This window comes from Pseudomonas sp. FG-3G (assembly GCF_901007645.1).
Classification (GTDB): Bacteria; Pseudomonadota; Gammaproteobacteria; order Pseudomonadales; family Pseudomonadaceae; genus Aquipseudomonas; species Aquipseudomonas rhizophila.
Map to the genome: position 1 here is coordinate 54965 of NZ_CAAKGZ010000002.1, position 54950 is coordinate 109914.

Sequence of the window (54950 nt, forward strand, 5' to 3'; positions counted from 1 at the left end):
TGCGCGCCACCTGTCCGCAACATGTGCTGTTGCGTTTCGGCTGGCTGCTGGACGACAGCGCCGACGGCATCCTGGGACGTTTCCTGGCCCGGGCCGAACAACCCGAAGACCTGCTGTTGGCCGACGACCGTCGGGGCAATCCGACGCCAGTGGACGACGCGGCGCGGGTGATCATCTCGGTGCTCAAGCAACTCGATTGCGCCGCGCCGTTGTGGGGCACCTACCACTATGCCGGGCATGAGGCGACCACGCCGCTGGCGTTGGGGCAAGCGATCCTCACCGAAGCCCGGGCCCTGCATCCCCTGGCAATCGAATCGCCTACCCCCCAGGCACACGCCGCACGGCCGGACGCCGCGGAAGAACCGCAGCATGCGGTGCTGGCCTGCAAGAAAATTCTGCACACGTTCGGGATCAAGCCCCGCGCCTGGCGCGCTGCACTCCCGGGCTTACTGGATAGGTTTTATCGTCATGGCTAAAGGTCCTGTTTTAATCACCGGCGGCGCTGGTTTCATTGGTTCGCACCTGACCGACGCCTTGCTCGCCAAGGGTCATTCGGTACGCATCCTCGATGACTTGTCCACCGGCAAGCGCAGTAACCTGCCGCTGGACAACCCTCTGGTTGAACTGATCGAAGGCGACGTGGCCAATGCGGCGCTGGTAGCCCGGGCCGTGGCCGGTTGCAGCGCCGTGGCGCACCTGGCAGCAGTGGCTTCGGTGCAGGCCTCGGTGGACGACCCGGTGCGCACCCACCAGAGCAATTTCATCGGCACCCTCAATGTCTGCGAAGCCATGCGCCAGGCCGGGGTGAAGCGGGTGCTGTTCGCCTCCAGCGCAGCGGTCTATGGCAACAACGGCGAAGGTGAGTCCATCGACGAAGACACGCCCAAGGCCCCGCTCACGCCATATGCTTCGGACAAGCTGGCCAGCGAGTTCTACCTGGACTTCTACCGCCGCCAGCACGCACTGGAGCCGGCGGTGTTCCGCTTCTTCAACATCTACGGCCCGCGTCAGGATCCGTCCTCGCCTTATTCCGGGGTCATCAGCATCTTCAGCGAACGGGCACAGAAAAGCCTGCCGATCACGGTGTTCGGCGACGGCGAGCAGACCCGGGATTTTGTCTACGTCGAAGACCTGGTGGACGTGTTGGTGCAGGCCATTGAAACACCTGAGGTGCAAGTGGGCGCGGTGAACGTCGGCTGGAACCAGGCCACGACCCTCAAACAATTGCTCCAGGCCCTGGCCGTGGTGGTGGGCGATCTGCCGCCGATCAGCTACGGCCCGGCTCGCTCCGGCGACATCCGCCATTCCCGGGCTGACAATCGCCGGCTGTTGGAGCGCTTCAGCTTTCCACCACAAACGCCGATGAGCGTGGGGCTGGCGCGGCTGCTGGAACGCTGAATCCTACGCCACCAAAAACTGTGGGAGCGAGCCTGCTCGCGATAGCGGTTTATCAGCTGGCATCAATGCCGGCTGATCCAACGCAATCGCGAGCAGGCTCGCTCCCACAGGTTTTTTCTTAATCTCAAGAATGATTTAGAACTTGTAACCCAACCCCACCATGTAGATCCAAGGGTCCACATCGACATTCACCTTGGCCCGGGTTCCGCTGGCCACGGCGTTGTTGTCCACATAGGCGGTGGTGTCGATGTCGATGTAGCGAATCTGGCCGTTGACCATGATGTTGTCGGTCAGCATGTAGTCGGCGCCCACTTGCCACGCCATGCCCCAACTGTTGCTCGCCCGGAAGTTGCTGAAGCCGTTGGCGCTGGCTTCGCTGCCGACGTGCTCATCGTAGATCCAGGTGTAGTTGATGCCGGCGCCGACATAAGGCTGGAAGGCCGACTTGGCGTCGAGCGGGTAGTAGACCAGGCTCAGGGTTGGCGGCAGGTGCTTGAGGGTGCCGAGCTTGTTGTTGGCCGCACCCAGGGCGGTGCCTTTGATCTTCACATCGTGCTCGAACGGCGACGCGGCCAGCAGTTCGATGCCCAGGTTGTTGGTGATCATGTAGGCGAAGTTCAGGCCTAGCTGTGTGTCGCTGCTCATGGTTGCCTTGCCGCCAAGGTCGGCGCCGGCCAGCGGGCCACGATCGACCTTGACGCTGGAGCTGTCGGCTTCCGGGTTGACGGTGATGGCGCCAGCGCGAACGATGATGTCGCCAGCGGTATGAGCCTGGGCGAGCGGGGAGGCGAGCGCGAGGGCCACGAGGGAAGCGCTGAGCAGAGACTTTTGCATGGGGGCTCCAGAGGGCATCTAAAATTGATGTCTCATGGTACGCAGCGCTCTAGGGCGGTCTTTTGACTCAGCTCAATGAGTCTGGGTCTATTAATTGACTCAGCTCAATAAAATGATGATGAGGAAATCTTGAGGGCCCCATCGCGAGCCTGCTCGCGATAGCTATTTCATTGCCAACACATCACCACCAGATTCACTCCGGCAGCTCATACACATAAATCTTCTCAGCCGCCATCTGATACCCGGCATCGGCCAGTTCACTGGTGGACGGCTTGACCTGCATCGGCCCTTCGACCCAGTACGGCTGGTACAACTCGTCGAGCTTGACCCCGATTTCACTTTTCACATGCACGATCTGATTCGACGGCGGTGGCGGTACGTGGATGCAAGCGCCGAAATACGGCACCAGCAAAAAGTCCGTGGTGCGGCCTTCCTCGCTGACTTCCAGCGGCACGATGTAACCCGGCAAACGAATCTGCTGGCCGTCGAGTTCCTTGACCACCGGCGCGTTGGGCAGATCCTGCTTGGCCGCGGGGGCCGCTTCGGCGGCCAGGGCATCGCTCATCTGCGACAGGTCGTGCAGCGGCGTCATGTTCGGCACTTCCGGCGGTGCGTCCGGCGGGATCATTTCCTGCCACGACAAGTCCCTCGGTTCGGCCGCCCACAGCGGTAGGGCGACCGTCATCAACAGCGCAAGCAAAGCGCGGGGCATCTTCAACGTCCTCATAAACGGATCGACAGGCCATCGGCCAACGATTGGCGATAGGCGCGCCAGGCCGGCACGCTGCCCATCAGTAGAGCGGCGACCAGAATGCCAGCCATCAGCGTCCATTCATATTCGCTCGGCCAGGCCAAGGGCAGATACAACCCATAGGCCGACTGCACATAACCCTGCGCGGCGGCGATGCCGATGTACAGCAGGGCCAGCCCGGCGGCGACCCCGGCCAGCGCCAGGGCGAAGGCTTCGAGCACCAGCAGGGTCGCGATGTGCCACGGCCGCGCGCCCACCGAGCGCAGGATCGCCATCTCCCGCCGCCGCTCGTTGAGGCTGGTGAGGATCGCCGTGAGCATGCCGATCAGACCGGTCAGCACCACGAACAGCGAAATCACGAACAAGGCTTTTTCCGCCGTGCCCATCAGGCTCCATAACTCCTGCAACGCCACGCCGGGCAGGATCGCCAGCAACGGCTCGCCGCGGAACTCGTTGATCTCGCGCTGCAGGGCGAAGGTGGAAATCTTGCTGTTGAGGCCAAGCATGAACGCGGTGATCGCCTTGGGCGTCAGGTCCATGTTGCGGGCCTGGTCGGCGCTGATGCGGCCCTTGCCCTGGGCCGGCACACCGTTTTTCCAGTCGATGTGGATCGCTTCCATGCCGCCGAGGCTGATGTGCAGCGTGCGGTCCACCGGGGTGCCGGTGCGCTTGAGAATACCGACCACGGTGAAGGGCTTGTCATCGTGCTTGACCAGGCTGACCACCGCCACGCCGTGGGCCAGCACCAGTTTGTCGCCCAGCGTGTAATGCAGCGCCTCGGCCACTTCGGCGCCGAGCACCACTTCGAATGGATCGGTGGCGAAGGCGCGGCCCTCGGCCAGCGCCAGGTGTTGCCGGCGACCGTATTGGTAATGCTCGAAGTAGGCCTCGGTCGTGCCCATCACCCGGTAACCGCGATGGGAATCGCCCAGGGACATGGGGATCGCCCACTTCACTTTCGGGTTGCTGGCGAACTGCTCGAAGCTGTCCCAGCGAATGTTGTTGGTGGCGTTGCCGATGCGAAACACCGAATACAGCAGCAGGTTCACCGAACCCGAGCGGGCACCGACGATCAGGTCGGTGCCGCTGATGGTGCTGGCGAAACTGGCCCGCGCCTCGGTGCGGACCCGCTCTACCGCCAGCAGCAGGCACACCGAAAGGGCAATGGCGAATGCGGTGAGGATCGCGGTGAAACGGCGGTTCGCCAGGCTGGCCATGGCAAGACGGAACAAATACATCTCAGACCTCGAGTGGCGTGGCGGCGCGATTGAGATCGGCCAGCGAGAGGTTGCGGTCGAACAGCGGCGCCAGGCTCTGGTCATGGCTGACGAACAGCAGGCTCGATCCGGCCTCGCGGCATTCAGCGAACAGCAGCCGCAGGAAATTTTCCCGGGCGTCGTAGTCCAGTGCCGAGGTGGGTTCGTCGGCGATCACCAGTTCCGGCTGGCCGATCAATGCCCGGGCGGCTGCTACTCGTTGTTGCTGGCCGATGGACAGCGAGTCGGCGCGGCGCCCAAGCAGATTCGTGTCGGTCAGGCCCAAGTGCGCCAGCAGCGTGGCAGCAGCTTGATCGACGCTGCCGTGACGCTGGATCGCCCGTTGCGCACGCAGTTTCGAGAAGTGACAGGGCAGTTCAACGTTCTCGCGCACCGAGAGAAACGGCAGCAGGTTGAATTGCTGGAAGATGTAGCCGGTGTGGTCGACGCGAAAGCGGTCGCGGGCCCCGGCGCCCAGTTCGGTGAGTTCCTGGCCGAGCAGGCGAATGCTGCCCCGGTCCGGTGTCTGCACACCGCCCAGCAGCCCCAGCAGCGTGGTCTTGCCGCTGCCGCTGGGGCCTTTGAGAAACAGCGTCTCCCCCGCCTCCAGGCGAAACACCGGGATATCCAGCAAGGGTGGATGTCCGGGCCAACTGAAGCCCAGGTCGGACAGTTCGATGAGTGCTTGAGTCATGTTTGCGGGTTCAAAAGATGAATACCTGTGGGAATACCGGTGGGAGCAAAGCTTGCTCGCGATGAGGCCGTCACATTCAACTTGGGTGTCGACAATCGAACCGCCATCGCGAGCAAGCTTTGCTCCCACCAGGCTCGCTCCCACATTGGTTTTGCGGTCAATCAGAATTTCAGGGTGGGTGCCTTGGCCGTCACTTCCACGCCTTGCTGGCCGCTCGGGCTGATCAGTTGTACCTGAATTTTCTGGGTGGCCGGGAAGGTTTTGAACAGCGTCGCCAAGTCCAGGTTTTTCAACGCACCTGGGGTGGCGCAGGTGAACTGGTAGTGGGCATGGATTTCACTGTGTTCGCCGTGGTGTTCGTCGCCATGCTCATCTTCGTCGTGGTCATCGTGGTCCGGTGCATCGCCAAACAGCGGACTCTCCAGTTCCTGCTGGGCCACGGTGCATTTGGCGGCGGCGGGCAGGCTGAACAGCGCCAGCGGCTTGTCCAGTTGCGCACGCACGGCGGCGACCTTGGCCTTGTCGGCATCGCTGGTGGCGGCGTGTTCGAAGCCCACCAGGTTCATCGCCGGGCTTTCCAGCTCCAGTTCCAGGGTCTGGCCATCCAGGGCGGCATTCAGCCGGCCGACACCGTGTTCATGGGCGCCGAGGCTGCCGTGCTCGTGATCATGATCGTGGTCATGCTCGACCGCCGCATGGGCGACAGCCAAGGGCAGCAGGGCGAACGGCAGGGCGAGAAGCAGACGGCGCATGACGAGTCTCCAGATAAAATGAGTGTTCTGTTATGTAATCTTATAACGAAAGTGCGCAGAGTTTGACCGGCTGCTTGGCGTCGCGCAAGGCCCATGGGAGCATGGGCACATGAAATTTTCAGGAGCACGGTAATGTTGCGGATACGCGGAACCGTCGGTGATTGGCCGGTGGACTTGTCGATCGACATGGATGAGGGCGACTGGGCGCAGCTCGGCGCGCAGTTGCAAACGGTCAGGCCCGATAATACGGCGACGGCTGCGGCCAGGCCGGCCACCCAGGACGATGCCTTGTGGCAGATCGCCAGGGAATTGCTGCGCAAGGCCGGGCAACTGAGCGGTCCGGACCTGCTGGAACAGCTCGAAGGCCTGACCGGCAGCGCCCCGGCCGGCAAACGCTTGTTAGTGCGCTTGCGCCATAGCCCGGACGTGAAAGTCATCAGCGGCGGCGATACACCGCTCTACAGTTGGCACGCAGATTGAGCCGCAAGCCCCAAGCTGAAACGAATCGCCGCTTGCAGCTCGAAGCTTACAGCTTGCAACGGCTCCTCTAGTACAGCGCTGCAAACAGCTTGCGGCGATAGGTCGTCACCAGCGGATGGTCGTTGCCCAGCAATTCGAAGACTTGCAGCAACGTCTTGTGGGGCAGGCCTTCGCTGTAGCTGCGGTTGCGGATGAACAGCTTGAGCAGCGCGTCGAGGGCCGGCTCGTACTGCTGGCGGGCCAATTGCTGGATTGCCAGTTGATACACCGCTTCGTCGTCCTGCGGATCTTTCGCCAGGCGGGCCTTGAGATCGGCGGCGTCCGGCAGATCCTTGGCCAGGCCGAGAAACTGGATCTGCGCCTTGGCCCCGGCCAGCGCGGCCTTGTGCTCGTCGCTTTTCACCGCGTCGAGCACAGTTTGTGCCTCAGTCAGCTCACCGCGCTCGGTCAGGCAGCGGGCATACAGGATCAGCGCCTTGGCGTTGGTATTGTCTTCCCCCAGCAGTGCAGTGAGCACGGCCTCGGCATCAGCGAAACGCCCCTCGTCGAACAGCGCCTGGGCCTGTTCAAACGGGTCGGCGGCGGCCGGAGGCGGCATCTGTACATGAGGTTCGAGCATCGCCCGCACGGCGGACTCCGGCTGGGCCCCGGCGAAACCGTCGACGGGCTGGCCGTCCTTGAACAGCACCACGGTAGGCAAGCTGCGAATGCCGAAGCGAGCGACGATGTCCTGCTCGATGTCGCAGTTGACCTTGGCCAGCAGCAGTTCGCCTCGATAGCTCTCGGCAATGCCTTGCAGCATCGGCATCAACGCCTTGCACGGCGCGCACCACTCGGCCCAGAAATCCACCAGCACCGGTTTGTGAAAGGAGTTGGCGATCACCGACTGGTCGAAGTCGGCAGTGGTGGCGTCGAAGATGTACGGGGTGTCCTGGGTCATGGGGAATCTCGTAGAACGCTTGAATGGGGCAACTATACGGCTTGGTGGGGGGCGGCTGAAAGCGGGGGGTTGCGGTGCCTTATCGCGAGCAGGCTCGCTCCCATATGGGATTTGTGATGAACACACATTTTGTATTCGACACAAAACCCTGTGGGAGCGAGCCTGCTCGCGATGCTTTTATGACTGGCGCCGCGCGTGGTACAGGCTCACATGCCGAAACTCCTCGGGCTCGGCCAGATCCGGCAAGGTCATGGCTTCGAGCATTTCGATGCGCCGGTACAGCGGATGCTGGAAATCCCGCACCCGGGAGTCGGCCACCAGGGCCTCGCGACCGCGACTGAGGAACTGGTCGAGCAACGGCAGGTTGGCGCGGTCGTAAAGCACATCCGCCACCAGGATCAGGTCGAAGCGATCGTCCTCGGCGAAAAAATCCTCCGAGTACCCAAGCGTTACGTCATTGAGCAGGGCATTGGCCTGGCACGCAGTAAGCGCCAGAGGATCCAGATCACAGGCCACCACCTCCAGCGCCCCGGCCTTGAGCGCGGCAATACCCGCCACGCCGGAACCGGCGCCGAAGTCCAGCACTCGCTTGCCTGCGACCCAATGCGGCTGTTCGACCAGATAGCGTGCCATGGCCAGGCCGCTGGCCCAGCAGAAGCTCCAGTAAGGTGGCTCGTGGAGAATGCGCCGGGTTTCTTCCGGGCTGAACGCGCGGTCCATGTTATCGCCGTCGATCAGCCACAATTCCAGCTCAGTCTCAGGCAGTGGGCAAGCCACTAGGCGCGCGTCTCCAAGCAACTGGCCCAACGCGTGTTGCAGGTCTTGCGGTGAATTCATGGCGCTTTGACAAATTGCAGCGCGCCCAGCGCCTGGGTGGTCGGCTGGCTGATGCGTTGCTCCGGCAGATGCAGGATCAACTGGCCCGACTGACTGGCGCGGCCGCGCAGTTCCACACGGGCGCCAACCGGGAAGGCTTCGGGGTTGAAGCGCAGGCGAAAGGGCAGCGCCTGGTTGTTGCCGATCAGGCTGGAGCTGGCGAGCAATTGTTGCGGACGGTCCTTGTCATCGATCACCAGCAGCGCCAGTTCGACCTCGGCCCCGGCCGGTATCCCTTGCAGGGTGCCGCTCAACTCCCGCTGGTGCGCCGGTAGCGGCCCCAGTTCGGCGGCCTGGCGGGCTTTTTCCTGGGCCTGTTTCGGCGCAGGGGTCTTGGCCGGGGCGGGGGCATCGGGTTTGGGGGCGTCGCTGCTGCACGCCATCAGCAGGCTGAATAGACTGAGCAAAACGAGCGATCGTAGCGGCATGTGTGGCTCCAGCAAGGTAAATTCCAGGGGGCTGACGGTAACCCCGTCTGTATACCGTAAACCCTATGGCTTGTCTTGCCAGTGGGATGCGCTACCATGGCCCTCCCTTTTTTTGTTGCCTGCCACCATGCACTGTCCCTTCTGCGGTGCCAACGACACCAAGGTCATCGACTCGCGACTGGTCGCCGAGGGCGAACAGGTCCGCCGCCGGCGCGAATGCCTGGCCTGCGGCGAGCGTTTCACGACGTTCGAGACCGCTGAACTGGTGTTGCCGCGCCTGATCAAGACTGACGGCAGCCGTCAGCCGTTCGACGAAGACAAACTGCGCGCTGGCATGCAGCGCGCCCTGGAAAAACGCCCGGTGAGCGTCGAGCGCCTGGAAGCGGCGCTGGTGCACATCAAGCACAAGCTGCGCGCCACTGGCGAACGCGAGGTCAAATCCCTGGTGGTAGGTGAACTGGTGATGGCCGAGCTGCAGAAGCTCGATGAAGTCGCCTACATCCGTTTCGCCTCGGTCTATCGCCGTTTCCAGGACTTGAACGAATTTCGCGAAGAAATCGACCGCCTGGCCCGCGAACCGGTGAAAGAATGACCAGCCCGGCGCAGCAGGCGGTCCTCGACGCCCAACACATGGCCCGTGCCCTGGAATTGGCGCGGCGCGGTCACTACACCACGCATCCCAATCCCCGGGTAGGTTGCGTGATCGTGCGTGACGGTCAGGTTGTCGGCGAAGGCTGGCACATTCGCACCGGCGAACCCCATGCCGAAGTCCATGCCCTGCGCGCCGCCGGTGAACAGGCTCGGGGCGCCACGGCTTACGTGACCCTCGAACCCTGTAGTCATCACGGGCATACGCCGCCCTGTGCCGATGCGTTGGTCAATGCCGGCGTGGCGCGGGTGGTGGCGGCGATGCAGGACCCGAACCCGGAAGTCGCCGGGCGCGGCCTGCAGCGGCTGGCCCAGGCCGGTATCGCCACCGAAAGCGGCGTGCTGGAAGGCGAAGCCCGCAAGCTCAATGAAGGTTTTCTCAAACGCATGGAACACGGCTTGCCGTTCGTGCGGGTCAAGCTTGCCATGAGCCTCGATGGCCGTACCGCCATGGAAAGCGGCGAAAGCCAGTGGATCACAGGTACCGCTGCACGTTCGGCGGTGCAACGCCTGCGCGCCCAGGCCAGTGTGGTGCTGACCGGTGCCGATACGGTGCTGGCCGACAACGCCCGGCTGACCGTGCGCGCCGATGAACTCGGCCTGGATGCACAGCAGACCGCGCTGATCATGAGTCGTCCGCCGTTGCGGGTACTGGTGGACGGTCGTCTGCGCGTGCCGTTGGACGCACCTTTCTTCAAGGCCGGCCCGGCGCTGGTCGCTACCTGCATGGCGGTGGAAGAACAATACGCCAATGGCCCAGAATGCATGATCGTGGCGGGCGACGATGGCCAGGTCGATCTGCGTCGCCTGCTGATGGAGCTGGCGGGCCGCGGCGTCAATGAAGTGCTGGTGGAAGCCGGCCCACGCCTGGCGGGGGCTTTTGCCCGGCAAGGATTGGTGGATGAGTTCCAGATTTTCATCGCCGGCAAGTTCCTCGGCTCTTCGGCACGACCGTTACTGGATTGGCCGCTGGCGCAGATGAAAGATGCCCCGGAGCTGAAAATCACCGAAATCCGTGCCGTGGGCGATGACTGGCGAGTCATCGCCGTTCCCGTTTCGCAGGCCCGCGTATAATTCCCGGCTTTCGCTCAAGCGGCGGCCCGTTCTCGAGGAGGACTCCATGTTTACCGGCATCATCGAATCCATCGGCAGCATCCGTGCACTGACCCCCAAGGGCGGCGACGTGCGGGTTCATGTCGAAACCGGCAAGCTCGACCTGAGCGACGTCAAACTGGGCGACAGCATCGCGGTAAACGGCGTGTGCCTGACCGCCGTCGAACTGCCGGGCAATGGTTTCCTGGCGGACGTCAGCCGCGAAACCCTCGACTGCACCGCCATGAACGATCTCAAGAGCGGCAGCCCGGTCAACCTGGAAAAAGCCCTGACCCCTACCACCCGCCTGGGCGGACATCTGGTCAGTGGCCATGTCGACGGCGTGGGTGAAGTGGTTGCGCGCAGCGATAACGCCCGGGCCGTGGAGTTTCGCATCCGCGCCCCGAAAGAGCTGGCCAAGTACATCGCCCATAAAGGCTCGATCACCGTCGATGGCACCAGCCTGACGGTCAATGCGGTGGATGGCGCCGAGTTCCTGCTGACCATCATTCCGCACACCTTGAGCGAAACCATCATGGCCTCGTATCGGCCCGGTCGCCGGGTCAACCTGGAGGTTGACCTGCTGGCCCGTTACCTGGAGCGCCTGCTGTTGGGCGACAAGGCAGCAACGCCTGCAGCCGGTAACATCACTGAAAGCTTTCTGGCCGCCAACGGCTACCTCAAATCCTGACCCAAGGGGGTGCCGCGTGGCGCTCAATAGCATCGAAGAACTGGTTGAAGACATCCGCCAAGGCAAGATGGTCATCCTCATGGATGACGAAGACCGCGAGAACGAAGGCGACCTGATCATGGCCGCCGAGTGCTGCAAGGCCGAACACATCAACTTCATGGCCAAGCACGCCCGTGGCCTGATCTGCATGCCCATGACCCGCGAGCGCTGCGAGCTCTTGAAGCTGCCATTGATGGCGCCGCGCAACGGTTCCGGCTTCGGCACCAAGTTCACCGTGTCCATCGAGGCCGCCGAGGGCGTGACCACCGGTATCTCCGCCGCTGACCGTGCCCGCACTGTGCAGGCTGCCGCCGCGAAAGACGCCAAGGCCGAAGACATTGTCAGCCCCGGCCACATCTTCCCGCTGATGGCCCAGGCCGGCGGCACCCTGGCCCGTGCCGGCCACACCGAAGCGGCGTGCGACCTGGCGCGCATGGCTGGTTTCGAAGCCAGCGGCGTGATCTGCGAAGTCATGAACGACGACGGCACCATGTCCCGTCGCGCGGAACTGGAAGCCTTTGCCGCCGAACACAACATCAAGATCGGCACCATCGCCGACCTGATCCACTACCGGATGATCCACGAACGTACCGTTCAGCGGATTGCCGAGCAGCCGCTGGACAGCGAACTGGGCCAGTTCAACCTGGTGACCTACCGCGACTCGGTGGAAGGTGACGTGCACATGGCGCTGACCCTGGGCACCGTGTGCGCCGAAGAACCGACCCTGGTGCGCGTGCATAACATGGACCCGCTGCGCGACCTGCTGATGGTCAAGCAGCCCGGCCGCTGGAGCCTGCGGGCCGCCATGGCCGCGGTGGCCGAGGCCGGCAGCGGCGTGGTCCTGCTGCTCGGACACCCGCTCGATGGCGACGTGTTGCTGGCGCACATCCGTGAAACCGGCGATAACACCATCGTGAAAAAACCGACCACCTACAGCATCGTCGGCGCCGGTTCGCAGATCCTGCGGGACCTGGGCGTGCGAAAAATGCGCCTGATGAGCGCACCGATGAAATTTAATGCGATATCCGGTTTCGACCTGGAAGTTGTAGAATACGTGCCCTCCGAATAATGGCCCGGGATTTCCGGCTCAGTATTCGCGGCTAATATCACTAAGGAGCGCGTATTCGAACGCGCTCTGGCTCTTTAAGAGATCTGACGAATGACCCTGAAGACCATCGAAGGTACCTTCATCGCCCCTCAAGGCCGCTACGCTCTGGTAGTGGGCCGTTTCAACAGCTTCGTGGTTGAGAGCCTGGTTGGCGGTGCGGTCGATGCCCTGGTTCGCCATGGCGTGAGCGAAAGCGACATCACCATCATCCGTGCGCCTGGCGCCTTCGAAATCCCCCTGGTTGCGCAAAAAGTCGCTCAAAAGGGCGAATATGCGGCGATCATCGCCCTGGGCGCGGTCATTCGTGGCGGTACTCCGCACTTCGAATACGTGGCCGGCGAATGCACCAAGGGCCTGGCCCAGGTGTCCATGGAATTCGGCGTGCCGGTCGCCTTCGGCGTGCTGACCGTTGATTCCATCGAGCAAGCCATCGAACGTTCCGGCACCAAGGCCGGTAACAAAGGCGCCGAAGCTGCCCTGTCCGCCCTGGAAATGGTCAGCCTGCTGGCGCAGTTGGAGGCCAAGTGATTAGCGACGAAAGCGATCGTTTCAACCCGCGCGATCCCAAGCCAGCCGATGCCGGCAAGCCTTCGAAGAGCGTCAAGCGTCGCGAAGCCCGTCAGCTCGCGACCCAGGCGCTGTATCAATGGCACATGGCCAAGCAATCGCTGAACGAGATCGAAGCGCAGTTTCGGGTCGACAACGATTTCAGTGACGTTGACGGCGCGTACTTCCGCGAGATCCTGCATGGCGTCCCGGCCCACAAGACCGAAATCGACATTGCCCTGGCTCCTTGCCTGGACCTGACCATCGAAGAGCTGGACCCGGTTGAACTGGCCGTGTTGCGCTTGTCCACCTGGGAGCTGATGCAGCGCGTCGACGTTCCGTACCGCGTAGTGATCAACGAAGGGATCGAGCTGGCGAAAGTCTTCGGGTCCACCGATGGGCACAAGTTCGTCAACGGTGTACTCGACAAGCTGGCCCCGCGTCTGCGTGAAGCTGAAGTGAAGGCGTTCAAGCGCTGACCGGCGTTTGCAGCGACTATGGGCGAATTTGAGCTGATCCGTCATTACTTCGCCGCCGCGTCTTGCGCGCAGGGCGGCGAGGGCGTTGCGCTTGGGATCGGCGACGACTGTGCCTTGCTGGCCGTTCCACCCGGGGAGCAGTTGGCGGTGTCCACCGATACCCTTGTGGCCGGTGTGCATTTTCCAGACCCTTGCGACCCGTTCCTGCTCGGCCAGCGCTCGCTGGCCGTGGCGGTCAGTGACCTGGCCGCCATGGGCGCGGCTCCTTTTGCATTTACCCTGGCCCTGACCTTGCCGACGGTGACCGCCGATTGGTTGCAAGCCTATGCCCGTGGTTTGAACCAGATGGCCCAGGCGTGTGATGTCGCGCTGGTGGGCGGTGACACGACGCGTGGGCCGCTGAGCATGACCCTGACGGTGTTCGGTCGCGTGCCGTGCGGCCAGGCCCTGACTCGCGGCGGCGCGCAGCCTGGTGATTGGCTATGTGTCGGTGGCGAGCTGGGCAATGGCGCTGGCGCATTGCCGCTCGTGCTGGGGCAGCGCACCGCCGAACCGGATATCGCCGAGCCGCTGCTGGCGCATTATTGGTCGCCACGCCCGCAAATCGACCTCGGCCTGGCGCTGCGGGGCAAGGCTGGTGCGGCGATGGATATCTCTGATGGCCTGCTGGCCGATTGCGGGCATATCGCCCTGGCGTCAGGTGTGGCGTTGCACGTTGAACGCGACCGCCTGCCATTGTCCAAGGCTCTGGTAACGTTCCTGGGCCGAACGAATGCCGCGCACGCCGCGTTGAGCGGTGGTGACGATTACGTGTTGCTATTCACCTTGCCACCTGTGCGACTGATGGCGTTGCAGGCCGAGGGCTGGCCGATCCATGTGATCGGTCGCGTGGTGGCCGGGCAAGGTGTCGCGCTGCTCGACAGCGATGGACACGACATCACCCCGCAAATCCGGGGCTATCAACATTTTCGGGAGACACCGTGACAGATCATCCCAACCAGGTCCCGGCGGAATTCGTTCCGCCCTCGGTCTGGCGTAATCCCTGGCATTTCCTGGCGTTCGGCTTCGGTTCGGGCACTTTACCTAAAGCTCCGGGCACCTGGGGCTCGCTGGTTGCGCTACCCTTTATACCGTTGTGGCAGATGTTGCCGGACTGGGGCTACTGGCTGATGCTCGGCATCACCATGCTGTTCGGCTTCTGGCTGTGCGGCAAGGTGGCGGATGACCTGCGGGTGCACGATCATGAGGGCATCGTCTGGGACGAAATGGTCGGCATGTGGATTACCCTGTGGCTGGTGCCTGAAGGATGGTATTGGCTGTTGGCGGGTTTTCTGATGTTCCGCTTCTTCGATATCCTTAAGCCTTGGCCGATCCGCTGGATCGATCGCAAGGTGCATGGAGGCGTAGGCATCATGCTTGACGATGTATTGGCCGGTGTCTTCGCCTGGCTGGCGATGCAAGGATTGGTGTGGTGTTTCTCCTGAGGGATTCAGGCATGGGCGCAAGCCGCGCACTCTTACTGCTGTTGTGTCTGGGGATCTGCTTCGGCGCGCGGGCGGCCGAGCCGACGGCGCTGCCCGACAAGGTGCGCGCGGCCAGTGAGGAGTGGGCGGATTACTCCCAGGCTGATGGCAAGGGCATGGCGTGGGACATCTTGCGTGAAGTGTTCGAGCCCGCAGGCGTGAGGCTGGAAACCCGCAGCGTGCCGTACACCCGTTCAATCGGGCTGGTGCAGCGCGGTGAGGTCGATGTGCAGGTGGGCGCTTATCTCGATGAGTCGGAGGGGGTGCTTTATCCCCAATGGCACTATGATGTCGATCACATCTATGCCTTGGGGCTGGCCTCCAAACCGTCTCCTACACTGGCGACGGTCGGCAACTATCGGCTGGTGTGGATGCGTGGCTACGAATACGACAGCTACCTGCCTAACATCCGAAAATTCAACGAAATTCACCGCGCCGTGGGCATCCTGCCGATGCTGGTCCATGATCGGGCCGATTTTTATATCGATGCGTTGATGGAAATCGAGAACTTGCTTGCCAAGACCGAGAATCCCCAGCAATTCAAACTTTCGCCGCTGATCAATCTGCCGCTCTATCTGGGTTTCGCCAACACCGAAAACGGTCGGGTGCTACGGAACCTGTTTGACCGGCGCATGGCTGAATTGGTGAAGAACGGTCGACTGAAGCCGATTTTTGCACGCTGGAAACAACCCTATCCCTTCGACGAACACGGCAGGCCACCAAAGCCGTAATCAATCTTTTCGATGTTTATGGCTGAAAATTCAGCCTGAGCGTCGGTCGGGGCGTGCTGTTACAATGCCCGCCTCTGCGAATCTCCAGTAATAGATCAGGAGCACACCGGTGCCTGTCGTTTTTGTTGCCGCTTCCAAGCTGCCAACGCCCTTTGCGCAATTCACCATGCATGGTTTTCTCGATGAAGCCACTGGCCGCGAGCACGTCGTGCTGAGCCTGGGTGATTTCGCCGACGGTGCCCCGGTACTGGGCCGCCTGCATTCTGAATGCCTGACGGGCGATGCCTTGTTCAGCCAGCGCTGTGATTGCGGCTCGCAACTTGAGGCCGCGCTACGGGCCATTGCCCGCGAAGGGCGTGGCGTGCTGCTTTACTTGCGCCAGGAAGGCCGCGGCATTGGCCTGCTGAACAAGATTCGCGCCTATGAGCTGCAAGATGGCGGCGCCGACACGGTCGAAGCCAACGAGCGCCTGGGGTTTGCGGCCGACCTGCGTGACTACAGCATCTGCCTGCCGATGCTCGAGCATCTGGGCGTCAAGTCGTTGCGCTTGATGACCAACAACCCGCGCAAGGTCAAGGCGATGACCGATATGGGCATCGTGGTGGCCGAGCGTGTGCCACTGCACACCGGGCACAACCCCCACAACAAACTTTACCTGGCGACCAAGGCCAGCAAGCTCGACCACATGATGGGTAACGAGCATCAGGGCGAGGTTGATCGGGCGTGACGCGCGGTCAGGTTCGGCGGCGACTGTCCGTCAGTTGGTGGCAATACCTGGCGCTGGCCTTGCTGCCGCTGTTCGTGATCAACGCGGTATTCGGCCAGGGCGAAGCGATTCTGCCGGTGCTGGCGATGCCGCTGTTTATCGCTGGCGTGGCCTCGATGTTCGTCAGCCTGCGCTTCTTTGGCGCTTACAAACACGCCTTGATCGCCACCCAAAAAGCCCTCGATACCCCCGAAGAGCCTCAAGCCTGGATCGCCTTGGCGGCCCGGCGGCGTGTGGCCTTTCTCGCTGCTGGCCTGCCGGCCTGGATTGGCGCCCTGGCGGTGTTCGTGGGCCTGGAAGCGGTGCCGTTGATGCTGCTGGCGTTGTCCACGACGGTATTGTTCTACCTGTATCGCATCCCGCGTCAGCTCGGTTGATGATCCGCTGGCTGGCGGTCCTGCTGTTGGCCGTCAGCGCCTCGACGGTGGCGGCCCAGCGTGTGGTCAGCCTGGCTCCATCCCTGTCTGAAATCGTGGTTGAACTGGACTCCGCCGACCTGCTGGTGGGCGTGCTGGATGGCGGCGATCGGCCCTTGGTGTTGAAAGACCTGCCTTCTGTGGGGCGTTATGGGCAATTGGACATGGAGCGCTTGCTCAGTCTCAGGCCCGATCTGCTCCTGCTCTGGCCCGGCAGCGTCGGCAACGCCCAACGCCAGCAGCTCAAGGGATTGAAAATTCCTGTCTACGTCGCCGAACCCCACAGTCTCGACCAGCTCATCACCCAAATCGAAGCCATCGCCACGCAACTCGGCCGCCCGGAACGGGGCGTGGAGCGAGCGGCGCAGTTGCGCGGGCGTCTTGAGGCGTTGCGTCAGCGCTACCGGCGCGACACGCCGTTGCCGGTGTTCTATCAGGTCTGGGACCGGCCGCTGTACACCGTTGGCGGCGAGCAGATCATCAGTGATGCGCTGGCGGTTTGCGGGGCACGCAATGTGTTTGCCGACCTGACCCTGCCGGCGCCGCAGGTGAGTGTGGAGTCAGTGTTGCAGCGCAATCCGCAGATCATCCTGGCCACGGACCAGGCCCAGCTCGACGCCTGGAAAGCCTGGCCGCAGCTGGCGGCGGTGGCGCAGGGGCGGCTGCTGTTGGTCAGTGACAAGGGGCTGGAGCGACCCAGTGGGCAGATGATCGAGGCGACGGCGCGGTTGTGCGGGCTAATTGCGCCGGACAGATAAACCGCGGTGCTCCCAATCGCGAGCAGGCTCGCTCCCACAGGGATTTGTGTTGAACGCCGATTCTGTATCAACCACAGCCCCCTGTGGGAGCGAGCTTGCTCGCGATGAGGCCAGCCCAAGCACTACAGATCCTGACTCAGCGTCCCGGGGTCCAGGTCACCCCAAACAACCAGGCCCGGCCTTCCTCACGATACCCATACTGCCCACCTTCATGGCTATACAGCGCCCGGCTGTAACCCTTGTCCAGCAGGTTATCGACCTTCATCTCCAGCTTCACCTCGCGGTTCAACGCCCAACTGCCGCGCAACCCGAGCAGGGCATATCCGCCCAGGGCATTGCGGTTGTTCTCATCGTCGTAGCTGCTGCTCACCGCTTGCCAGCTGGCGCCCAGGCTCAAGCGGTCAAATTGGCGATCCAGATCCAGGCTCAAGGTCCGGCGGGCGCGGCGGGCCAGGGTGTGGCCGCTGTCGCGGTCCCGTGGGTCGATGATGGCCAGGCCCAAATTGCCCTGCCAGCCGAATAACTCTTGGCTCAGGGCTGCTTCGAAACCGTTGATTCGTGCCGAGGCGACGTTTTGTGGGCGTGAGTTGCTGCCGAAAATAATCGCGTCTTCCAGGTCCGTGCGGTACAGCGAAGTCTCCAGGCGGGCGCTGTCGCTCAGTTGGCTGCGCCATTGCAGTTCGTAGCTTTTGGCGGTTTCGGGTTCAAGGTCCGGGTTACTGAAGTCCGGGTAGTACAGGTCGTTGAAGGTCGGTGCGCGGAAGCTTTCGCTGTAGGTCAGCAGTACATCATTGTCCGGATTCACCGGTAGGGTGAACGTGCCGCTCCAACTATTCTGGGCGCCGAATTGCTGGTTCTGGTCGCGGCGCACGCCCAGTTCGGTGGAGAACGTTTCGCCCCGGAAACGATGCTGGATAAACGCCGCACGGTTCCAGCGGCTGTCTTCGTCATACGGCGTGCTGCTGTTGATCCGATCCTCATACCAATCACCACCGACAATCAGGCTGTTGCGATCGTCCAGCGTTACATCGTTCTGCCAGGTCAGCGAGTCGCGGTAGGTGTTGAACACTTCCCGGACATCGCTGAGCTTGTCGAAGGTTTTTTCACGGTTTTCGCTGTGGCCCAGTTCCAGGCGCGATTTCCACGCGTCGTTGATGCGCCCATCGACATAAGTGCTGAAACTGCTCACCGCAAATTCACTGTAGGGCTGCTGGGGCAACGACTCGAAGGTGTTCGGGTCGAAGCGGCCGAACGGGTTGTCGTATTCGCTTTTGCCGCGGTTATCCAGCAGGTTCAGGCCCACTTCCAGGTCAGCGTTGAGCTCATGACTCAAGCTCAGGCTCAAGGACTGGTTGCGGTTGGCATCAAGGTCACGGTCGCTGGCGTAGGACTCATGGGTGCGATTGGTCCCATCGCTTTCATCCAGGCTGGCGCCGAGGCTGAAGCGTGTTCGATCATCACCGCCGGACAGGCCCAGGCTGCGCTCCCAGGTCTGGTGGCTGCCGAAACCCAGGTGCAAGCGCGGTTGCAGGCCTTGTTCGTTACTGCGACGGGTGAAGATCTGGATCACCCCGCCCACCGCGTCGGCGCCGTAGATCACTGAGCGCGAACCGCGCAGCACTTCCACCCGTTCGATCTGGTTGATGTTCAGGCGTTGCAAGTTGCTGTCGCCGGAGGTGGAGTTGCCGATGCGCTGGCCGTCCACCAGCACCAGGCTCTGGGCCGATTTGGTGCCGCGAATGTAAATCCCCGGCAGGCTGCCACGCCCGCCCAGCGGCGCCACCTGAACCCCCGGCACACGGCTGAGCAGGTCGGTCACGCTGGCCGGTTGCAGGCGTTCGATGTCGTCACGGGTGAATACCGTGTTGGCGGCGCTACTGTCGTTGCGGGCCTCGACCTGGCGATTGGCGCTGATGACCACGTCGGGGAGCTTGAGGGCCTGATCGCGTTCGAAGGTGTCGGCCAGCAGCTCGGTGGTTGGTAGCAGTGAGAAGGTCAGGGCGAGGCGCAGTTTCATGGGTGTTCCGAGAAATATGGCTCCACGCATACCCCTGTGGGAGCGAGCCTGCTCGCTCCCACAAGGGATTTGTGTGGTCTGAAGATTTACCGGCCCAGCACCTGCAACCGCTGGCGCACGGCCGCTTCGATCCCGGCCTCGTTCAGCCCGCATTCAGCCAGCATCTGCGCCGGTTTGGCGTGTTCGACGTAGATGTCCGGCAGGCCCAGGTGCAGCACCGACTTGAGGATGTTTTCCCGGGCCAGGAACTCGCTGACCGCCGCTCCGGCGCCGCCCATGATGGCGTTTTCCTCGACAGTCACCAGCAGTTCGTGACTGCCGGCCATCTCGCGCACCAGGGTTTCGTCCAGGGGTTTGACGAAGCGCATGTCCACCACGGTGGCGTCCAGGGTTTCGGCGACCTTCAAGGCCTCGGCCAGTTGCACGCCAAACACCAGCAGGGCGGTCTGCTTTCCCTGGCGGCGAATCACGCCCTTGCCGATTTCGATCGGCTCAATATCAGCTTCAATGGTCGCATTCGGGCCGCTGCCGCGAGGGTAGCGCACCGCCGCCGGGCCATTGAACAGGTGCCCGGTGGTGAGCATTTTGCGCAACTCGTTTTCATCGCTCGGCGTCATCAGCAACATGCCGGGGATGCAGCGCAGGAACGAAAGATCGAAGCTGCCGGCGTGGGTCGGGCCGTCTTCGCCTACCAAACCTGCACGGTCGATGGCGAACAGCACATCGAGGTTCTGCACCGCGACGTCATGAACAAGCTGGTCGTAGCCGCGTTGCAGGAAGGTCGAATAAATCGCCACCACCGGTTTTGCGCCTTCACACGCCATGCCAGCGGCGAGGGTGACAGCGTGCTGCTCGGCAATCGCCACGTCGAAGTAGCGCTGCGGGTAGCGCTCGCTGAAGGCCACCAGGTCCGAGCCTTCCTTCATCGCCGGGGTAATGCCCACCAGGCGCGGGTCGGCGGCGGCCATGTCGCACAGCCATTGGCCGAACACAGCGGAATACTTCGGTCCGCTGGCCTTCTTCGGGGCGGTGGCCGGGGCGTCCACCGGCTCAAGCTTGGTGATGGCGTGGTAACCGATCGGGTCGACTTCCGCCGGGGCGAAGCCTTTGCCTTTCTTGGTGACCACATGCAGGAACTGCGGGCCTTTGAGATCGCGCATGTTGCGCAGGGTGGCGATCAGAGTGGGCAGGTCATGGCCGTCGATGGGGCCGATGTAGTTCCAGCCCAGCTCCTCGAACAGCGTACCGGGCACCAGCATGCCCTTGGCGTATTCCTCGGTGCGGCGAGCGATTTCCCAGGCGCCTGGCAGGCGCGAGAGCACCTTTTTACTGCCTTCACGCATGCTGGCGTAGGTGCGGCTGGAAAGAATCTTCGCCAGGTAGTTGGACAACCCGCCGACGTTGCGCGAGATCGACATGTCGTTGTCGTTGAGGATCACCAGCATGTTGGCGTTGACTTCCGGCGCGTGGTTCAGCGCCTCGAAAGCCATGCCTGCCGTCAGTGCACCATCGCCGATCACGGCAATCGCCTTGCGCTCGCTGTTTTGCAGACGGGCGGCAATCGCCATGCCCAGGGCGGCGCTGATGGAGGTGCTGGAGTGGCCGACACCAAAGGTGTCGTACTCGCTCTCGGAGCGCCGCGGGAACGCTGCCACGCCGTCCTTCTGGCGCAGCGTGCCCATGCGCTCGCGACGGCCGGTGAGGATTTTGTGCGGATAGGCCTGATGACCGACGTCCCACACCAGCCGGTCGTCCGGGGTGTCGAATACGTAATGCAGCGCGATCGTCAGCTCGATGACGCCAAGGCCGGCGCCAAAGTGGCCACCGGTCTGGCCGACCGTGTAGAGCAGCTCCAGGCGCAACTCATCGGCCAGGGTTTCCAGCTCGGCTTCACCCAGGCGACGCAAGCCGTCCGGCGTGTTGGCGCGGTCCAGCAGCGGCGTGGTCGGGCGTTTGCGGGGAATCTCTTGAAACGTCGTGGGCATCAGGCGAATCGTTATAGGTATAGAAAGAGGCGGCAGTTTACCTTATGCATCGCAAGCTGCCCACGCGTAGGCCGGAACTTGGCCGATACGCAGTCTGACCCCGTATCAGCTACGGCGTTCGACGATATATCGGGCCAGCTCGCGCAACGGCTCGGCCGCCGCGTCAAAGGGTCGCAGCGCGCTCAAGGCCTGGTCGCGCAACTCCAGGGCATAGGCCTTGGCAGCGTCGAGGCCGAGCAGGGCCGGGTAGGTCGGTTTGTCGCGAGCGATATCGGCGCCCTGGCGTTTGCCCAGGGTCTGGGTATCGCTTTCGACGTCAAGGATGTCGTCCTGCACCTGGAACGCCAGGCCAATGGCCCGAGCGTAGGTCTGCAAGGCTTGCAATTGGTCAGGCGTGGCCCGACCGCTGGCCAGGGCACCGAGTTTGACGCTGGCCTCGATCAAGGCGCCGGTCTTGTGCCGATGCATGTATTCCAGCGCGCTCTGATCCAGCTTGAGGCCCACTGAACCGAGGTCGATGGCCTGGCCGCCGACCATTCCGGCTGGGCCTGCCGCCAGCGCCAGGGCGCTGACCATGTCCAGGCGAATCTGCGCCGGGCAATCGTTCAGCGTCGGCTCCAGCAGGGCGCTGAACGCCAGGCTCTGCAAGCCGTCACCGGCCAGGATCGCGCAGGCTTCGTCGAATTTCTTGTGGGTGGTGGGTTGGCCGCGACGCAAATCGTCGTCGTCCATGGCTGGCAAATCATCATGGACCAGCGAATACGCGTGGATCAGCTCCACGGCGCAGGCCGCGCCGTTGGCCTGTTCAGGGGCGCCGCCCAAGGCTTCGCACGCCGCGTAGGCCAGCAGCGGACGCACGCGCTTGCCGCCGTTCATCACGCTGTAGCGCATGGCCTCGTACAACCGCGCCAGCTCAGGGCTTGGGGCGGTGAACAGGGTATCCAGTGCCGCGTTCACCCGGGCCTGACTGCCGGCCTGATAAGCGCCGATCATTCAGGCTGGTCCGCGTCGAAAGGCTCTTCGGTCAGCTCACCATCGCGTTCGAGCAACAGTTGCACCTTTTGCTCGGCCTGGGCCAGCGCCGCCTGGCAGTCGCGAGTCAAGCCGATACCCTGCTCGAAGGCGGTCAGCGAGTCTTCCAGCGACAACTCGCCGTTCTCCAGCCGCTCGACCAGCGTTTGCAGGTCGGCCAGAGATTGTTCGAAGTCCAGTGCAGCTTTTTTGCGGGCCATGGCGGCGATTCCGGTTGACTGTTAAACGGGCGCGACACTAGCAGACATGGGGTATTGGGGCAAATCAGAGCAGGATCTGCGCGGTCTGTGAGGCACTGCTTTTTGGTAAGGGGCAAGCTCCTGCTGGACCTGTAGGAACTGTCGAGTGCAACGAGGCTGCGATCTTCCCCCTGCCAATTGAATCTTGAGCGAAAGTTAGAAGATCGCAGGCTTCGCCAGCGCCAATAGAGGCAACGGGATTACCTCCGAAGCTACGTCAGTTTCCGTATTCGGCTCATTTCGTGAGCCGAATAGCCACGCTAATCGGCTCACGCCCCCCTCAGTACGTGATTTCCCACACAGATTCGCGCGTTCCCTGATTGTGAATAATCCGCCGAATCGCTAACCTTCGCCGCATCTACGGGCCCCTTGTGGCGGGGCCTTCAGACGTAACCCGAATAATGACAGGCAGCGCCGAGGAAGGACGCCGGGTTGGGTCATGCATGGCAGGAGGCAGACATGCGTTTTCTTTCATTGTTGATCGTGCTGGCGGGCGCGCCACTGGCGTGGGCCGAGCCTGCCGTCGAGCTGTCGGAACCGGTGGGCGGCTGGCGCTACAGCGGCTTGCTCGATCGCACTGAAAACCCACGCGTGGCCTATCCCACGCCGCCCATCGACCGCGGCGTGCAGCGCAATCGCACGATGATCGAGGGTCGGCTCAAGGCCATGGGCACGGCCCGGGCGCCCCACAGCCTGGCCGTCAACGGCAATCCACTGAATCTCTATACCGACGATGAAGGGCGTTTCGCCCGCCCGTATGCCTTTGGTGCTGGCTCCAACAGCGTCGAGGTACGCAGCTCCGCAGGCCAGTCCCTCAAGCGCGTGCAGTTCTATGAAGCCAACAATCAGCGAACCCCGGCGCAGATCCGCGTGGTGCTGGGCTGGGACGATCCCAAGGCCGAGTTGGACCTGCACATCGTCACTCCCGACGGCCAGCATGCGTTCTTCGGCCGACCGGCGTTGAGCAACGGCGGCGGCCTCGACCCCGATGGCGTCGATGGCCCTGGCCCTGAGATGTTCACCATGACCGCGCCGATGCACGGTACCTACCTGGTCTACGTGAACTACTGGGGCAACTACAGCAACGGTGGCTACAACTTCGAGGAAACCAGCAACCAGAACGAGGTGATCACCTCGCAGATCAACCTGGTGCTCAACGAAAACACCGTCGATGAAAAACGCGAAACCTTTGTCGTGCCCCTGCGCGCCATCGGCGATCTGTTGCTGGTCAAGACTTTCAACTACTAAGTATCCGCTCCACGGATGAACAGGCCCTTGTGAATATGAGCGACAACACTGCTTCCCCGACCGCGCCGGCCCCCGCCACCAAACCTGTGCGCCGCTGGCCGGCGCTGCTGATCGGGCTGTGCCTGGTGGCCGGTGTCGCCGCCGGACTGGGTTGGTTCATGACCAAGCCCAAGGCACCGCCCATGGAACTGGCGTTGGAAAAACTCGGCCTGAGCCGCCCCGACGGCCTGCTCGAGGCCCACTCCCTGAGCCAGTTGCCCAAGGACTTGCTGGCGGTGCCGTTCCTCAAGGCCACGCTCACCGAGGATTTCGTCTTCTATTACGAAACCCATGCCGACCGCCTCGGGCTGATCGGCAGCCTGCGGCGGATCATCTACGAGCATGATCTCAAACTGCAGGACAGCCTGATCGAGCAGCTTTTCGACCAGCCGGCCGATGTAGCGCTATGGCGCGGCGCCGACGGGCGGCTCAAGGATTTTCTACTGGTGATGGATCGCGGTGGCCTGGCCAAGGTGCTGGAGCCGCTGGCAAAAGTGGCGCTGGATGATTCACAGCTCAGCCAGCTCGGTGAGATGAACGTGGCCGGCGACGTGGTGCCGGTCTATCAACTCACCTATAACGCCAGCAAAGCCCTGGTATTCGCTTCCCATGGCGACAAGCTGGTGGTGTTGTCCAATCCGACCAGACTCTACGACCTGGGAAGTGGCCCCACCGACGAACCCGGCATGGTCTCGACCCAGGCCCTCGAAGCGCTGCTGGCCGGTGAAAAACTCTTCCCCGAAGCCTTTGGCCTGCTGCCCAAGGCGCCTGAGGTCAAGCAACGCATCTCGGTCAATGCCAGCGTGCTCGCCATGGGCTACCAGCGATTCATCCCGAACTTCGCCGGGTTGCGTTTCGACATGGACGACAAGGGCTGGCACAGCTTCCTGGCCATGGACGAGCTGGAAGACCAGCCGGACTTCGACTTCAAGCCAATCTGGCAAGCCATGCCCATGGGCGCCAGCGCCTGTGTCGCTTTGCCCCTGGCCGCCGAACAACAAAAGCCATTGCTGGTGAAACTCGGTGCCGACGACAACGCGGCCCAGGTCATGATCGAGCACATGGCCGGCGCGGCGGGGCTGTGCTGGTACGCCGATTCGCGGCTTTACACACCACTGCTGGTGGCGAACCTGAACGATGACGGCGGCAAGCTCGATGTCGACCTGGGCAACCTGTTCGGTTCGATGGTGGGCGCCTACGAAAACAACGTGGCCGAACATGCGTTTCCCGTTGTTGAGACACAGGAAGGCCCGATGCACCGCTGGCAACGCCAGGTCAGCTCCAACTTCGGCCCTTACCCGGCCAAGGACGCCGCGCAGCCCGAGTCGATCACCGGCAAGGCGTTCATGCAAGTCAGTCTGGCGCGGCACGGTTCGACCCTGTTGTTTTCCCTCGACGACAAACTGGTAGACAAGGCCCTCGGCACCCTCGACAAACGTTTCCCGCCCATGGCCGACGTGGTGCCCAAGGACCTGCTGATGCCGGTCTACTTCGGCCCGGATGCCATGGCGCAACTGATGCAACGCGAAACCCTCGACAGCCTGCCCCAGGACATGGAACCGGTGTTCTACAACGCCGCGCAAACCTACCTGATTCCGAAGCTGCGCACCCTTGGCGGCTACGGCAAATACGCCCTGACGTTGCCTGAAGGCAGCGAACCGGACGGCCACTGGCAGTGGTTGCCACTGGAATGGAAAGCGCTGTGACCGGGTTGATCCGCCGCCCCGGATGGGTGTTGATGCTGGCGCTGCTGCTGGGCGGGCAGGCGTTTGCCGCTCAGACACCCGCGCTGGATGTGCAGCAATCGAAGGTCTTTCGTGCCTGGTTCGTGCGTATTGCCCAGGAACAACTGACCAAAGGCCCGAGCCCGCGCTGGTACCAACAGGACTGCGCCGGGCTGGTGCGCTTTGCGGCCAATGAAGCGCTGAAGGTCCACGACCAGAAGTGGTTGCGCAGCAATGGCCTGTCCAATCGCTACCTGCCGCCAGAGCTTGAACTGAGCGATGCCCAGCGACGTCTGGCGCAGCAGTGGCAACAGGGCGGCGGCAAGGTCGGACCCTACGTCAACGCCATCAAGCTGATCCAGTTCAACAGCCATCTGGTGAGCCGGGACGTCACCCAGGCCCGTCCGGGCGATCTGATGTTCTTCGATCAGGGCGATGACCAGCACCTGATGATCTGGATGGGCCGCAACATCGCCTATCACACCGGCACCACCACCCCAACCGACAACGGCATGCGCTCGGCAAGCCTGCAACAACTCATGAACTGGAAGGACACCCGATGGATACCCGACGCAGCCAACCCCAACTTCATCGGCGTCTATCGACTCAACTTTCTCTCCCAATGACCGGTGCCCACATGCTGCGCTTGTGTTCAAAATTGCCCCTGCTGCTGGCCCTGTTGCTGGCGCCGATCGTTCATGCCGAAGACACTGTGCAGCCCAGCGGCTATACGCCGTTGGCCGGTGAAAGCTTCTTCCTGCTGGCCGACAGCAGTTTTGCCAGTGACGAGCAAGCCATGGTCCGCCTCGAAGCGCCGGGGCGCGACTATCGGAAATTCCGCATGGAGCCGTACGGCGGTGCCGATATCCGCGTTTATCGCATCGAAAAACCGCTGGATTTCCTCAAGCGCCAGAAGAACCTGCACCGGGTGGTCAGCGACGGCCAGTTCAAGGGCGAAGGGCTGTCGAACACCCTGGCGTACCTGTGGGACAACTGGTACCGCAAATCCCGTCGGGTGATGCAGCGGGCGTTTTCCTACGAGTCGCGTCAGCAAGTCACCGAGCAAGTGCCGGAACTGAAAATGGGCAGCGCCATCGCCGCGCCGACGCCGTACGACGCGCAACCACAGTTCGCCTTGATTCCGGGTTTGCCGGTGGTCAGCCAGTTCCGTTACCCGCTGTGGCAGGCCAAGCCGATCCAGCCGCCAGCGGGGGTCAACCTGGCGGGTTCGTCGAGTGAGTTCATCAGCGTCGCGCCAGGCAACGTCTACGTGCCACTGGGCCAGTTGAAACCCGGTCTCTATTTGGTCGAAGCGCTGATCGGGAAATACCGGGCCACCACCATGGTGTTTGTTTCCAACACCGTGGCGGTGAGCAAGATCGCCGGGGACGAGCTGCTGGTCTGGGCCGCGCGTAAACACGAAGGTCGTTCGGTGCCCAAGGTCAACGTGCTGTGGACCGACGGCCTGGGCGTGATGAGCAGCGGCGCCACCGATGAAGACGGCTTGCTGCGCCTCAAGCACGTCAGCCCGGAGCGTTCGTTTGTCATCGGCGAGGACGAGGAGGGCGGGGTATTCGTCTCGGAAAACTTCTACTACGACAGCGAAATCTACGACACCAAGCTGTTCGCCTTCACCGACCGGCCGCTGTATCGGCCGGGGGATTGGGTGTCGCTGAAAATCGTCGGCCGTGAATTCAAGAATGCCCGGGACTCGGTGCAGCCGACGGCCGCCGACGTCAATGTCAGCGTGCTGGATGCCACCGGCACCGAGCTGCAGACCCTGGCCCTGAAGCTGGACTCCAAGGCCGGCACCCAAGGCCGTTTCCAGCTGCCGGAAAACGCCGTGGCCGGTGGTTATGAGTTGCGCTTTGGCTACAAGGACCAGCTCTACAGCAGTGCCTTTCGCGTGGCCGAATACATCAAGCCGCACTTCGAAATCGCGCTGAACCTCGCCAAGCAGGATTACCGCACCGGCGAGCCGGTCAAGGGCGCTCTCGTGCTGCTGTACCCGGACGGCAAACCGGTGGCCAACGCCAAGGTGAGCCTGAGCCTGCGGGCCCAGCAACTGTCGATGGTGGATAACGAGCTGCAGTACCTGGGGCAATTCCCGGTGGAGCTGACCAGCAGCGAAGTGACCACCGATGCCAAGGGCAGCGCCACCCTCGATCTGCCGGCCGCCGACAAGCCGAGTCGCTATACGCTCACTGTGTTTGCCAGCGATGGCGCGGCGTATCGGGTCAAGACCACCAAGGAAATTCTCATCGACCGTGGCGCGGCGAACTTTCGCCTGAGCGCGCCCCAGCGTTTCAGCGCCGCCGGCGAGAACGTCTCGTTCAGCTACACCAACGAGGGTGGCAACGCGCAAAGCAACGCCGTGACGCCGGGCAGCTACGCCTGGGTGCGGCTGGAAGACCAGACCACCGGCGAAGGCAAACTGGCGGCCAAGGACAAGGGCTTCAGCCTGACCTTCGAGCGTCCGGGCACCTACAACCTGACCCTTAAGGATGACCACGGTCGGGTCATTGGCGCCACCGGCCATTCGGTGACCGGCGAAGGTATCAAGGCCGTGCCGGGCACGGTCGAGATCGTCCTCGACAAAGCCCAGTATCAGGCCGGTGACGAAGCCCTGGCGCTGATCACCTTCCCGGAGCCGGTCAGCGATGCGCTGCTGTCACTGGAGCGGGACAAGGTCGAGGCTACGGCGCTGCTGTCCAAGGGCGGCGACTGGCTGAAAATGGAAAAGCTCAGCGACACTCAATACCGCGCGCGCATCCCGGTGAAAGACGCTTTTGCGCCGAACCTGACCTTCTCGGTGCTGTACACCAAGGGTGGCCAATACAGCTTCCAGAACGCCGGTATCAAGGTGGTCGCGCCGCAGATCGACGTCGCCATCGTTACCGACAAAGCCACTTATCGGCCTGGCGACACGGTGACCGTGGACCTGAGCACCCAGTTCGTCGGCAAGGCGATCCCGGCGCACCTGACGGTCAGTGTCGTGGATGAAATGATCTACGCCCTGCAACCGGAAGTGGCGCCCACCATCGATCAGTTTTTCTACCATCCGCGCCGCAACAATGTGCGCACCAGCGCCAGCCTGTCGTTCATCAGCTACGACGTGGCCCTGCCGGGCAGCCCGGGCGCGCCGGGCAAGGCCAACCGCAGCGAGCGCGGGGTCAAAGTGCTGGAGCGGCCTCGTCGTGAAGACGTCGACACTGCCGCGTGGCAACCGGAGCTGGTCACCGACGCCAACGGTAAGGCCCGTTTCACCTTCAAGATGCCGGACTCCCTGACTCGCTGGCGTATCACGGCCCGGGCCATCGCCGATGACGGCCAGGTGGGGCAGAAAAAGCAGTTCATCGGTTCAGAGAAACCGCTGTACCTGAAGTGGAGCGGCCCGACCCGGTTCCGCAGTGGTGACAAACCGCAAATGGGCCTGTTCGCTTTCAGCCAGTCCGAACAGCCGTTGAAGGCCGAACTGCTGATCCGTTACGCCGGTACTGAACAGCGCGTGGTGGCGGACCTGAAGCACGGCATCAACTATGTGGCGCTACCGTCTCTGGAGTTGAGCAGCGGCGACTTGAACGTGCAGTTGCAGGTCAATGGCGAAACCCAGGACACCCTGGCCGTGCAACTCAATGCCATTGGCAACGGTTGGCAAGTCACCCAGAGCCAGCGCCTTGACGTGGCGAGCGGTGACACACCGCTGAGCCTGCCGCTTGATGCCAGCGATATCCGCCTGCGCCTGGACGACAGCCCGCAAGCGCTGTTCCGTTCGGCCCTGGATGACTTGTTGAACTACCCCTACGGCGGCGTCGAGCAAACCGCCAGTCGTCTGCTGCCGCTGAGCATCGCCTACCCGACGCTGGCGGCGAACCCGCAGATTCGCGATCGCTTGCGGCTGATCATGCAAAACAGTCGCCTGCGCCTGGTGCAAATGGCCGGGCCTGCGGCGAGCTTCACCTGGTGGGGCCAGGCTGGCGAACCGGATGCGTTCCTCACGGCCTATGCTTATTACGCCGACTGGCACGCCAGCCAGGCCCTGGACCTGAGCCTGCCGCCGGAGCACTGGCAGCGGGTGCTGGAGGTCTACGCCAAACAGGCCGGCGATACGCCGTTGCTGCAGCGTGCGCTGATCCTGTCGTTCGCCAAACAGATGCAACTGCCGGTGAACACCTTGCTCAGCGGCTTGATGGACGACCTGGCGAAAGCCGGCGAGGGCGGCGATTCGAGCGTGATGGACAGTGGCGAAGACAGCCTGGTCATGAGCGCGCCGGATTCGGCCCTGGGCTTGGCCAGCGCCCGCATGCTGACGGCGTCCCTCGCCAGGCAGGTGAAGGTGCCGCTGCCGGAGGCCTTCAGCCGGCAACTCGACGCCGCACAACAGCAAATGGAAGTCAGCTCCCAGCCGTTCGTCGAGGCCTTGAGCCTGTCACTGCAAAGCTTCGATCAGGCGCGTGCCAAGGCATTGCTCGAACGTCTGCTGCCGCAGCAATCGACCCTTGAACGGGCCCTGGCCTTGACCTGGCTGCAACGCAGCATCGAGCAGGCCGCGCCCGCCGTGGCCCTGACCCCGGGTGAAGGCTGGAAGGCCCGGCAAGGGGCCACCGGTGAAACCTACTGGCAATGGCAGGGCGCGCAGCTACCGACCCTGCTGACCTTAAGCGGTGCCGAGGAGCGCCCGTTGCAGGCGGCACTGAGCTACCAGACGGGACAAGCGCCCGTGACGCCGATGGCGGTGACCATTACCCGGCGCTTGTCCCGTCTGGTGCCGGGCGACGAGGCCTTCACCTTCAAGCTCGAAGCCGTGGGCAGCAAGCCGCTGTCCAGTGACAGCCTTTATCTGGATGAAGTGATCATCAACAGCAAGGCCTCTACGCCGCTGCGCTACGGCATGCTCGAAGTGCCGCTGCCGCCGGGTGCCGATGTGGAGCGCACCACCTGGGGCATCCAGTTGCTGGGCAAGGCCGGCAGTGAGCCGACTTCCCTGGAGAAGGCGCGCTTCGAGCCGGGTCAGATGGGTTACGCGGTGCCGCTGGACGCCCTCAGTGGCGAGCTGCGCCTGCGGCATCTGGTGCGCTTCTCCCAGAAGGGCCAGTTCAGCTTGCCGCCGGTGCGTTTCACCCAGGTCTATGCACCGCAGCATCAGGCTCGGGAACAGAAACCGGCGCTCGGTCAGGTCACGGTCAACTGACATGCGCTGGCCGCGCCTTGGGTGGTTGTTGTGCTTGATCCCTGCGCTGGCCACAGCGCAGGAGGAACCGTTGCGCCTGGCTTTCGACGGTCAGTTGCTGCGGGTGAGCCAGACCCAGGTGCTGGACCGACAGCCCTTGCCCGATGCCCTGCAGGCGCCGCTGGGCAGTGTGTGGAAGCTATTTGTCTACGCATGGCTAGTGGACACCGGCGCTCGCGAACCGGCATATGAATGTCGCGGTGAGTCCAAAGAGGAAGTCTATTGCTGTAGCGCCGGGCAGAACATCGGTCGCGATCAGGCGTTGGTGAAGTCCTGCGGCCTGTATTTCGAACCGCAGCGGCTTGGGCTTTCGGCTTCGAACTGGCGCGATTACTGGCAGGCCCGCCAAGCGCCGTCGTGGCTGCTGGACCTGCCGAGCCTGCAACCGCAAAAACAGGTACGCGTGGCTGAACTGCTCAAGGCACTGGCGATGCTGCCGGCTCAGGATCAGGCCCGTCGGGTACTGCTGGACGTGGTGCTCAACGCGGCGGATGGGCGTCTCGTCGGCCAGTTGGGCAGTCGTCTGCGGGTCAAGACCTGGAGTTGGCTGGGTGAACAGGATCCTTCATCGCGTCAGGGTGGTTTCGCTGGGTGGCTGGCCGACGGCACGCCGGTGTGGGCCGGTGGGCGTGGCACCAGCGAGCAGATATTGAAGGCATACGGTGATGGATTGGCGGCGGCGCTGCCGTCTCGTTGGCCGGCGGAAACGGGGCGATGTGTGGAAGTTGACCTGTTCGCCCGGTATCCCTTGCAGCGGGTGATGGCGGGTGACGGGCCGGCCACCCCAGGCCCGTTGCGCGGCGATTACCGTGTCGAATTCGCCAATGGCAACCAACTGGATATCCACAGCGACGGCGAGCTGTTCCTGCTGCCCGGCAAACTGGTGGCGCGACTGGATCGGGAAGAGTACGTCGCCCGGGTCCTGCAGCGCGAAGCCAAGGCTGAACCCGCCGAAGCCGCCAAGGCCCTGGCCGTGGCGATCCGCAGCTACCTGCTGCAAAACGCCCAGCGTCACGGCGATTGCCTGAGCATCGATGACAGCAGTCATCGCCAGCGCGTCGCCCCACGTTCGGCGGCGCCGCAAACCCGCGCCATCGCCGCCTGGACCAGCGATCTGGTGCTGGCGGGCACCGACGTGACCTACCACTCTGACCAATCCGCCCCGGACAAACTGTCCTGGGCGCAAGCCGTGGAGCAGGCCAGCGCCGGCCAGCGCTACGACGCCATCCTGCTGCATGCCTACCCGCGCGCCAGCCTCAGCCGCTGGGACAATCCGGTGGCGTCCTGTGAAGCGCTGCCCGCCGCTCAGGACTGGCTGTTGAAACAGCGACGCGGCTGGCGCCCCCGTCTGGCAGGTGAAGTGGGTTACAACGAAATCAGCGCGTTCGCCGTCTGCCGTGTCGCCTTCGGCCGGCCCTATGTCGACCGCGAACGCCGGCGCATCTATGTGCGCGGTGTGCTGTCGCTGCAAGACCGCCTCGACCTGACCCACGAATACTTGCACCTGGCCTTTGAAGCTCACCCCAATGGTCAGGACGAAACCTACATCGAAGGGCTCGCCCGTCACCTCTTGCTGGAATAGACCATGACACTCCGTTATCCACAGGCCTTGCTGTTGTTCTGCGCTTTGGCCGTGTTGCCGCCGGCCATTGCGGGCGAGGGCATCAAACTCGACACCCCGGTTGGCGGCTGGCGCAGTGGCGCGCCGGGCGGTGAAGGCGAAAGCTTCAGCCAGACCGTCAACTACCCGGCTTCTTCGGTCAACACACCTCAGGGCCAGGCCAGCACCGCCCGCATCAGCGGCCAGATCAAAGGCACGCCCAAGGACAGCAACGAGCCGGGCAAACTCATCATCAATGGCGTGACCCTGCCGCTGAAACTCGACCCGCAAGGGCGCTTCGACCGACCGTTCTCGTTCCCCAATGGCAGCAACAGCATCGAAGTGCGCAGCCCCGACGGCCAGCAACGCCACCGTACGCAATTTCTCAACACCAGCGGCGGCGCCACCCCGGCCAAGCTGCGGGTCTTGTTGACCTGGGACAGCGACGGCACCGACCTGGACCTGCACCTCGTCACCCCGGACGGCGCCCACATCTGGTACGGCGACCGCGTCGTCCCCAACGGCGCCGCGCTCGACGTCGATGTCACCACCGGCTACGGCCCGGAAATCATCGCCATGCCCGCGCCGATCAAAGGTCAGTACCTGGTGTACGTGAACTACTACGGCGGCGGTTATCGCAGTGACGAGGACGGCGAGCAACAAGCGGCACAAGCCCTGACCACGGCGCAGATCACCGTCATCACCGAAGAGGGCACGCCAAGCGAGAAGATGGAAACCTTCGTGGTACCGATGCGCACGGCGGGGGAGTTGATGTTGGTCAAGAGCTTCAGTTACCCCTAAGGCGCCATCAGCAAGATGTCAGCCTGGGGGCAGTGGGAGCGGGCTTGCTCGCGAAGACGACAGTACATTCAACATCAATGCAAACTGACCCGCCGCCTTCGCGAGCAAGCTCGCTCCCACATTGGATCTGTGGTGGACTGCGGATTTGTGACCACCCTAAAAATTGGGGGGGTGAGCTTTGCTCCCACAGGGGTGTCCGTCGTTTGTGACAATTAAAAATCTCACGCGTGAGCTATTGAGGGCACTGGGTATTCCCTGTAGTGTTTCTCACGCGTGAGTTTTTTCGCAGTGAGGTCAGCACCATGAACAGCCGCTCTCCAACAGATCCTGCGGGGTCTGTTACCGATTCAGCGAGCCGCAAGGGAGAGCGCTCGAAACCGTCCGTGAAAAAACCATCCAGCTTTTACATGAAGCAGATGCGCGCGGGCTTGAGTGCCGCCGGGTATGTGAAACACGAAACTTGGGTGCTTCCCGAAAACCGGAGCCTGCTCAAGCAGATGGAGAAACAGCTACGCCAACCGATTCTGGCTGGCTCATTCATGTCGGAGAATTACATGAGCGCAGGTAACAACTGGAACATTGATCGCCTCTTCAGTGCCCTTCAGGCCCTCGACGAAGTGGTGGCGAACGACATCACGCTTTCCCTTGTTCAAGGCTCCGAGTCCAGCATCAAGCTGGAAATGAACGACTTTGGCGGCTTGCCGATTTACATCGCAGTGGTGGGTGATCAGATCATCGTCGACACCGTTCTGGTGGATGTCGAATCGATCAACGATGTCGCGGCCTTCAATGATGCCGTGCTGCGCAGCCGGGAAATGTTCCCGCTGTCCTCGATCGGTATCGAGTCCATGCCCAACGGGCAGATTGTCTACAACATGTTTGGCGCACTGAGTTCCGACTCCAGCCTGACCAACGTCGTGACCGAGGTCAAAACCCTCGTCGACAACGTCCAGCGCGCCAGCGAAGCCTTCGAACGTTTCTTCATCTAATTTTTCGGGAACAGGAAATATCCAATGACTCAGTCCATCTGGAGCAAATTGTTCACCGCGCTGCGTGGTGGTGCCAACGAAGTCGGCGAGTCGATCGTCGATCAACAGGCCCTGCGCATCCTCGACCAGGAAATTCGCGATGCCGACAGCGCGCTGGCCAACGCCAAGCGTGAGCTGGTCACCATCATGGCCAAACACAAACTGTCGACTGACCGCGTCAGCGAGTACAACGCCAAGATCCAGGACCTGGAGTCCAAGGCGCTGGCGGCCATCCAGGCCAACCGTGAAGACCTGGCACTGGAAGTGGCCGAAGCCATTTCGACCCTGACCTCTGAGTTGGACGCCGAGCAAAAGCACGCGACCGAGTTCGGTGGTTACGCTGAAAACATGCGCAAGGACATCGTCAAGGCCGAGAACCGCATCAAAAGTCTGCGTCAGCAAGTGGACATGGCCAAGGCCCGTGAGAGCGTGCAGAAAGCCCAGGTCAGTGCTTCGATTGCCAGCGGCGGCGCCAATGGCAAGCTGGAAACCGCCGTCGGTACGCTCAACCGCCTGCAGGCCAAGCAACAGCAACGTGCCGCTGAACTGCAAGCCCAGGACGAACTGGCCGAGGCTTCGACCGGCAACGACCTGGAGCGCAAACTGCGCGATGCCGGCATCACGCCGAACGAAGGCAGCGCCAATGCGATTCTGGAGCGCCTGAAGAAAAAATCGGCGGAGTAATCGGCTGGGCTTTGCCTTGGTGGGGACAGGCCAAGGCAGCCAGGCACAGACCTTGTGGCGAGGGGATTTATCCCCGTTGGGCTGCGAAGCAGCCCTGAAACCTGACACCCTCGGTGTGTCAGCTGGGTCGAGTTCGCTGTTATTGGGGCTGCTCCGCAGCCCAGCGGGGATAAATCCCCTCGCCACAGGGTTTTGTGTTCAGCTTCAGGTTTTGTGTCTTAGTCCTGTTTTCCTGAAAATTCCCGGATTTATTGTCACCAAAGCTCTTCTATCCACGCCGCGCAGCAGGTTTAATGCTGCCCCGTGACCGCACTTGAGCACTCCGCTGCCCGTGCGATGACGTCGCCAGGAATGAACCCACGGAGTCAGGGACGAAATGTCGATTTTCCTTTTGCTGCGAACCTACGCCTCGTCCTTCTTCCATCGGTTCGGCTGGGCGGGCCTGGCCATTGCGTTGGGCGTACACCTGTCCATCGCCTGGATCGGCCTGGTGCTTCTGGGCGAACAGCACCTCATCGCTGCCGCCACGTTTATCTACTTCTATCTCACCACCACGCTCACCGTCGGCTATGGCGATCTGTTGCCACAGACATCCGCCGGGCGAATTTTCGTGGCAACTTGGATCATGCTCGGGGGCATTGCCCTGTTGACGACGGTCATCGGCAAAACCACCAGCAGCGTCATTGATGTATGGAGAAAAGGCATGAAGGGCAAAGGCGATTTCACCGGCAAGACCGGCCACACCGTTCTCATCGGCTGGGAGGGCGCCTCCAGCGAACGGGTCATCGAGCTGCTCCTGCAGGACGAGACGTCCAATGACAACCTGATTGTCATCTGCGATTGCGTGCTTGAAGAAAACCCCATGCCCGGCAAGACGACCTTTATCAAAGGTGAAAGCCTGTCCTCTGTCGCACTTTTGCAGCGCGCCGGTGTGCCGGGCGCCGAACGCGTCCTGGTGCGCACCCCCTCAGACGACCTGACCCTGTCCACCGTGCTGGCGGTCAATCAATTGAACCCGGTCGGGCATGTGGTCGCCCATTTCAATGACAGTGAAGTGGCCGCCCTTGCCAGCGCCTACGCGCCCAGCCTGGAATGCACCTCGAGCATGGCCATCGAGATGTTGGTGCGGGCTTCACAGGATCCGGGTTCGTCAGTGGTCATCAATGAATTGCTTTGCGTGGGCGAGGGCGCCACTCAGTACCTGATGAAACTGCCCGAAGCGTTTGATGCCGCGTTCGGCGATCTGTATGTGCAGATGAAAGAACACCACAACGCCATTCTCATCGGCTACCGCGCCAAAGGCGCCCGGCACCCGTCGATCAACCCGCCCTGCGACACGCGCGTCGGGGGCGGCGGCGACCTCTTCTATATCGCCTCCGCGCGTCTCAAGGAAATCTCCAATGGGCTGGTTTAAACGGTTGATGGGCATGGAGGCGCCGAACTCGGGCAAGGACTCCAAATGGGTCGCCAACCCAATCCCGGCCTCCGTCGGGCCGCTGGGCCTGGCATCTGGCAAAGAACTCAGGTTCGATAGCACGTTGAAATTGTTGCTCGACGGCAACACCGGCGTGGTCATCCCGGATGCCCAGCAGATCTGGAGCACCGGCATCGTCGACCTTGGGCAATCGAACTGGCTGACGCGCTGTTACATGAACGACGAGGACTACTGGTTGCAAGTGCACACCAGCGGCGATGTCGCCGGGCAGGTCGAGTCGGTGATCCTGTTCAATTACCTCAGTTACGTCACCCTCAACAGCGAAGCGGAGTTGCGACGGCTGGCCGGGCCCGAAAGCCTGATCGGCCTGCCGACCTACAACCACGACGGTGTCGAGTACAGCCGCGAGTGGGGCACCGAGGAAGGTCAGACAGAACTGGTGGCGTTGAGCGAGCGCGTGAGCAATCCGGATGAGTCCTACAGCGTCGAGCACCGCTCAATGCTGTATGCCCGCGAAACCGGCCTGACCGATCGCCGGGAATTCCTGCTGTTTTCCGTCGAAGAAGATGCCGAAGGCACCATCAGCTTGAGCACGTCGCTGGGCATTTCGCTGTACACCACTGACCTGAACACTTTTTAAAAAAGGAAGAAGTCCATGCTTGAAGCGCTCTCGATTTCCCTGAACAAAGCCGCCGTGCTCGGGTTTGTGTTGTACATCCTCGGTGCGGCCGTGCTGTTCGCGCTGTACCAGTTCATCTACACCCGGATCACGCCGCACAAGGAATTCGAACTGATCCGTTCGGGCAACGTGGCCGCCGCCATCGCGCTGGGCGGCGCCATCATCGGTTTCGCCATTCCGGCCAGCAATGTGATTGCCTATTCCGTCAGCATTCTGGACTTCGTCGTCTGGGCCGTGATCGCAGCGTTCGTGCAACTGCTGGCGTTCCTGGTGACCAGCCTGGTGCTCAAAGGCGCCTCTGAACGCATTAAAAAGGGTGAGCTCGCCGCGGGTATTTATATCGCGGCAGTGGCCATCAGCGTCGGCATGTTGAACGCCGCGTGCATGACGCCTTCCCAGAACTGATTGCGCCACGGAGATCCCATGAAACGAAGCAAGTACGTTCAGCTCTCGCTGGCCGCGTCGGTCGCCATGGCGATATCAGGCTGCGGCCCGACGGAAAAAACCTACCCGGTACAGAAGAAGTACAACTTCCAGTCCGTGCAGCAATGTGCCGATGAAAAACTCCCGGTAGACGTGTGCTCCGACGCCTACATGACCGCCATGGCCGAGCATCGCCGCATCGCACCGACGTACAGCAACCAGGCCGATTGCGATGCCGACTTTGTTGCCGATTGGTGCCAACAGGATTCCACCGGTCAGTTCATCCCCAGGCTGGGTGGTTTCGAACTGACCGCCGATGGCCAGGTCACCCAAGCCCAGGTGGACGCGGCCAAGGCGCAACTGCCGGCCTCCGAAGCCAACGCGCAAGGCTCAGGGTTCTCCGGCACCAGCCTGCTGACCGGGCTGCTGATCGGCAACATGTTGAGCAGCAACCGCAACAGCTACTACTCCCAACCGGTCTACCGCTATCGCGATGATCGCGGCAACTACGCGTCCTCAACGCTCGCCCAGCGGATTTCCAAAGGCTCGACCTTTACCAAGTCCAATCAGGCGAGGTATGGCAACTACACCGACACAGTTCGCTCCGCCAGCAAGCCGATCTCTGTTGCTTCCTCCACCTCCCGTGGCGGTTTCGGCAGCAAAGCCAGCGCCCGCAGCGGTTGGGGCGGCTCGAGCAGCTCCGGGCGATCGAGCAGTTAAGGAACGCGCGTCATGAAGAAAGTCCATTGCGCCGAACGTCATGACTGGAAACAGACCGCCGAGAGTCTCGGCTTTCTGTTCCACACCATCGACGACGAACCCTATTGGGACGAGAGCGCGTACTACCAGTTCACGCTCAAGCAGATCGAAGACGATCTGGAAGACCCGACCACCGAGATCCATGAGATGTGCATGGACCTGGTGGCCCGGGTGGTTCAGAGCGAGGAGCTGCTGGAGCGCCTGAGCATTCCCGCGCCGTTCTTCGACATGGTTCGCACCTCATGGCTCGAAGGGCATCCGCACCTGTATGGGCGCATGGACTTCTCCTACAACGGCAGCGGCCCCGCCAAGCTGCTGGAACTGAACTACGACACGCCGACCAGCCTGTATGAGGCGTCGGCGTTTCAGTGGGGCTGGTTGGAGCAATGCATCGAGCGCGGACTGTTGCCTGGGCATGCCGACCAGTTCAACAGCATCGACACCAAGCTGCATCAGGTCTTTGCCCAACTGCAACTCAAGCAGCCTTTTTACTTTGCGTCGATGAAAGACTCGATCGAAGACAAGGGCACCACCGACTACTTACGGCTGATCGCGGAAAAAGTCGGCATCGAATCGCGGCACATCGATATCGAGGACATCGGCCTTACAGGCGAAGGCCGTTTCGTCGATCTGGAAGATCGCTGGATCCCTCACCTGTTCAAGCTGCATGCCTGGGAGTTCATCTTCCACGAGCCTTTTGGTGCGGCGATTGCCCAGAGCGACACGCAGTTTTTCGAGCCGGCCTGGAAATCGATCATCTCCAACAAAGGCATCCTGCCGTTGCTGTGGGAATTCAACAAAGGTCACCCGAACCTGCTCGCAGCCCATCTCGACACTGACTCGAGCAAAGCCGTACCCAAGGGCTGGGTACGCAAACCTTTCTTTTCCCGGGAAGGCGCCAACATCGAGCTGCAAACCGCTGATGGCCTGATCGTCAAAGAAGACGGCCCCTACACCGACGCCCCCTTCATCCTCCAGGAATTCGCCCCGCTGCCGAAGTTTGGCGACAGCTACACATTGATCGGCTCCTGGGTCATTGGCGACCAGGCCGCCGGCATTGGCGTGCGGGAAGACAACAGCTTGATCACCAAGGATTCGAGCCGGTTTCTGCCGCATTTGATTCTCGACTGATTGCTCCCGAGCAGCCAATTCAATCAGCCTGACAGTCTGCGGTGCTTGTTTTTGGGGCTGCTTCGCAGCCCAGCGGGAGCAAGCTCCCTCGCCACAAGGGCGGTGTGTCAGTGGGCTAGGCGCTGAACCCATGTGGGAGCGAGCCTGCTCGCGATGGCGGTGGATCAGCCAACATCAATGTCGACTGACTTTCCGCTATCGCGAGCAGGCTCGCTCCCACAGGTCAGGTGTTCACCACAGATTTTTTCAGGTCCACCAGTACCGCACCAAATGAAAGAAGATCGGCGCGGCGAAGCACACCGAATCCAGCCGATCCAGCATGCCGCCGTGGCCTTCGATCATGTGCCCCCAATCCTTGACGCCACGGTCACGCTTGATCGCCGACATGACAATCCCACCGGCAAACCCCAGCAGGTTGATCAGCAAGGCAATGAGGAATGACTGCCAGGGATTGAACGGCGTGATCCACCACAGCGCGCCACCGATCAGCGAAGCCAGCAGAATGCCGCCGACAAAACCCTCGACGGTTTTCGACGGCGACAGGTTCGGGGCGATCTTGTGTTTGCCGAACAACTTGCCGCACACGTACTGCAGCACATCCGACAGCTGCACCACGATCACCAGGTAAGCGATCAGCAACAGGTTGCGCCCTTCGAAACCGGCGATGTCCAACGTCAGCAGCGCCGGCACAAACGAGATGCAGAACACCGCGATCATCAGCCCCCACTGGACCTTGGAAGCGCGCTCCAGAAAGTGCGTGCTGTCGCCGCCCAGGGACGCCAGGATCGGCAGCAGCAGGAACACGTACACCGGGATAAAGATCGAAAACAGCCCGTACCAATCAAAATAAATCAGCAGGTATTGCAGCGGCAGCGCCAGGTAAAACGCCGCCACCAAGGCCGGGTAGTCGCTGCGTCGGGTCGGTGTCAGGGTCAGGAACTCCCGCAGGGCGTAAAACGACACGGCGTAGAACAACAGGATGACCGCCGCGTTGCCCAGCCAGAACGCGGTGCCGATCACCAGCACCATCACCCACCAGGCGTTGATCCGCGCGTTGAGGTTATCGATGACCGAATTCGGCGCGCCTTTTGTCCGCAGTTTGAGGATGAAACCAATCACAGAGGCCAGCAGCAGAATTGCGCCGATCCCGCTAAACAGCATCAGGGTATGTCTATCCATGTCAGACGTGCTCCGGGGCCAGTGCCAGCAGCGCGGCCCGGCTGCGTTCAAGAAATTGCTCTTTGCCTTCATCTTCTTCGATGCACAGCGGCGCGCCGAAACTGGTGGTGCACAACAGCGGCAACGGCAGTACCCGACCCTTGGGCATGACGCGGTTGAGGTTGGCGATCCACACCGGAATCACCTCGACCTCGGGGTGGCTTTTCATCAAGTGATAGATCCCGCTCTTGAACGGCAGCAGGCCGTCCTCCGGGTTGCGCGTGCCCTCGGGGAAGATGATCAGCGAGTCGCCGTTTTCCAGGGCATCGAGCATCGGCTGCAAAGGGTTGTACGAAGGTTCCTTGCGCTCGCGGTCCACCAGTACGCCGTTGAACACCCGGTTGATGATGTAGCGTCGCAGCGGGCTGGTCTGCCAATAATCGGCGCCCGCCACCGGCCGGGTAAGCTTGCGCAGCGCCGGCGGCAACGAGGCCCACAGCAGCACGAAGTCGCCGTGGCTGCTGTGATTGGCGAAGTAGATCCGCTGCACCGGTTGCGGCGCGCAACCGAGCCACAGGCTGCGAGCGCCCGTGACCATGCGGGCGGCGGAGGTGATGAGGCTGGCGACCACGGGTTCGAACATGAGGATTCCTTGTCCTGAGAAACATAAGCGTAACTGTGGCGAGGGAGCTTGCTCCCGCTGGGCTGCGCAGCAGCCCCCAAGAGGCTGAACACAATCAATCTGATACACCGCAGTGCTTGGTTTTGGGGCTGCTTCGCAGCCCAGCGGGAGCAAGCTCCCTCGCCACAAAAGCTATCTAGATACCTGAAGCTAACCAAGGACTGGCCAGGATCAAGCCCAGCGTCAAGACAACTTGTGTGGCCAGCAACAACGACTGGCGGCGCAGCAGCAACAACGCGCCATGTCGGCGCTCGGTCCAGAGGCGACCGCTGCGTTCGACCGGTTGCAGGCCGAGGGCGGTGAGGGCTTGATCCAATGTATAGGTTCGTTCGGCCAGCGATTGGGTGCTGTCCGCCATGCGCTGGAACAGGTCGGCATCAAACGCCACGCGCTGCGCCCAGTACTTTTGCAGCACGCCAAGCAGGAATATCACGACGCTAAAGAGCAGTAGCCACGGATTGACGCTACCGACCAAAAATTGAGCCAGCCCCAGCAGCGCCGCCAACAGGGTCAGCCCCGTGGAAAGCTGATCCAGCGAGTGACCTCGGCGCAACAGGCTCGCCACCGTGTGGAGTTCCATATCACTGATCATGGTCATTCCTCGTGCTTGTGGATAACCGTTCCAGCGCCCGACGGTGCGCCGGATGCAAAACAACCTGCGGGCGGGCCCGCTGGATTTGGACGATGGCCGCATCGACGCTGGCGGCCCGGCCAGTGTGCAACAACCACGCGGCCACGGCGCTGGCGCTGCGCGAATAACCCAGGGCGCAGCAGACCAGCAGCGGCCCATGCTGACGCAGGCTCTCGATCATCCGTGCAGCTTCCAGGCACTGCTCGGCACTGGGCGCGGTCAGGTCAAGCACCGGCAATGCGCGATAGGCGATGCCGGTGCTGTCCATGGACATTTCGGCGCAAAGGTCGAGCACGCCGGTAAACGCACTGTCCTTCAATTCCATCGGCGTGGGAATGCGCCCCAGCCAGACGTTATCGGCCACCTGATCGGCCTGCGGATGCTTGCGCGTCCACCATCGGGAGTTGATCCACGCCGCCGCCAGATAAGGCGCCAACAGCCAGCGCACCGCCGGGCTCAATCGACCATCCGCGCGCTTCTGAAAGCCATCGGCACCGAACACCAGGTAATTCAGCGCCACCCCCAGCACCGCCACCGCCGGCCAGATCAACCAGAGCCACGCGCCACCCAAGGCAAACGCCGGAACAAAAAACGCCGCAGCCCCTAAACCATAGCGCAAAGCCAATCGCAGACGAGCCGGGTCCGCGGTCACGCGCGCACTTTCCAACGGGCTGGGCCGATCCAGCGGCCACAACCAGACACACAACCACCCGGCCAACGCACCTGTGGGTAGGTCAATAAAGTGATGTTGGTACGTGGTCAGCACCGACACGCCAATCAGCGCGAACCAACCGTGCATCAGCCAACGCCAGAGCCCTTGCAGGTGCCGCTGATAACACACCCACAGCACCACCAACAACGCGATGTGCAGCGACGGCGCCTGATTGAACGGCTTGTCGAACCCGGCCAGCACGTCGAACAGCCAACCGAACACCCCATCCATTTCCGGCCGGGCGAAGGTGAAGCGCAACGGCCAGATCAGAAAACAACTGACCGCAATCGCCTGGGCCGTGAGCAGACGCAAGGCGTGGCGTTTGAGTTCTTCGCGGCTGTTGGGCAACAGCAACGACAGGCCGTACAGCAGATCAATCGACCAATAGGGCACGATGGTCCAGGCCATGAACGGCATGTAGCTTTCCCAACCAAACACCAAACTGCCCACGTCGTCCCGCTGAGACGTCACCCAAGTGGCGAAGCCATAGGTGCTGAAAAACAACGGCGCCAACAACAGCAACCACAGCACCGCCGGTTTCAGCAGGCCGGGCTCGCGGGCTGGGGCGATGACGGCGCTCATCACTGCACTCGCTGAGCCAACGAAACGCTGAAGATGCCCCACTCATCGACCCGCAAAGTGATCTTGCGGAAACCCGCCGCCTCCACCAGTTGATCCATCTCCGCCTGCGTGCGGCGGCGCATTACCCAGGCCTGCCCGGCGCGGTGGCTGGTGAGGGCGCGGGCGATCAGTTCCAGTTGCGGGTGCCAAGGCTGCCCGGTGTAGACCAGGAACCCGCCAGGCTCCACCGCTTCGGCCAGGCCGGCGAGGGAGTCACCGACCATCTGATTATCGGCAAACAACTCATACAAGCCGGACACCACCGCGAGCGTCGGTTTGGGCTCCAGCGCCGCCAGATCCGAGCGATCAAAGGCATCACCTTTGACGAACCGAGCGATATCGCCCAAGCCCTTCTCAAGAATCAGCGCACTGCCGTCCCGCACGTTGATGTCGCTGTAGTCGCGCAGCAGGATCGACTCCGGCAACGGACTGACGCCTTGCAGCGCTTCGAGAATGTAACGGCCATGACCCGCGGCGATGTCGACAATGCGCACTTCGCGGTCCTGCTCGCGCAACCTGCCCATGGCCAAACGCAGCAGTTCCTCGACGTGTAACTTGCGCTGACGAATCCCGCGCCAGCCGATGGAGTTCAGGTAATTCTGGTCAATCATCCGCCCCACGGCCGAGGTGCCGGTGGGGCGATTGCGGTAAACGTAATCCAGCGTGCTACCGGAATCGAAGCCGGTGTCGAAACCCAACTTCACCCCAGCCGACAACTTGCTGCCAAAGCGCATGCTGGCGCGGGTCATGCGCCAGTACAGGTCGCGCAACGAATTGTGCGGCAGCGGCGTCGCCAAGGCTTCGGACTCGGCGCAGGTCGCGCCCAGGCGATCAGCGTCCAGCAGGGAAGGGCGGTCCAGCGGGCGGGCAAAGTTTTGCAGAATGAACCGACGGGCACTGGCAATGGCCGGCGCACGGTTCTTCTCGCCGAGGGTGTCGTGGAAGAACCCCGGCAGAATGTGTTTCTCCTTGTTCACACTGCCCAGCCGCTCGAAGAACTGCTCCTGAGGTTTGCGCTGCACCACAAAGTCGGAACCTGAGATCAACAACTGCGTTGGCACCTGAATGGCCTGGGCATCGGCCACCACGCGGTCGGCGGCTTCGTACAGACCCAGCAGCACGTTCACTGAAATCGCTTTGGTGATCAGCGGATCGCTGTCGTAGGACGCCACCCGCTCCGGGTCATGGCTGAGGAATTTCGCCTTGACGTAACTGTTGACGAAAAAGTTGCCGCGAAACCGACGCATCAGCGCCAGGCCCGGACGAGCGAAAGGCACGTAAAGCTTGACCTTGAACGCCGGCGACGCCAGCACTAGCGAGCGAATGCGCGGCGCGTAATCGTGAACCCAGGTCGACGCAATCACCGCCCCGACACTCTGCGCCACCACGGCGATGTTCTGCTCGTCGATCTGATGCGTTGCGCCGATGTGATCGCAAAACGTCTGCACATCCCGCGCACTGGTGGCAAAACTCGGACTGTCGCCGCGCGCGCCCGGCGACTGGCCATGACCCCGTGCATCCCAGGCAAAGAAGTCGAACCCGGGCAAATCCAGCTCATCCACCAGATGCGCAATGCGCCCGGAGTGTTCATGACCCCGATGAAACAACAACACCGCCTGACGAGGCTCACCCGGCGCCGCATCGACGGCCGGCCAATGCCGGTAAAACAAATCCACGCCGTCAAAGGTGGTAAACGTCAGTTCCTGGGCTTCGCGCATTGCAACTTCCTTATGCTGAGGGAGCGTTTTCCGTCACTTGATTCAGGCCATGACGCACCCGATTGACCAAGGTATAAACCAGCAGGGCGGCTACCACCGCCATCACACCATCAACCCAGAGTGTCCCGAGCCAACCCAGGGCAATCCCGGTCGCCAGCACGCCCAACACAAAGGCGCGATCACTCTTGCCCATCGGCCCGTCATAGCGCCGCGAAGCCCCGACCATCGCCCCCAGCACACCGGCGTATTCGCTGAACAACGCCAACAGCGTGACCAACAACACCAGCAACAGACTGGCGTCGGCAAACAGGGCAAAAGGCAGGATCAAGGCAGCGTCGGCGATGATATCGCATAGCTCATTGAGGTAGGCGCCCAGATGGGATTGCTGCCCGAACTCCCGCGCCAACATGCCATCCACCGCGTTCAACGCCATGCGCAGAAGCATCCAGATCGGCACCAGGATAAACACCCCCGGATGATTGGCGAACCACGCCACCACGGCCCCCACCAACACAGAGACAACGCCGGCGAGCAGGGTGACCTGATTGGCGGTGATGCCCTTGTCGTAAAGGCGCTGGACCATGGGGCGCAGCAGGTTCTGGAAGGCGGGTTTGAGCTGGTAGATGGAGGGCATGGGAATGAAATCTCGGCCGGTTGCAGGGCTGGGCTTGTTCAGCTGCGAGATTACGATAGTTGGGGTTTGGCTGGAGGGGTAATTCTCGAGAATGCGCGCGGGTAGGCATCTGGCAACGAATTCACCGGTGAATAAAGAACCCCTGTAGGAGCGGGCTTGCCACAAGCCTCTGTGGGAGCATAGCTTGCTCGCGATAGCGGTTCATCAGCCAAACAGGTCAACACCCTGTTGTCCCAAACATAAGGAACGCTCCAAATGCCGCAAATGGATTGGCTCGAAAACCACATGGACAAATGCGACCAGATGGCCGAGTGGCTTCACCAGGAATTCAGCTATGAATTCGCCCAGCAAGCCCTCGCCAGTTGGCAGCAAGAGTTCGCTGCGGGCCAACGTGATGGACACTGGAAATGCCTGATCGCCACGGAGCAAGACCAGTTGCTAGGCGGCGTCTCACTGGCCAGCGACGACCTGCCCGACCGACCAGAACTCGGCCCATGGCTGGCATGCGTCTTCATCACCCCAACCGCCCGCCGCAGAGGCCTTGCCGCGCAACTGATCGAAGGCATCTGCAACCATGCCAGAGAAGCGGGATTCACCACCTTGTACTTGCACACTCACAACCAGCGCGACTACTACACCGGGCTTGGCTGGGAAGTGCTGGAGCGCTTTGAGGCATGGGGGAAAGAGCAATGGCTGATGTCGCGGCAGCTGTAACCACCGCCGGGACCGCACACCGGCGAGTCGATTGTTCCTACGCGGATCCTGGGCATCGGCAACCCCCCGACACAACCCCAACACCCATCAAGAATCTGACCCACCGCCATAGCAGTCCTTTCGCACACCCCCTGTGGGAGCGAGCCTGCTCGCGATAGCGATACACCAGTCAACCTCAGCGCCACTGATTCACCACCTCGCGAGCAGATCACGGCGATCCGCTCCCTCCATGCATTGCCTCCCATTGCGCAGTTACGCGCGCCTTCCACCAATCAGCAATTCAAAGCACCGAGCGTGCAGGCAACGTCGCCGATCTCCCCTGGAACTAACTTCTGCAAACGTTCATGGCTGAAACGTATCAGCTACAAGAAAAAACCAAAATATGCACAAATGCATTTTTTGCTTGACCCGAATGGGTGAGCCTCTATAAGGTAGTTTCACTGTATGCGCATACAGTATTTCTAAAGCGTCATTTATTTGAATCCATTCATGGACGAGGCACTACCTTATGAAAACCAACACTGAAAAATTCGGTGTAACACCCCATCAACCCAGCCTTTGGACCCGCGCTGATGCGTTGAAAGTCCGGGCGGATGATCCCACCACCACTCAGCCGCTGGTCAGCGCGGATTTCCCGGTACTGAACAACGACGTGTTTATCTGGGACACCATGCCCCTGCGCGACTTGGACGGTAACGTGACGTCCGTCGATGGCTGGTCGGTGATCTTCACGCTGACGGCCGATCGTCATCCAAACGACCCGCAGTACCTCGACGAGGACGGTAACTACGACATCCTCCGTGATTGGAACGATCGTCACGGTCGGGCAAAGATGTACTACTGGTTTTCGCGTACCGGCAAGAACTGGGAATTCGGTGGCCGTGTGATGGCCGAAGGCGTTTCGCCGACCGCTCGCGAATGGGCCGGTACGCCGATCCTGCTGAACGACCGCGGTGAAGTGGATCTGTATTACACCGCCGTCACTCCAGGCGCGACCATCGTCAAGGTGCGTGGTCGGGTGGTGACCACTGAACACGGTGTCAGCATGGTCGGCTTCGAGAAGGTCAAGCCGCTGTTCGAGGCCGACGGCAATATGTATCAGACCGAAGCACAAAACGCTTTCTGGGGTTTCCGCGACCCATGGCCATTCCGCGACCCGAAAGACGGCAAGCTGTACATGCTGTTCGAGGGCAACGTGGCCGGTGAGCGCGGCTCGCACAAAGTGGGAGAGGCAGAAATCGGCGATGTGCCGCCGGGTTATGAAGATGTCGGCAACTCGCGCTACCAGACCGCCTGCGTTGGCATCGCCGTAGCCCGCGACGCCGACGGTGACGACTGGGAAATGTTGCCGCCACTGCTGACCGCCGTCGGGGTAAACGACCAGACCGAGCGCCCGCACTTCGTGTTCCAGGATGGCAAGTACTACCTGTTCACGATCAGCCATACCTTCACCTACGCCGACGGCGTGACCGGGCCGGACGGCGTGTACGGTTTCGTCGCGGACTCGCTCTTCGGCCCTTACGTGCCGCTGAACGGTTCCGGCTTGGTGCTGGGCAACCCGTCCTCCCAGCCATTCCAGACCTACTCGCACTATGTGATGCCAAACGGCCTGGTGACCTCCTTCATCGACAGCGTACCGACCGACGAAACCGGCACGCAGATTCGTGTCGGTGGCACTGAGGCACCCACGGTGGGCATGAAAATAAAAGGGCAGCAGACCTTCGTGGTGGCCGAGTACGACTACGGTTACATCCCGCCGATGCTCGACGTCACGCTCAAGTAATAGCGACGCAGGGGGGGCAGGCAGCGGGTTTGAGGTCGATGTCACAACCGTGGTGGATATGATCGAGATATCCCGCCTGATGCATTGCGATGTTGCTCGCAAGCCCCATTGAATAACGAGTCGTAACCCTCTTCGCGACTGGCTGCAAGGATGCAGCCGGTTGCGAATGCATTCCCCTGCGACGTATGTACACAAGCTCCTCTGTGGGAGCGAGCTTGCTCGCGATAGCGGTGCATCAGCAACATTCCGGCCAGCTGTTTATCGTGACTCCACGAGACTAGCCACGACCGACATCGCCTTGCGCCATTGCCTACAACTACGCCAGAATCCGCCGGCTTGTGCGTCCTTGGCCGCGTCGGTAGTTTTGATCCTGTCACTGCCCATCAGTGACCGGGTTTAGCAGCCCGTCGAGTTGAGTCGCATCAAGCTTCATCAGTCAGGTATCCCCATCCCTGCACTTGATGGTGGCTGTGCGTGGGGCGCCCCCGGGCGCGCCGATTTCTTAACTCGTCGGTCTGCTAACCCGCGTACAGCTGCCACCCACTCGTTTAGCAGCGAGAGGGTCGTGGCCTCACCAAAGAGAGTTAAGGCTATGGTCAAAATTACACCGAACCCTCCGACTGCCAATGAGCATGTGTCTCGCGCTCAGTCGGCTCGTAACAAGAAACTTGATGATGCTGCCAATCGGGCGTTGGATTTCTATCTGAACCCTGCGCCTGAGAAGGAAACGTCTGACAAGACCAACACCATCTTCCGTATTGCGCCGGATGTTGATTCAGAATGTCTGCTTGCCAATCTCAGTGAGAACCTGGCTTCGGCGAATGCCATGATCAGTGATTTGGCGTTTGATCTTGAGGGTTCGCGACGGCGCGTTGCGATGGGGATTTTGCAGGTGATTGAGGTGAGTGAACTGTTGGCGAATCGGGCTTTGGATATTGTTGAGGTGAGGTAACAAGGGGCCGCGCTTACCCCGGGTGTGAAAAAAAGGTCTTGCATGGCAAGGCCTTTTTTTGTGCCCGAGAGCCGGAACGATGAGCTCTCAGAATTGTGCAGGGCCGCACTCTGTTGGCCTTCGCCATGTCAAATTCGGTTGGGTACCGTTACCCGATAAAGCGATTTCTCAGATTCCTTTTCGCTTGAATTTCACAAGCTCTTCAGCAGGCTTCGCCTGGAAGGGAGGAGGGCCTCCAGAGACGCGATGACGCGGCTCGTGAAGCGTTTTACGTATGCCATTACCTCGTGTATTACCTTCTTGACCATATGAAAATCCTCCATTTTGAGATTTGATAGGTGGGAGATGATTTCTGAAATTACAAAACCTGCAATGAAGCCCGTAGGACCTATAACTCCTAGAACAACGCCCGCCATCATCAGTCTCAGGAGGCCACCTCTGAGAGACGCACCTGCTGGAGTGCGTTTCGGCGCGCCAATGTTAACCAGCCCAGCAGACTTGGTCTATTACGGTGCCGTGATCCGCTGTTGGTAACTTAGGTCTGATGCCTTGACTCAGATCGTCAGTCGTTGCTGTACTTGGCAAGCCGACTCTCAAAGTACTGTGCCGTTTCCTGATCAGTACAGTACAGGTAGCATCCTTTCATTCCACGGGTCATCAGTGTCCGATACGTGTTTTTGATGATCAGATCCGTTTCCTTCTGGGCGAAATCGGGCTGCTCTTTCATCAGTTTTTTCCAACCACGAATCGATTTGTCGTGCTTGTCACGTTTGTGCGGCGATGTCAGCACTTTCCCGTCACGGACGATCAAATCCGGTCCAATGATCACTCCTATATAGTCGACTTCCAGTCCTTGGCAGGTGTGGATACAACCAACCTGCTCGATGGAGTTTTCCGCGATGATCCATAGGCTGCCATCCTGATCCAGATTCCATTGGCGTGCGTAGTCATCGCCGATCTCGATATCCGAGGCCTGGGGATCTTTTTTGCTGAGCCAAGGCCAGCAGTAACCCGCGACTACGCGAGCTTTGTTTCCATGGTTTTTCTGCTCAATGGCCGCATGCATTGCCTGCGGGGTGTTGAACACCTTGAACTCGTACTCGCTAGTATCGAGTAGCGGATTGGCGGTCGGTCGAATAGCCAATACGTCATCCAACCACGCTAGATAACCATCAGAACCGCTGCAACGGAACTGAGAGGACAGTGTGTATTCCTCCACGGTTGCGCCTTTGGATTTCGCAAAGGTACGAATCGCCTGCTTGTTACCGATGTCGCTCAAGGTCACGCGTTGATCTTCGTCGATGAAGAAAATCGAGCATTTCGAAGAGTTGATCAGTTCCTTGATTTGGTTTTCGCCCAGGTTTCCATACAGACCGCTTTTTTCATTGAGTCGGTGAGCTTCGTCAACGATGAGTGCGTCGAACGTGTTGGGCTCAGTTTCGATAAACGCACCCGAGCCAGAAAAGAAATTGGAAAAATGGCTGCGTTTGATCGTACCAACGAGCTTGCTTTCATACACCTTGCGTGGCGCTGCGTTCTTAGAGACGTATTTGCTCAGCAGCTTTAACGCGGTGAGTCTTACCAGCAAGTTGATCGCCAGAACGGTTTTTCCGGTCCCCGGACCGCCCTCAATGATCAGCACCTTTGGCGCTGCTATGGACGCTTCACTCGCCGCAACGAGTGCTGATTCGAAGACTCCTTTCTGGTCGTCAATCAACACAAACTCAGGTTTGCCATCCATAAGCCCCGTCAGCGCCTCGGCTAGCGCTTTGGATGGCCGAATTTTTCCGTTGGAGAGTTCGTAAAGAACCTCCTTGTTATCGCCGTAAGTGATGTGTTTTTTCAGGAAGGTTCGTAGCTTGGTCAGTTCCTCTGGGCCTTTGAGGAACAACGGAGCTTTACTGGTATGGGCTTCGTAGTGAGCAGAGTCGATGACGCCGTCACTGACATAGTTATGCAGATAGGCACAGGGGCGAATTTCGATGCTTTTGTCATAGACCGCTTCGTTGAAGCCTTCCAACAGCGCTGCGTACGACCATACCTGGTAGGACGGGTGAATGGTTTCAACGAGACCACCACCCAAGGCGGTTTTGACAATTGCGTCCTTGGTGGTTGCGCTCGCCTTGCTCCATTGCTTCAGTTCGATCAATACAGCTTTTTTTGCTTGGTTCTCATCGCGTCCCGTGAGCAAAAAATCGATGCGTTTCGAGGACTGTGGGATATGCAACTCAATGGCCAGACCAGCATCGCTGGGTAGGTCGTCATCTCGAAGCACCTTGGCCATGTAGGTCAGTGATCCCTGCCAGGACCTAATCTCCGACGCGCCTACCTTCTTGCCGGTGGCCTCTTTGAAGTGTCGTAGGATCACTTCTTCAATGTCGTCGTTATCGTTGTCTTTTAAGAATTGCTGTTTGGTCGCAGCGTAAACGATCACAAGAGATCCTTAGAGCACTGAAGGTCAGAGTTGGTCGTACTTTTTGCTGGTGCTTTTAGCTTTGTCGACGGGGTATTTCTGGTCGTTGAGAGCCAGTTTGCTCGTGACCGCTTCGTTGAGATCGACACCGAGTACGCTACTCAGGCGGACCAAGTACATGAGTACGTCGGCTAGCTCGTCCTTCACGGCTTGGGCGGTTGCGGGATGCTTCGCGGCAGCCACTGAATCGGCTTCGCTCATCCATTGGAAAACTTCGCAAAGCTCACCCACCTCGCCTGTCAGCGCGAGCAGAAGGTTTTTGGGCGAGTGGAATTGTTGCCAGTCGCGGTCATCTGCAAAGCGTTGAAGCGACGCTGCAAGATTTTCCACGTCGATTAATTGCTTGGGTGTGCCATCTGCCTTGCTCACAGGCTTGCCTCTCGTTTGCCACCAGAAACGTGACAACGGCCACGTCAGAAATCTAGGGATGGATTGTAAGAGTTTTCTTTTGGTGTAGTGGGCTTTTCAATGGTTTGCCCTTCGCCAGTTGGTCCCGTTCAGGCTCTATTTTCGGCTGCTTGGTAGCGGTTCTTGACCTCGGCCACACTCAGCCACTTACGGCGTGAATGCACCACACGATGGCAATTGGCACATAGTAAAGCCAGGTCTGCGAGCTTGGTTTTATCGCCGGGTTGGAGCGTATGCAGTGGCTTCGTGTGGTGCACATCGATAATGCCTTCGACGTCCGGGCCATATGTTTTGCTGAAATTAAAGCCACAGGCTTCGCACTGGAGAACACCGAATTTCTTGAGGGCTTCGTCCTTTTTACGTTTGACGAGTTTTTTGTCCCTTTCCCGTACACGGTGTACGCGGGTTAACACTTTTCCTTCTTCTGCTTCGAAGAAACCCGGTTCTTCCTCGGCGCTTAAATCTATTGGCGCAGTAGACGTGGTGCCAACGTTTGCCTTAATGGCTGCCACAACTGCAGCGAGGTGCTCGGGGTTATTAGCGAATTCCAGCCATACCAACTCCTCGTCCTTATTACCTTTTGCAAGACCTGTACGACCGGTGTTGGTGTAGCTCGGATCCCAGCGACGGAAATTGTTGAGCTTCATGTAAACACCATTGGTGTTACGAAAGCTCTGGTTCTTACTCACTCCGGTAGCGTTACCAATGAGATTAAGGCTCTCTGATAAGGCTCGGACTTCTGGATGATTCACACCGGGCAAACCATTGCGATAAAGGAGGTATAGGTTGAGGGCGAGGACTAGTTCGTCGCGGCTCCAAGGGGGATTGGATTGATTACTGGTAGGTGAAGAGGACATGGCGGGGTCTATCCGTAGGGTTCCCGTTTCGCTGTAGGAAACAGCGCAATATGCCGTAAGAATATTCTCTTCTAGTGGCGTTTGGGAATCATGCGGCGTTCGAATGGCTTCCTCCGTGAGGACAGAGGGGGATTGCTCGCACGAGCGTAGCTTGGCTAGCAGACGGAGTTTCGGATGGGGATAGGATTTTCAGACATTAAAAAGCCGGCTTATGGCCGGCTTCTCGTTGACTAACTCAGTTCGTTTTTGACAAACCTCACCAGCCTTCAAAACGTACATCCGGCTCTTGCGGCCGGCTGTGGGACTTGGTCAGAAAGTGATCTGCCTTGTCGGTGCGAGGTGTGGGCTCGCAAATGTGGGGCGCAGGGTACGCGGGTTTGCTTCAGAATCCCAGTGGTAAGTGGTGTGGAATCATTGGGTTAGGGGTGAATCAGGGGAAAAGCAGGGGGCTGCTGCGCAGCCCAGCGGGAGCAAGCTCCCTCGCCACAAAAGCTTCTGCCACAGCTCCGGCTACAGCTGCCACAATTCCCGCCACCGTTTCTGGTCTTGGGTGGGTTAGTCGAACACCGGCGGTCTCTGTTTGTTGAGGGTGGACCACCAGAACACCCAGCCAATCACCCGTATGTTCTGCGCATCAATCTGTTCGGCGCTGAAGACCTCGTCAGGATACGCAGCACAGTTATGGCTACGCAGGCGTAGCCGATTACCGGGAATGCGGTGCAGGTATTTGATGCGCAGCATGCCGTCGTGCTCAAGCGCATAGATATGGCCGTCGACGATTTGGGTCAGGCCGCGGTCGATGGCGAGGGTGGAGCCGTCTTCGATGCGTTCGGCCATGCTGTCGCCGACCATGGTGGTGCAGATGGCGTCGCCGGGGTCGATTTCCAGGGATTCTAGGTGGCTGCGGGGCAGGCGGATGGTTTGATCGGGGATTTCGATGATGTGGGTTTTGGTTTCGCCGGGGGCGATGGGGGCTTCCTTGTAGAGGGGCAGTTCGATGTCTGTGGTTTCTTGCACGCTGTAGACGCCATCGTTTTCGGCGGCTTCATAGGTGATGCCAGGGCCTAGGCCCAGTGGGGTCTGCGGGCCTTCGCCGGTGGCGAGCCATTGCGGGCTGACGGTCAGCAGGCTGGCGATGGAGTAGATGCGCCCTGGCGGGATGCCACGGTTGAACCAGTTGTTTATGTGCTGGGATTTCACGCCGTATAACTTCGCGAAGTCGGCGGATCGGATATTCGCTTCTTTTAGAAGGGCTCTGAAGCGGTCGCCACTGGAAAGTATTTTCATAAACGGAAAGTTTAGGGGCGACTGTGTTTTCGGCAATAAACATGTCGTGCAAATATATAAGACGATCTTTCCGTTTGCAGGATTTGAAAGGGGCGGGCTAAACGGGGTTAAACGGTATTAATACAACTTCGTATTTATCATCATTAAGGCATAAAAAAACCCCGGTGCAAACCGGGGTTTTTCTTTACTTCAGTCTCAGCCTTTGTAGGCGGCAACCGACTTGGTGATCGCTTCGCGGGCGGCGTCAGCACCGGCCCAGCCTTCGATCTTGACCCACTTGCCTTTCTCGAGATCCTTGTAGTTCTCGAAGAAGTGTTCGATCTGCTGGATCAGCAGGGCTGGCAGGTCGGTGTATTCCTTCACGTCGACGTACAGCTGCGACAGTTTGTCGTGCGGTACGGCGATGACTTTGGCGTCGCCGCCGCCGTCGTCGGTCATGTTCAGGATGCCGACCGGACGGGCGCGGATGACCGAGCCTGGGGCGACTGGGTAAGGGGTCACGACCAGCACGTCGAGGGGGTCACCGTCGTCGGCCAGGGTGTTGGGGATGAAACCGTAGTTGGCCGGGTAGAACATTGGGGTGGCCATGAAACGGTCAACGAACAGGCAATCGCTGTCTTTGTCGATTTCGTATTTGATCGGGGCGTGGTTGGCCGGGATTTCGATCGCGACGTAGATGTCGTTCGGCAGGTCTTTGCCAGCCGGAATCTTGCTGTAGCTCATTGGGCGGTGCCCCCGTTAATTGACCAAATGACTGGTCGGATTGACCAAAAAGTGGCGGCGATTATAGGCATATTCGGCCGTCGATGCCACGTTACAAGGGTCTTAGAGACCTTAGTATGACGCCTGATAGACCGGATCTTCGGCTTGAAGTTGCCGCAGCCGGGCCAACGGGTCCTGGCGGTAGAACGCCTTGAGCTGTTCATAGACCCGCGGGTACGCCTGGTGCAGCAGGTCTGGGGCGCTGAAGAAGTATTCGCTGGTGACGGCGAAGAACTCCGCCGGATTCTCCGCGGCGTAGGGATCGATGAGGGTTTCTGCGTCCGGATCCTGGTCCAGT

55 protein-coding genes and 1 other RNA gene (2 of these 56 running past the window's edge) are annotated in these 54950 nt (G+C 61.1%); 31 read left to right on the plus strand and 25 right to left on the minus strand.

Going from position 1 to position 54950, the window contains the following annotated elements; translation table 11 throughout:
- Positions 1-476, plus strand: the 3' portion of a protein-coding gene (locus PSEUDOMOFG3G_RS01345) for a sugar nucleotide-binding protein (protein ID WP_076386543.1). It extends 409 nt beyond the left edge of the window; 476 of the gene's 885 nt are visible here — the last part of the coding sequence; the start codon falls outside the window, past its left edge; it ends in the stop codon at positions 474-476.
- A complete protein-coding gene (locus tag PSEUDOMOFG3G_RS01350) occupies positions 469-1398 on the plus strand; it encodes an NAD-dependent epimerase/dehydratase family protein (RefSeq protein ID WP_139049054.1) in 930 nt (309 codons plus the stop codon). The genes PSEUDOMOFG3G_RS01345 and PSEUDOMOFG3G_RS01350 overlap by 8 nt, the downstream gene beginning before the upstream one ends.
- Before the next feature lie 135 nt (positions 1399-1533).
- On the opposite strand, the gene PSEUDOMOFG3G_RS01355 is transcribed toward PSEUDOMOFG3G_RS01350, so the two are convergent.
- The 5 genes from PSEUDOMOFG3G_RS01355 to PSEUDOMOFG3G_RS01375 all read right to left on the minus strand — a co-directional run bounded on the left by PSEUDOMOFG3G_RS01355 (position 1534) and on the right by PSEUDOMOFG3G_RS01375 (position 5685).
- Positions 1534-2232: an OmpW family protein gene (locus PSEUDOMOFG3G_RS01355; RefSeq protein ID WP_076383451.1), complete on the minus strand. Its 699-nt coding sequence runs from the start codon at positions 2230-2232 to the stop codon at positions 1534-1536.
- Between the two features lie 193 nt (positions 2233-2425).
- Complete coding sequence (locus PSEUDOMOFG3G_RS01360) at positions 2426-2944, minus strand: DUF3299 domain-containing protein (protein ID WP_047229754.1); 519 nt, start codon at positions 2942-2944, stop codon at positions 2426-2428.
- 11 nt (positions 2945-2955) lie between these two features.
- Positions 2956-4221: an ABC transporter permease gene (locus PSEUDOMOFG3G_RS01365; protein ID WP_047229753.1), complete on the minus strand. Its 1266-nt coding sequence runs from the start codon at positions 4219-4221 to the stop codon at positions 2956-2958.
- Between the two features lies 1 nt (position 4222).
- A complete protein-coding gene (locus tag PSEUDOMOFG3G_RS01370; protein WP_139049055.1) occupies positions 4223-4933 on the minus strand; it encodes an ABC transporter ATP-binding protein in 711 nt (236 codons plus the stop codon).
- 161 nt (positions 4934-5094) lie between these two features.
- A complete protein-coding gene (locus PSEUDOMOFG3G_RS01375; protein ID WP_139049056.1) occupies positions 5095-5685 on the minus strand; it encodes a DUF2796 domain-containing protein in 591 nt (196 codons plus the stop codon).
- 132 nt (positions 5686-5817) lie between these two features.
- Between PSEUDOMOFG3G_RS01375 and PSEUDOMOFG3G_RS01380 the strand changes: the two genes are divergently transcribed.
- Positions 5818-6165: a hypothetical protein gene (locus PSEUDOMOFG3G_RS01380; RefSeq protein ID WP_139049057.1), complete on the plus strand. Its 348-nt coding sequence runs from the start codon at positions 5818-5820 to the stop codon at positions 6163-6165.
- A gap of 67 nt (positions 6166-6232) precedes the next feature.
- Here PSEUDOMOFG3G_RS01380 and trxA read toward each other — a convergent pair whose 3' ends face one another.
- The 3 genes from trxA to PSEUDOMOFG3G_RS01395 all read right to left on the minus strand — a co-directional run bounded on the left by trxA (position 6233) and on the right by PSEUDOMOFG3G_RS01395 (position 8409).
- A complete protein-coding gene (gene trxA / locus PSEUDOMOFG3G_RS01385) occupies positions 6233-7105 on the minus strand; it encodes a thioredoxin (protein WP_047229749.1) in 873 nt (290 codons plus the stop codon).
- A gap of 177 nt (positions 7106-7282) precedes the next feature.
- A complete protein-coding gene (locus PSEUDOMOFG3G_RS01390) occupies positions 7283-7942 on the minus strand; it encodes a methyltransferase (protein WP_139049058.1) in 660 nt (219 codons plus the stop codon).
- Complete coding sequence (locus PSEUDOMOFG3G_RS01395) at positions 7939-8409, minus strand: YbaY family lipoprotein (RefSeq protein ID WP_047229747.1); 471 nt, start codon at positions 8407-8409, stop codon at positions 7939-7941. The genes PSEUDOMOFG3G_RS01390 and PSEUDOMOFG3G_RS01395 overlap by 4 nt, the downstream gene beginning before the upstream one ends.
- A 127-nt stretch (positions 8410-8536) precedes the next feature.
- Between PSEUDOMOFG3G_RS01395 and nrdR the strand changes: the two genes are divergently transcribed.
- The 12 genes from nrdR (at position 8537) to PSEUDOMOFG3G_RS01455 (ending at position 17206) form a co-directional block, all read left to right on the plus strand.
- On the plus strand, positions 8537-9001 hold the full coding sequence (gene nrdR / locus PSEUDOMOFG3G_RS01400; protein WP_024778359.1) for a transcriptional regulator NrdR: 465 nt from the start codon (positions 8537-8539) through the stop codon (positions 8999-9001).
- On the plus strand, positions 8998-10131 hold the full coding sequence (gene ribD / locus PSEUDOMOFG3G_RS01405; protein WP_076383457.1) for a bifunctional diaminohydroxyphosphoribosylaminopyrimidine deaminase/5-amino-6-(5-phosphoribosylamino)uracil reductase RibD: 1134 nt from the start codon (positions 8998-9000) through the stop codon (positions 10129-10131). Before nrdR ends, ribD begins: the two co-directional genes overlap by 4 nt.
- A 46-nt stretch (positions 10132-10177) precedes the next feature.
- Entirely contained in the window at positions 10178-10840 is a 663-nt protein-coding gene (locus PSEUDOMOFG3G_RS01410) for a riboflavin synthase (protein ID WP_047229745.1), read from the plus strand.
- Positions 10841-10856: 16 nt separating this feature from the next.
- Entirely contained in the window at positions 10857-11948 is a 1092-nt protein-coding gene (gene ribBA / locus PSEUDOMOFG3G_RS01415; protein ID WP_076383459.1) for a bifunctional 3,4-dihydroxy-2-butanone-4-phosphate synthase/GTP cyclohydrolase II, read from the plus strand.
- A gap of 90 nt (positions 11949-12038) precedes the next feature.
- Positions 12039-12515: a 6,7-dimethyl-8-ribityllumazine synthase gene (gene ribE / locus PSEUDOMOFG3G_RS01420; protein ID WP_047229743.1), complete on the plus strand. Its 477-nt coding sequence runs from the start codon at positions 12039-12041 to the stop codon at positions 12513-12515.
- A complete protein-coding gene (gene nusB / locus PSEUDOMOFG3G_RS01425) occupies positions 12512-13012 on the plus strand; it encodes a transcription antitermination factor NusB (protein WP_047229742.1) in 501 nt (166 codons plus the stop codon). Before ribE ends, nusB begins: the two co-directional genes overlap by 4 nt.
- A gap of 18 nt (positions 13013-13030) precedes the next feature.
- Positions 13031-13996, plus strand: coding sequence for a thiamine-phosphate kinase (gene thiL, locus PSEUDOMOFG3G_RS01430; protein ID WP_139049059.1), 966 nt, complete (start codon positions 13031-13033; stop codon positions 13994-13996).
- Positions 13993-14496 carry a phosphatidylglycerophosphatase A gene (locus PSEUDOMOFG3G_RS01435; protein ID WP_047229740.1) on the plus strand — a complete coding sequence of 168 codons (504 nt, stop codon included), beginning with the start codon at positions 13993-13995 and terminating at the stop codon, positions 14494-14496. Before thiL ends, PSEUDOMOFG3G_RS01435 begins: the two co-directional genes overlap by 4 nt.
- 11 nt (positions 14497-14507) lie before the next feature.
- Entirely contained in the window at positions 14508-15266 is a 759-nt protein-coding gene (locus tag PSEUDOMOFG3G_RS01440; RefSeq protein ID WP_139049060.1) for an ABC transporter substrate-binding protein, read from the plus strand.
- A gap of 109 nt (positions 15267-15375) precedes the next feature.
- Positions 15376-15993, plus strand: coding sequence for a GTP cyclohydrolase II (gene ribA, locus PSEUDOMOFG3G_RS01445; protein ID WP_092394778.1), 618 nt, complete (start codon positions 15376-15378; stop codon positions 15991-15993).
- Complete coding sequence (locus PSEUDOMOFG3G_RS01450) at positions 15990-16409, plus strand: hypothetical protein (protein WP_047229737.1); 420 nt, start codon at positions 15990-15992, stop codon at positions 16407-16409. The genes ribA and PSEUDOMOFG3G_RS01450 overlap by 4 nt, the downstream gene beginning before the upstream one ends.
- Positions 16409-17206, plus strand: a complete 798-nt coding sequence (locus tag PSEUDOMOFG3G_RS01455) for a cobalamin-binding protein (RefSeq protein WP_047229736.1) — start codon at positions 16409-16411, stop codon at positions 17204-17206. Before PSEUDOMOFG3G_RS01450 ends, PSEUDOMOFG3G_RS01455 begins: the two co-directional genes overlap by 1 nt.
- A 136-nt stretch (positions 17207-17342) precedes the next feature.
- On the opposite strand, the gene PSEUDOMOFG3G_RS01460 is transcribed toward PSEUDOMOFG3G_RS01455, so the two are convergent.
- From PSEUDOMOFG3G_RS01460 to PSEUDOMOFG3G_RS01475, 4 genes are all read right to left on the minus strand, one after another.
- Positions 17343-19223 (minus strand): TonB-dependent receptor domain-containing protein, encoded by a 1881-nt coding sequence (locus tag PSEUDOMOFG3G_RS01460; protein ID WP_139049061.1) that lies wholly within the window; start codon positions 19221-19223, stop codon positions 17343-17345.
- A gap of 86 nt (positions 19224-19309) precedes the next feature.
- Positions 19310-21208, minus strand: coding sequence for a 1-deoxy-D-xylulose-5-phosphate synthase (gene dxs, locus PSEUDOMOFG3G_RS01465; protein WP_139049062.1), 1899 nt, complete (start codon positions 21206-21208; stop codon positions 19310-19312).
- Between the two features lie 105 nt (positions 21209-21313).
- Positions 21314-22201, minus strand: a complete 888-nt coding sequence (ispA, locus tag PSEUDOMOFG3G_RS01470; RefSeq protein WP_047229734.1) for a (2E,6E)-farnesyl diphosphate synthase — start codon at positions 22199-22201, stop codon at positions 21314-21316.
- Positions 22198-22440, minus strand: coding sequence for an exodeoxyribonuclease VII small subunit (locus PSEUDOMOFG3G_RS01475; RefSeq protein ID WP_047229733.1), 243 nt, complete (start codon positions 22438-22440; stop codon positions 22198-22200). The genes ispA and PSEUDOMOFG3G_RS01475 overlap by 4 nt, the downstream gene beginning before the upstream one ends.
- A gap of 498 nt (positions 22441-22938) precedes the next feature.
- On the opposite strand from PSEUDOMOFG3G_RS01475, the gene PSEUDOMOFG3G_RS01480 reads away from it, so the two are divergent.
- The 13 genes from PSEUDOMOFG3G_RS01480 to PSEUDOMOFG3G_RS01540 all read left to right on the plus strand — a co-directional run bounded on the left by PSEUDOMOFG3G_RS01480 (position 22939) and on the right by PSEUDOMOFG3G_RS01540 (position 39260).
- Complete coding sequence (locus tag PSEUDOMOFG3G_RS01480) at positions 22939-23727, plus strand: YfaP family protein (RefSeq protein WP_139049063.1); 789 nt, start codon at positions 22939-22941, stop codon at positions 23725-23727.
- 35 nt (positions 23728-23762) lie between these two features.
- Complete coding sequence (locus tag PSEUDOMOFG3G_RS01485; RefSeq protein ID WP_139049064.1) at positions 23763-25472, plus strand: DUF2138 domain-containing protein; 1710 nt, start codon at positions 23763-23765, stop codon at positions 25470-25472.
- Positions 25457-26116, plus strand: coding sequence for a DUF1175 domain-containing protein (locus PSEUDOMOFG3G_RS01490; RefSeq protein WP_047229730.1), 660 nt, complete (start codon positions 25457-25459; stop codon positions 26114-26116). Before PSEUDOMOFG3G_RS01485 ends, PSEUDOMOFG3G_RS01490 begins: the two co-directional genes overlap by 16 nt.
- Entirely contained in the window at positions 26113-30681 is a 4569-nt protein-coding gene (locus PSEUDOMOFG3G_RS01495) for an alpha-2-macroglobulin (protein WP_139049091.1), read from the plus strand. The genes PSEUDOMOFG3G_RS01490 and PSEUDOMOFG3G_RS01495 overlap by 4 nt, the downstream gene beginning before the upstream one ends.
- 1 nt (position 30682) lies before the next feature.
- Complete coding sequence (locus tag PSEUDOMOFG3G_RS01500; protein WP_139049065.1) at positions 30683-32302, plus strand: DUF2300 domain-containing protein; 1620 nt, start codon at positions 30683-30685, stop codon at positions 32300-32302.
- A 3-nt stretch (positions 32303-32305) separates the two neighbouring features.
- Positions 32306-33121 (plus strand): YfaP family protein, encoded by an 816-nt coding sequence (locus PSEUDOMOFG3G_RS01505; protein ID WP_139049066.1) that lies wholly within the window; start codon positions 32306-32308, stop codon positions 33119-33121.
- A gap of 407 nt (positions 33122-33528) precedes the next feature.
- Positions 33529-34110: a YjfI family protein gene (locus PSEUDOMOFG3G_RS01510; RefSeq protein ID WP_092394936.1), complete on the plus strand. Its 582-nt coding sequence runs from the start codon at positions 33529-33531 to the stop codon at positions 34108-34110.
- Between the two features lie 24 nt (positions 34111-34134).
- Positions 34135-34833, plus strand: a complete 699-nt coding sequence (locus PSEUDOMOFG3G_RS01515) for a PspA/IM30 family protein (protein WP_047229446.1) — start codon at positions 34135-34137, stop codon at positions 34831-34833.
- Between the two features lie 376 nt (positions 34834-35209).
- Entirely contained in the window at positions 35210-36247 is a 1038-nt protein-coding gene (locus PSEUDOMOFG3G_RS01520) for an ion channel (protein WP_139049067.1), read from the plus strand.
- Entirely contained in the window at positions 36234-36908 is a 675-nt protein-coding gene (locus tag PSEUDOMOFG3G_RS01525; RefSeq protein WP_047229448.1) for a DUF2491 family protein, read from the plus strand. Before PSEUDOMOFG3G_RS01520 ends, PSEUDOMOFG3G_RS01525 begins: the two co-directional genes overlap by 14 nt.
- A gap of 15 nt (positions 36909-36923) precedes the next feature.
- Entirely contained in the window at positions 36924-37352 is a 429-nt protein-coding gene (locus tag PSEUDOMOFG3G_RS01530) for a DUF350 domain-containing protein (RefSeq protein ID WP_047229449.1), read from the plus strand.
- An 18-nt stretch (positions 37353-37370) separates the two neighbouring features.
- A complete protein-coding gene (locus PSEUDOMOFG3G_RS01535; protein ID WP_076383471.1) occupies positions 37371-38090 on the plus strand; it encodes a DUF1190 domain-containing protein in 720 nt (239 codons plus the stop codon).
- A gap of 12 nt (positions 38091-38102) precedes the next feature.
- On the plus strand, positions 38103-39260 hold the full coding sequence (locus tag PSEUDOMOFG3G_RS01540) for a glutathionylspermidine synthase family protein (protein WP_047229451.1): 1158 nt from the start codon (positions 38103-38105) through the stop codon (positions 39258-39260).
- Positions 39261-39506: 246 nt separating this feature from the next.
- Here the strand turns inward: PSEUDOMOFG3G_RS01540 and PSEUDOMOFG3G_RS01545 are convergent, their stop codons facing one another.
- The 6 genes from PSEUDOMOFG3G_RS01545 to PSEUDOMOFG3G_RS01570 form a co-directional block, all read right to left on the minus strand.
- A complete protein-coding gene (locus PSEUDOMOFG3G_RS01545) occupies positions 39507-40439 on the minus strand; it encodes a phosphatidate cytidylyltransferase (RefSeq protein WP_047229452.1) in 933 nt (310 codons plus the stop codon).
- A gap of 1 nt (position 40440) precedes the next feature.
- Positions 40441-41061, minus strand: coding sequence for a 1-acyl-sn-glycerol-3-phosphate acyltransferase (locus tag PSEUDOMOFG3G_RS01550; protein WP_139049068.1), 621 nt, complete (start codon positions 41059-41061; stop codon positions 40441-40443).
- A gap of 175 nt (positions 41062-41236) precedes the next feature.
- Positions 41237-41692, minus strand: coding sequence for a hypothetical protein (locus PSEUDOMOFG3G_RS01555; RefSeq protein WP_139049069.1), 456 nt, complete (start codon positions 41690-41692; stop codon positions 41237-41239).
- Positions 41682-43025, minus strand: a complete 1344-nt coding sequence (locus PSEUDOMOFG3G_RS01560) for a phosphatase PAP2/dual specificity phosphatase family protein (RefSeq protein ID WP_139049070.1) — start codon at positions 43023-43025, stop codon at positions 41682-41684. The genes PSEUDOMOFG3G_RS01555 and PSEUDOMOFG3G_RS01560 overlap by 11 nt, the downstream gene beginning before the upstream one ends.
- Positions 43025-44782, minus strand: a complete 1758-nt coding sequence (locus tag PSEUDOMOFG3G_RS01565; RefSeq protein WP_139049071.1) for a bifunctional alpha/beta hydrolase/class I SAM-dependent methyltransferase — start codon at positions 44780-44782, stop codon at positions 43025-43027. The genes PSEUDOMOFG3G_RS01560 and PSEUDOMOFG3G_RS01565 overlap by 1 nt, the downstream gene beginning before the upstream one ends.
- Positions 44783-44792: 10 nt before the next feature.
- On the minus strand, positions 44793-45416 hold the full coding sequence (locus PSEUDOMOFG3G_RS01570; protein WP_107321797.1) for a CDP-alcohol phosphatidyltransferase family protein: 624 nt from the start codon (positions 45414-45416) through the stop codon (positions 44793-44795).
- Between the two features lie 255 nt (positions 45417-45671).
- Here PSEUDOMOFG3G_RS01570 and PSEUDOMOFG3G_RS01575 point away from each other — a divergent pair, with 255 nt between their 5' ends.
- The 3 genes from PSEUDOMOFG3G_RS01575 (at position 45672) to PSEUDOMOFG3G_RS01585 (ending at position 48865) form a co-directional block, all read left to right on the plus strand.
- The gene (locus PSEUDOMOFG3G_RS01575; protein ID WP_139049072.1) at positions 45672-46130 is read left to right on the plus strand and encodes a GNAT family N-acetyltransferase; all 459 of its coding nucleotides are present in this window, start codon (positions 45672-45674) and stop codon (positions 46128-46130) included.
- A gap of 508 nt (positions 46131-46638) precedes the next feature.
- Positions 46639-47913: a glycoside hydrolase family 68 protein gene (locus tag PSEUDOMOFG3G_RS01580; RefSeq protein ID WP_139049073.1), complete on the plus strand. Its 1275-nt coding sequence runs from the start codon at positions 46639-46641 to the stop codon at positions 47911-47913.
- Positions 47914-48505: 592 nt separating this feature from the next.
- Complete coding sequence (locus PSEUDOMOFG3G_RS01585; protein ID WP_139049074.1) at positions 48506-48865, plus strand: DUF6124 family protein; 360 nt, start codon at positions 48506-48508, stop codon at positions 48863-48865.
- A 403-nt stretch (positions 48866-49268) separates the two neighbouring features.
- Here the strand turns inward: PSEUDOMOFG3G_RS01585 and PSEUDOMOFG3G_RS01590 are convergent.
- The 7 genes from PSEUDOMOFG3G_RS01590 to PSEUDOMOFG3G_RS01620 all read right to left on the minus strand — a co-directional run.
- An RNA gene (locus tag PSEUDOMOFG3G_RS01590) (hammerhead ribozyme type II) lies at positions 49269-49337 on the minus strand.
- Positions 49338-49427: 90 nt separating this feature from the next.
- Complete coding sequence (locus tag PSEUDOMOFG3G_RS01595; protein WP_139049076.1) at positions 49428-51299, minus strand: DUF2075 domain-containing protein; 1872 nt, start codon at positions 51297-51299, stop codon at positions 49428-49430.
- Between the two features lie 24 nt (positions 51300-51323).
- Positions 51324-51707, minus strand: coding sequence for a nucleotide pyrophosphohydrolase (locus tag PSEUDOMOFG3G_RS01600; RefSeq protein ID WP_095974848.1), 384 nt, complete (start codon positions 51705-51707; stop codon positions 51324-51326).
- A gap of 128 nt (positions 51708-51835) precedes the next feature.
- Positions 51836-52603 (minus strand): HNH endonuclease, encoded by a 768-nt coding sequence (locus tag PSEUDOMOFG3G_RS01605; RefSeq protein WP_139049077.1) that lies wholly within the window; start codon positions 52601-52603, stop codon positions 51836-51838.
- Positions 52604-53158: 555 nt separating this feature from the next.
- A complete protein-coding gene (locus PSEUDOMOFG3G_RS01610; protein ID WP_139049078.1) occupies positions 53159-53890 on the minus strand; it encodes a helix-turn-helix transcriptional regulator in 732 nt (243 codons plus the stop codon).
- 195 nt (positions 53891-54085) lie between these two features.
- A complete protein-coding gene (gene ppa, locus PSEUDOMOFG3G_RS01615; protein WP_047229468.1) occupies positions 54086-54613 on the minus strand; it encodes an inorganic diphosphatase in 528 nt (175 codons plus the stop codon).
- Between the two features lie 111 nt (positions 54614-54724).
- Positions 54725-54950: the end of a zinc-dependent peptidase gene (locus tag PSEUDOMOFG3G_RS01620; RefSeq protein WP_139049079.1), read on the minus strand. 587 nt of this gene lie beyond the right edge of the window; only the last 226 of its 813 coding nucleotides appear in the window; the start codon falls outside the window, past its right edge — the gene reads right to left on this strand; the stop codon is at positions 54725-54727.

Excerpts from the sequence above, each read along its gene's own strand:
- PSEUDOMOFG3G_RS01350 (WP_139049054.1), top strand. The coding sequence starts at position 469 with ATGGCTAAAGGTCCTGTTTTAATCACCGGCGGCGCTGGTTTCATTGGT.
- PSEUDOMOFG3G_RS01355 (WP_076383451.1), bottom strand. The coding sequence starts at position 2,232 with ATGCAAAAGTCTCTGCTCAGCGCTTCCCTCGTGGCCCTCGCGCTCGCC.
- PSEUDOMOFG3G_RS01360 (WP_047229754.1), bottom strand. The coding sequence starts at position 2,944 with ATGCCCCGCGCTTTGCTTGCGCTGTTGATGACGGTCGCCCTACCGCTG.
- PSEUDOMOFG3G_RS01365 (WP_047229753.1), bottom strand. The coding sequence starts at position 4,221 with ATGTATTTGTTCCGTCTTGCCATGGCCAGCCTGGCGAACCGCCGTTTC.
- PSEUDOMOFG3G_RS01370 (WP_139049055.1), bottom strand. The coding sequence starts at position 4,933 with ATGACTCAAGCACTCATCGAACTGTCCGACCTGGGCTTCAGTTGGCCC.
- PSEUDOMOFG3G_RS01375 (WP_139049056.1), bottom strand. The coding sequence starts at position 5,685 with ATGCGCCGTCTGCTTCTCGCCCTGCCGTTCGCCCTGCTGCCCTTGGCT.
- PSEUDOMOFG3G_RS01380 (WP_139049057.1), top strand. The coding sequence starts at position 5,818 with ATGTTGCGGATACGCGGAACCGTCGGTGATTGGCCGGTGGACTTGTCG.
- trxA (WP_047229749.1), bottom strand. The coding sequence starts at position 7,105 with ATGACCCAGGACACCCCGTACATCTTCGACGCCACCACTGCCGACTTC.
- PSEUDOMOFG3G_RS01390 (WP_139049058.1), bottom strand. The coding sequence starts at position 7,942 with ATGAATTCACCGCAAGACCTGCAACACGCGTTGGGCCAGTTGCTTGGA.
- PSEUDOMOFG3G_RS01395 (WP_047229747.1), bottom strand. The coding sequence starts at position 8,409 with ATGCCGCTACGATCGCTCGTTTTGCTCAGTCTATTCAGCCTGCTGATG.
- nrdR (WP_024778359.1), top strand. The coding sequence starts at position 8,537 with ATGCACTGTCCCTTCTGCGGTGCCAACGACACCAAGGTCATCGACTCG.
- ribD (WP_076383457.1), top strand. The coding sequence starts at position 8,998 with ATGACCAGCCCGGCGCAGCAGGCGGTCCTCGACGCCCAACACATGGCC.
- PSEUDOMOFG3G_RS01410 (WP_047229745.1), top strand. The coding sequence starts at position 10,178 with ATGTTTACCGGCATCATCGAATCCATCGGCAGCATCCGTGCACTGACC.
- ribE (WP_047229743.1), top strand. The coding sequence starts at position 12,039 with ATGACCCTGAAGACCATCGAAGGTACCTTCATCGCCCCTCAAGGCCGC.
- thiL (WP_139049059.1), top strand. The coding sequence starts at position 13,031 with ATGGGCGAATTTGAGCTGATCCGTCATTACTTCGCCGCCGCGTCTTGC.
- PSEUDOMOFG3G_RS01440 (WP_139049060.1), top strand. The coding sequence starts at position 14,508 with ATGGGCGCAAGCCGCGCACTCTTACTGCTGTTGTGTCTGGGGATCTGC.
- PSEUDOMOFG3G_RS01455 (WP_047229736.1), top strand. The coding sequence starts at position 16,409 with ATGATCCGCTGGCTGGCGGTCCTGCTGTTGGCCGTCAGCGCCTCGACG.
- PSEUDOMOFG3G_RS01460 (WP_139049061.1), bottom strand. The coding sequence starts at position 19,223 with ATGAAACTGCGCCTCGCCCTGACCTTCTCACTGCTACCAACCACCGAG.
- dxs (WP_139049062.1), bottom strand. The coding sequence starts at position 21,208 with ATGCCCACGACGTTTCAAGAGATTCCCCGCAAACGCCCGACCACGCCG.
- ispA (WP_047229734.1), bottom strand. The coding sequence starts at position 22,201 with ATGATCGGCGCTTATCAGGCCGGCAGTCAGGCCCGGGTGAACGCGGCA.
- PSEUDOMOFG3G_RS01475 (WP_047229733.1), bottom strand. The coding sequence starts at position 22,440 with ATGGCCCGCAAAAAAGCTGCACTGGACTTCGAACAATCTCTGGCCGAC.
- PSEUDOMOFG3G_RS01480 (WP_139049063.1), top strand. The coding sequence starts at position 22,939 with ATGCGTTTTCTTTCATTGTTGATCGTGCTGGCGGGCGCGCCACTGGCG.
- PSEUDOMOFG3G_RS01485 (WP_139049064.1), top strand. The coding sequence starts at position 23,763 with ATGAGCGACAACACTGCTTCCCCGACCGCGCCGGCCCCCGCCACCAAA.
- PSEUDOMOFG3G_RS01490 (WP_047229730.1), top strand. The coding sequence starts at position 25,457 with ATGGAAAGCGCTGTGACCGGGTTGATCCGCCGCCCCGGATGGGTGTTG.
- PSEUDOMOFG3G_RS01495 (WP_139049091.1), top strand. The coding sequence starts at position 26,113 with ATGACCGGTGCCCACATGCTGCGCTTGTGTTCAAAATTGCCCCTGCTG.
- PSEUDOMOFG3G_RS01500 (WP_139049065.1), top strand. The coding sequence starts at position 30,683 with ATGCGCTGGCCGCGCCTTGGGTGGTTGTTGTGCTTGATCCCTGCGCTG.
- PSEUDOMOFG3G_RS01505 (WP_139049066.1), top strand. The coding sequence starts at position 32,306 with ATGACACTCCGTTATCCACAGGCCTTGCTGTTGTTCTGCGCTTTGGCC.
- PSEUDOMOFG3G_RS01510 (WP_092394936.1), top strand. The coding sequence starts at position 33,529 with ATGAAGCAGATGCGCGCGGGCTTGAGTGCCGCCGGGTATGTGAAACAC.
- PSEUDOMOFG3G_RS01515 (WP_047229446.1), top strand. The coding sequence starts at position 34,135 with ATGACTCAGTCCATCTGGAGCAAATTGTTCACCGCGCTGCGTGGTGGT.
- PSEUDOMOFG3G_RS01520 (WP_139049067.1), top strand. The coding sequence starts at position 35,210 with ATGTCGATTTTCCTTTTGCTGCGAACCTACGCCTCGTCCTTCTTCCAT.
- PSEUDOMOFG3G_RS01525 (WP_047229448.1), top strand. The coding sequence starts at position 36,234 with ATGGGCTGGTTTAAACGGTTGATGGGCATGGAGGCGCCGAACTCGGGC.
- PSEUDOMOFG3G_RS01530 (WP_047229449.1), top strand. The coding sequence starts at position 36,924 with ATGCTTGAAGCGCTCTCGATTTCCCTGAACAAAGCCGCCGTGCTCGGG.
- PSEUDOMOFG3G_RS01535 (WP_076383471.1), top strand. The coding sequence starts at position 37,371 with ATGAAACGAAGCAAGTACGTTCAGCTCTCGCTGGCCGCGTCGGTCGCC.
- PSEUDOMOFG3G_RS01540 (WP_047229451.1), top strand. The coding sequence starts at position 38,103 with ATGAAGAAAGTCCATTGCGCCGAACGTCATGACTGGAAACAGACCGCC.
- PSEUDOMOFG3G_RS01545 (WP_047229452.1), bottom strand. The coding sequence starts at position 40,439 with ATGGATAGACATACCCTGATGCTGTTTAGCGGGATCGGCGCAATTCTG.
- PSEUDOMOFG3G_RS01550 (WP_139049068.1), bottom strand. The coding sequence starts at position 41,061 with ATGTTCGAACCCGTGGTCGCCAGCCTCATCACCTCCGCCGCCCGCATG.
- PSEUDOMOFG3G_RS01555 (WP_139049069.1), bottom strand. The coding sequence starts at position 41,692 with ATGATCAGTGATATGGAACTCCACACGGTGGCGAGCCTGTTGCGCCGA.
- PSEUDOMOFG3G_RS01560 (WP_139049070.1), bottom strand. The coding sequence starts at position 43,025 with ATGAGCGCCGTCATCGCCCCAGCCCGCGAGCCCGGCCTGCTGAAACCG.
- PSEUDOMOFG3G_RS01565 (WP_139049071.1), bottom strand. The coding sequence starts at position 44,782 with ATGCGCGAAGCCCAGGAACTGACGTTTACCACCTTTGACGGCGTGGAT.
- PSEUDOMOFG3G_RS01570 (WP_107321797.1), bottom strand. The coding sequence starts at position 45,416 with ATGCCCTCCATCTACCAGCTCAAACCCGCCTTCCAGAACCTGCTGCGC.
- PSEUDOMOFG3G_RS01575 (WP_139049072.1), top strand. The coding sequence starts at position 45,672 with ATGCCGCAAATGGATTGGCTCGAAAACCACATGGACAAATGCGACCAG.
- PSEUDOMOFG3G_RS01580 (WP_139049073.1), top strand. The coding sequence starts at position 46,639 with ATGAAAACCAACACTGAAAAATTCGGTGTAACACCCCATCAACCCAGC.
- PSEUDOMOFG3G_RS01585 (WP_139049074.1), top strand. The coding sequence starts at position 48,506 with ATGGTCAAAATTACACCGAACCCTCCGACTGCCAATGAGCATGTGTCT.
- PSEUDOMOFG3G_RS01605 (WP_139049077.1), bottom strand. The coding sequence starts at position 52,603 with ATGTCCTCTTCACCTACCAGTAATCAATCCAATCCCCCTTGGAGCCGC.
- PSEUDOMOFG3G_RS01610 (WP_139049078.1), bottom strand. The coding sequence starts at position 53,890 with ATGAAAATACTTTCCAGTGGCGACCGCTTCAGAGCCCTTCTAAAAGAA.
- ppa (WP_047229468.1), bottom strand. The coding sequence starts at position 54,613 with ATGAGCTACAGCAAGATTCCGGCTGGCAAAGACCTGCCGAACGACATC.